Source organism: Streptomyces sp. NPDC048002 (assembly GCF_040653275.1).
Lineage (GTDB): Bacteria > Actinomycetota > Actinomycetes > Streptomycetales > Streptomycetaceae > Streptomyces.
In genome coordinates this window covers 292,609-349,036 of the sequence record NZ_JBEZNL010000001.1, presented here as the reverse complement: position 1 = coordinate 349,036, position 56,428 = coordinate 292,609, and the positions used below count along the sequence as shown (strand labels likewise).

The following is a 56,428-nucleotide window of genomic DNA, read 5'->3' as shown; positions in this document are numbered from 1 at the left end:
CCAATCGAGGGTCGTCCCCGGCCACTCCAATGCCTGAGGCAATCACCTCGCCTGGGGAGAACCGGATGACACTCGACGCACGCCAGTCCCAGCACGCGCCCGAACTCCGCGCCACCGCACGGCACTTGAACCGGCGCCGCTTCCTCACCGTCGGCGGTGCCGCGGCCGCGCTCGCCTTCGCGGTGAACCTGCCGGCCGCCGGTACGGCCGCGGCCGCCGAACTCGACCCCGCCCGGATCACCGCCGACCCCTTCACCCTCGGAGTGGCCTCCGGCGACCCGAAACCCGGCTCCGTCCTGCTCTGGACGCGCCTGGCGCCCACCCCGTACCAGGCGGACGGCGGACTGCCCGCCGAGCGGATCCCCGTCCGCTGGGAGGTGGCGCTGGACGAGCGCTTCCGCCGGGTCGTCAGACGCGGCGAGACCACCGCGCACCCCGAGTTCCACCACACCGTGCACGTCGAGGTCGACCACCTCGCCCCCGGGCACGAGTACTACTACCGCTTCCGCGCGGGCCGTTGGACCAGCCCCGCCGGCCGCACCCGCACCGCGCCCCACGAGCACGCCCGCGGCGGCGCCCTCACCTTCGCGCTCGCCTCCTGCCAGCGCTACGACCAGGGCTACTGGACCGCGTACCGGCACCTGGCCGAGGACGACGTGGACGTCGTCCTGCACCTCGGCGACTACCTCTACGAGTACGCCGTCACCTCCGTCGGCGGCGCCCGCGCCTACCCCGCCGGCACCCTCCCCGACCTCTTCAACCGCGAGACGACGACGCTGGAGGACTACCGGCTGCGGTACGCCCTCTACAAGACCGACCCCGACCTCAGGGCGGCCCACGCCGCGCACCCCTTCGTCGTCACCTGGGACGACCACGAGACCGAGAACAACTACGCGGGCGACACCCCCGAGAACACCGTCCCGCCGGAGGAGTTCCTGCTCCGCCGGGCCGCCGCCTACCGCGCCTACTGGGAGAACATGCCGCTGCGCCGCCCGCAGCTGCCCAGCGGCCCCGACCTCCAGCTCTACCGGCGCCTGCACTGGGGCCGGCTCGCCCAGTTCGACGTCCTCGACACCCGCCAGTACCGCTCCAACCAGGCGTACGGCGACGGCTGGCAGTTCTCCGGACCCGAGTCGGAGGACCCGGGCCGCACGCTCACCGGGGACGCCCAGGAGCGCTGGCTGCTCGACGGCTGGCGCCGGTCGGACGCGGTGTGGAACGTCGTGCCGCAGCAGGTCACCTTCTCCCGCCGCTACAACTCCACCACCCTGCCCTCCCGGGTCTCCATGGACTCCTGGGACGGCTACCCGGCCTCCCGCGAGCGGGTGCTGGCGGGCGCCGAGGCCGCCGGGATCCGCAACCTGATGGTGCTCACCGGCGACGTGCACGTGTCCTACGGCTTCGACATCAAGCGGGACTTCGACGACCCGGAGTCGCGGACGCTGGGGACCGAGATCGTCACGACCTCGGTCAGCAGTGGCGGCAACGGCTCCGAGAAGCCGTCGAACTGGGCCACCTACCTCGCCGCCAACCCGCACCTGAGGTTCTACAACGGGCAGCGCGGCTACGCGACGGTGGCCCTCGACCGGGAGCGGGCGCGGATCGACTACAAGACCGTGCCGTACGTGACGACGCAGGGCGCCGCCCTCACCACGTACGCGTCCTTCGTCACCGAGGTCGGCGACCAGGGGCTCAAGCCGGCGTGACGGCCTGAGCCGGCCCGGCCCCGGCGGTCCGGGCGGCTGCGGTCTCCGCCCCTGCGGTCCGGGCGGCTGCGGTCCGGGTCCCTGCCGTCTCGGTCCCTGCGGTCCGGGTCCCTGGGGTCCGGGTCCCTGCCGTTCAGGCCCCGGCGGTCTCCGCGGGGTAGCGGACGCCGACGCGGTCCCGGATCGTGTCGAGCGTCCGCATCACGGCGAGGGTGCCGTCCAGCGGGACCAGCGGGGACTCCTGCTCGCCGGCCCGCAAGGCGCGCATCACCTCCACCGCCTCGTGGCGCATGGTGTTGCGGGGGCCGTCGGCCGGGTCGGCGGTGACCGTCTCGGGGTCCCGGCCGTCCCGGTGCAGGACGAAGTGGTCGGGGAAGAAGAAGCCGAACGGGATGTCGATCCGGCCCCGCGAGCCGGTGATCGACGCCGAGTTCGCCGTACCGCCGACGATGGAGCAGTGCACCGAGGCGAGAGCACCGCTCTCCCAGGAGAGCAGCGCACCCGTCTGGAGATCGACGCCCTCGTCGGAGAGCACCGCTCTCGCGGCGATGTCCGAGGGCTCCCCGAGCACCAGGTGCGCGAACGACACCGGGTACACACCGAGGTCGAGCAGCGCGCCCCCGCCCTGCTGCGGATCGCGCAGCCGGTGCGCGGGCGGGAAGGGGCCCGCGAGACCGAAGTCCGCCTGCACCGTGCGCACCTCACCGATCGCCCCGTCGTCGACCAGGGCCTTGATCCGGCGCACCAGCGGATTGCAGTACATCCACATCGCCTCCATCAGGAAGCTCCCGCGCTTCCTGGCGAGGCCGACCAGTTCCTCCGCCTCCCGCGCGTTCAGCGTGAACGCCTTCTCGCACAGCACGTTCCGCCCGGCCTCCAGACACAGACCGGCCGCCTCCCGGTGCGCCGAGTGCGGGGTGGCGACGTAGACGACATCGATGTCCCCGTCCGCCGCGAGCGAGGCCCAGTCGCCGTACGCCCGCCCGATGCCGAAGCGTTCCGCGAACGCGTCCGCCGACGCCTGCGAACGGGAGGCCACCGCCACGACCTCGGCGTCCGGCAGATCCACCAGATCGGCCGCGAACGTCGCCGCGATCCCTCCGGTCGCCAGGATTCCCCAGCGCACCTTCTGCTCCGTCATCCCGAACCCCACCCTTGCTCTAGCGACCCTCGGCACTGTGTTCGAGCTGAGAGCATAGGGGCCCTGAAGCGAGAAGAGGGAGGGCACATGCCCGACAGCGGGGCGTCCAGGACATCCCCACCGAACGACCGGCAGACGGCCGCGGCCATCACCGAACCGGCCGCCCGCACCCTGCGGCGCACCGGTCTGCTCGTCACGCTGATCCTCGGTGGCCTGACCGCCACACCACCGCTCGCGATGGACATGTACCTGCCCGCCCTGCCGCAGGTCACCGAGTCCCTGCACGCCCCCGCGGCCACCGTCCAGCTCACCCTGACCGCCTGTCTGGTCGGAATGGCCCTGGGGCAGCTGGTGGTCGGCCCGATGAGCGACCGCTGGGGCCGCAGACGCCCGCTGCTCACAGGCCTCGTGGTCTACGTCGTGGCGACCGCCCTGTGCGCGCTCGCCCCCACCGTCGAGACCCTCGTCGCCCTCCGCCTGGCGCAGGGACTCGCGGGCGCCGCCGGCATCGTCATCGCACGGGCCGTCGTCCGCGACCTCTACGACGGCGTGGAGATGGCCCGCTTCTTCTCCACCCTCATGCTGGTCTCCGGGGTCGCGCCGATCGTCGCGCCGCTGATCGGCGGGCAGATCCTTCGCGTGACCGACTGGCGGGGCGTGTTCGTCGTGCTGACGGTCGTCGGGGCGCTGCTGACCTGGGTGGTGTGGGCACTGCTCCCCGAGACGCTGGACCCGTCCGAACGGCACGCGGGCGGCGTGCGGCAGGCGCTGCACGCGATGCGCGGGCTGCTCGCCGACCGCGCCTTCTGCGGTTACATGCTGACCGGCGGCTTCACCTTCGCCGCGCTCTTCGCCTACATCGCCGCGTCACCGTTCGTCATCCAGGAGATCTACGGCGCGTCCCCGCAGACCTTCAGTCTCCTCTTCGGCCTCAACTCCGTCGGGCTGGTGGCGGTCGGCCAGATCAACGGCAAGGTCCTGGTCGGGCGGGTCAGCCTGGAGTCGGTGCTGGGGGCCGGCCTCGCCGTGGTCACGCTCGCGGCGGTCGCGCTGCTGCTGATGTCGACGGGGGTGTTCGGCGAGGTCGGCCTGGTGCCGGTCGCGGCCGCGCTGTTCGTCCTGATGGCGGCGATGAGCCTGGTCCTGCCCAACACCCAGACGCTCGCGCTGATGCGCACCCGGCAGGCCACCGGATCCGCGTCGGCGCTGCTCGGCACCACCTCCTTCCTGGTGGGCGCGGTGGCGTCCCCGCTGGTGGGTGTCGCCGGCGAGGACACGGCCGTCCCCATGGCCGTCGTCCAACTGGTGGCCGCGGTGGTGGCGGTGACCTGCTTCGTGGCAATGTGCCGTCCCTGGAAGCGACGCGCGAGCCTGGAGGGGGCGGACAGCTGAGCGCACCGAGACTGCGCGGCGAGACACCGGAGCGCGCCGGACTGGACCCCGAGGAACTCGGGCACCTGGTCCGTGAGGTCCACGACCTCACCACGGGCGAACGCCCCTGGGCGGCCGGCACGGTGGTGATGGCCGGCCGCGGCCCCTGCGTGGCCGTGGCGGAGGCGGCGGGCTGGGCCGTCCGCTACGCCTCCCACGACCCGGAGACGGACACCGGTGTGGAGCTGCCGCGCGCCGCGCGGGTGCCGATGACCGTCGAGACGCCCTTCGACCTGGCCTCGGTCACCAAACTGTTCACGGCCGTCGCCGCGGTCCAGCAGATCGAGCGGGGCACGCTCGGCATCGACGCGGAGGTCGGGGCGTACCTGCCGGACTTCCGCGCGGCGGCACGGCACCGGGTGACGGTACGGCAGCTGCTGACCCACACCTCGGGACTGCGGCCCGACCTCCCGCTCCACGACTACGACGACGACACGCAGCGGCTCGACCGGCTGCGGGCCGAGGTCCCGGTGGGCGTGCCCGGCACGTACTGCTACTCCGACCTCAACCCGCTGCTGCTCCAGCACGTCCTGGAACGCATCACCGGCCGCGGCCTGGACGTCCTGATCCGTGACGGCATCACCCGCCCGCTGGGCATGACGGCCACCCACTTCGGCCCCTGCCCCGGCGCGGCGGCCACGGAGGACCAGCGGCGGCCCTGGGCGAAGGCGGAGCGCGGGCTGCTGCGGGGCGTGGTCCACGACGAGAACGCCTGGGCGCTGGGGGGTGTGGCGGGCCACGCCGGTCTCTTCTCCACCGCCCGCGACCTCGCCGTGTTCTGCCGTGCCCTGCTCGCCGGGGGCTCCTACGGGCCGGCGCGCATCCTCGGCCCGGACTTCGTGGAGCTGCTGCTGACCCCGCCGGGGCTCGGCTTCGCCATGGACCAGGAGTGGTTCATGGGGGAGCTGGCGGGGCGCGGGGCGGCCGGGCACACGGGGTTCACCGGGACGATGCTGGTTCTGGACCGGGCCACCGACACCTTCCTGATCCTGCTCGCCAACACGGTGCACCCGCGTCGCCGGGCCCCGGACAGTGGGCCGCGCGCGGCGGCGGCCACGCGGGTGGCGCGAGCGGTACGGGAACGGTGACGACCGTGTTCGGGTGCGGCGGGGTGGGGGTTTGTCGCGCAGTTCCCCGCGCCCCCAAGGGGGCGATCGTGGGTCGGCTGCGGGTGCGTGGGGGCTTGGCGCGCAGTTCCCCGCGCCCCTGTCCAGCCTTCGGCTGGTCGCGCAGTTCCCCGTGCCCCTGGGGTGGGGACTGGCTCGGCATGCCCTGGCGGTACCCACTCAGGGGCGCGGGGAACTGCGCGACCAGCCCCCACTCGGCCGCACCCGAATCTGAACCCCCTAGAGGCGCGGTGATGGCGCGTGCTCGGTTGCGCCTACGATTGGCGGGTGTATGACCGCGTAACCTCGGCAGAGACCCTGCGCCGCGCCCTCGACGGGCTCCTCGACGGACTTCCGCCCCGACAGGCCGCCGCCGCGGTGGACCGGCTGATCGCCAACTACCGCGGCGCCACCCCGACCGACGCACCCATCCTCCGGGACCGCGCCGACGTCGCCGCCTACGCGGCCTACCGCATGCCCGCCACCTTCGAGGCGGTCCGCTCGGCGCTGGAGGCGTTCGCTGACGCCGCCCCCGAGTGGACGCCGACGAGCCAGGTCGACGTCGGCGGCGGCACCGGCGCCGCCACCTGGGCCGTGAGCGCCACCTGGCCCGGCCCGCGTCCGGTCACCGTGCTCGACTGGGCCGAGCCCGCCCTCGCCCTCGGCCGGGAGATCGCCGCCGCCAACCCCGATCTCGGGGACGTCCGCTGGCAGCACGCCCGGATCGGAGCGGCGCTCTCCGTCGAGAGCACCGATCTCGTCACCGTCTCCTACGTCCTCAACGAGCTGGCGGAGCCGGACCGCGCGACCCTCGTCGACACCGTGGCCGCCGCAGCTCAGGCCGTCGTCCTCGTCGAACCCGGCACCCCGGACGGCTACAGCCGGGTCATCGAGGCCCGGGAGCGGCTGATCGCGGCCGGTTTCCATGTCGCCGCGCCCTGCCCGCACAGCTCCGGGTGCCCCATCGTCCCCGGCACCGACTGGTGCCACTTCTCGGCGCGGGTCAGCCGTTCCTCCCTGCACCGCCAGGTGAAGGGCGGGTCTCTCGCCTACGAGGACGAGAAGTTCGCGTACGTCGCCGCCGCCCGCTTCCCCGTCGACCCGGCGCCCGCCCGGGTCGTCCGCAGGCCCCAGATCCGCAAGGGCCAGGTCCTGCTCGACCTCTGCGAGACCGCACCCGCCCTGGCGCGGACGACGGTCACCAAGCGCCACGGCGACCTGTACAAGGCCGCCCGCGACGCGGACTGGGGCGACACCTGGCCCCCGGCGCCGGAGCAGAACCCCTAGGCCGAGGACCGGACGGTGTGCGTCAGTCCTCCGCCGTCTCCGTTTCCGTGGCCGCCTCCCCGCGCTTCTCCTGAAGCCTGCGCAGCAGGTCCCGCTTCTGGGCCGCGGGGTCCTGCGGCCCGGCCGCGCGGGCGCCGCGGCCGCCGCCGCGCAGTGCGTCCCGGCCCAGGTTCCTGCGCGTGCCGCCCACGCCGAGCATGTTTCCGGCTCCGCCTCGTGACATCACCGGCTCCTTCCATGCGCTTGGCCCGCAAGGGCCCAGTAAGCCGAGACGTATCGTCTCGCTGCGAACTCTTCCAGAGTCCGGCGAGACGCTCCGTCTTGTCAACCTGGTAAATTCGACACATGGCCAAGAACCTCGCCCCCGACTCCGCCCGCCGCAGCGAGAAGTCCCGCCGCGCCATCTACGACGCCGCCCTCGCCCTCGTCGGCGAGGTCGGCTACCCCAGGACCACCATCGAGGGGATCGCCTCCCGCGCCGGTGTCGGCAAGCAGACGATCTACCGCTGGTGGTCCTCCAAGGCCGAGGTGCTGATGGAGGCCTTCCTCGACCTGGGGGAGCAGGCGAACCGGGACGCCGGGCACGAGCCGTACGCCATCCCCGACACCGGCGACCTCGCCGCCGACCTCAAGCTCGTGCTCCGTGCCACCGTCGACGAGCTGACCGACCCGCGCTTCGAGGTGCCCTCACGCGCCCTCGCCGCCGAGGGTGTCGTCAACGAGCAGCTCGGGCGGGAGTTCGTGACCAAACTCCTCGAACCCTCGCTCCAGCTCTACGTCGCGCGGCTGCGCGCCGCCCAGGAGGCCGGGCAGGTCCGCCCGGAGATCGATCCGCGCATCGCCCTGGAGCTGTTCGTCTCCCCGCTCGCGCAGCGCTGGCTCCAGTACACCGGGCCCATCTCCCACGAGTACACCGACACCCTCGTCGACTACGCACTCCACGGGATCGCGCCCCGCTGAGCCGTCCGCGCACTTCCGGAGGCCGCCGGTCCGCTCCACGTGACCCTGGCGACACCGTAGGCTCGTAAATCATGCCAAAGCATGCAATAGCACTCGATCCCTGGCTCGTCCCACGTACCCCTGTTGTCGGCTCCGGCCCCCCGGGGCGCAGGAAGGTGGGACGATGAGGCATGCTGTTTTGCACGACAGCGAGGCGAGGGGACAGATGAGCGCGGCGTTCGGCGACCGAGGTCCACAGGGCAAAATCTCCCGCTGGCTGCGCGGCCGCCGCCCCCAGCAGACCGCCGACGACGGCGGTCGCGAGACCCTGTTGCTCGCCGCCGCCGAGGCGGGACTCCCGCTGGCCCCCGCCGCGCACCCCGCCCCCGGCTACCGCTGCTCCTGCGACCGGGTGGGCTGTCCCACCCCCGCCCAGCACCCCGTGTCCTTCGCCTGGCAGACGCAGTCCACCACCGACCGCGCCCAGATCGAGCGCTGGGCCCGCCATCAGCCGCAGGCCAACTTCATCACCGCCACCGGCATGGTCCACGACGTCCTCGACGTCCCTCTGGAGGCCGGCCGGGAAGCCCTCGAACGGCTCCTCGAAGCCGGGATCGAGGTCGGCCCGGTCGCCGAGCGCGACGACGGGCGCCTGCTCTTCTTCACCCTCACCCGCGGTACCCCCGAGGACGAGGACGAGTGGTGGCCCTGCGAGCTGGACTGCCACCCGGAGACCATGGACGAGCATCCGGGTCTGCGCTGGCACTGCCGTGGCTCGTACGTCCTCGTACCGCCCGCGCGGCTCTCCGGTGATGATCAGGGTGTGCGGTGGGTGCGCGGGCCCGAGCATCCGCTGCCGGATCCGTTGAGTCTGCTGGAGGTCCTCACGGACTCCTGTGCCCGGTATGCCGGCCAGGACGCGGATCATTCGCATGCGGCCTGGCCCCTGCGTCGCTGAGACCCGGGTTCGGTGCGGCTGGGTGGGGGCTGGTCGCGCAGTTCCCCGCGCCCCTGTCCAGCCTTCGGCTGGTTGCGCCGTTCCCCGCGCCCCTGTCCAGCCTTCGGCTGGTCGCGCCGTTCCCCGCGCCCCTGAGCAGCCTTCGGCTGGTCGGTGTTATTCGCCCTTCGCTCCCGTGAGGCCCTCGATTCGGCCCAGGATTGATACCGGGCCCGAGCCGCGGGGCGGGTTCAGTGCCACCTCGTTGGAGACGAACTCCATCGTCAGCGACTGCTTGATCTCGCCGGTCGTCAGCGCCGCCACGTTCTTGTTGGGCGTCGGGACCGAGGCACCCGGCGCTGCCGTCTGCTTCTGGAAGTGGTGCGTGGTGAAGAACACCACCGCCCCGCCGTCCGTCGTGCGCAGGGCGAGCGGCGCGTAGTCCCCCTCGGTCAGCGGCTCGTCGATGTACTGCGTCACCAGACCGGGCCGCTCCGCGCCCTTCTCCCGCTTCTCGCGCCATTCCGAGGTGTGGCTGCCGTCGGCGAAGGAAGCCCCGCCGCCCTTCAGGTAGTTGGCGTAGTCCCTGCTCAAGTTGGCCGGGCGCACGGCCAGTTCGGTGGAGTTCGCGTCCACCGCCTCGGCCCAGCCGTCCTTGTCCTTCTTGAACTCCGGCAGGTCGCCGGGGGAGACCAGCGTCAGATACGCGACCTCCCACGGCGCCTGAACGGCGTCCCGGGTGAACACCAGCAGCCAGCGTGACTCGCCGCCCCGGCTGCCCTTGGCGTCCGCCAGGAACCAGCGCGGCCAGCCCGGCTTCTTGGGGATGGTGAACTCGGCGTCGGTGAACGCCAGCGGCGTGTGGGCGGGGTTGCCGTCCGGATGGTTGGCGCGTCCCGCCTTCAGCCGCGCCTCGTCGATGTCGCCGAGGGCGCCGGTGACATGGTCGGCGTCGAGGGAACTGTCGTACGCCTCGTCCGCCGCGTTGTACGCCTCGGTGAACTCCGCCAGCGCCTCGGCGGCCTCGGCACGGGTGGCCGCGGGGATCAACTCCCGCTCCCCGTGCACCACCACGCATCCGCTCGCCGTCAACGACAAAGCGGTCACGGAGGCCGCTATCAGCACCCTCCGGTCAAGCCTGCGGAGCCTGTTCGGGCCGCGATCCGTACTCATCGGGTTCCTTCACCCTCCCCTTCCCGGAGGGGAACCCTACCGGGGCGCGGGACCGCACGAGTGCCGGGAGCGGCTACGGCGGCCACACCGTGACCTGGACCCGGCGACCGGCCCGGCACGCTGTCCGCCGCCGACACGACGGCGGTCAGTCCGCGCGCCGCGGGACGACCAGGACCGCGCCCGTGCGGGGGTGCGGGAGCACCTCCACCGGCTGGTCGTAGACCTCCGACAGGAGGTCCTCCGTGAAGATCTCCGCGGGCGGGCCGTCGGCGGCGATCCGGCCGGCCCGCAGCACCGCGACCCGGTGCGCGTAGGCGGCGGCGAGCCCGAGATCGTGGAGGACCACGACGACGGCGTCCCCGGCCTCCGCCCGCTCCCGGCACAGCAGAAGCACCAGTTCCTGGTGCTTCAGGTCGAGCGCGGCCGTCGGCTCGTCGAGCAGCAGCAGCGGGGCCCGCTGGGCGAGCACCCGGGCGAGGGCGACACGGGCGCGTTCGCCGCCGCTCAGCGCGGAGAACGGGCGGGACGCGAAACCGGCCACCTCGGTCAGCGCCATCGCCTCGGCCACCGCCGCGTCGTCGTCCTCGGTGTGCAGCCCGGCCCAGGGGGCCCGGCCCATCCGTACGACCTCCTCGACCGAGAAGGGGAAGGTCAGCGTCGCGGACTGCGGCAGGACCGCGCGCCGCAGGGCGAGTTCGGGGGCGGACCAGGCGGCGACGGAACGGTCGTGGATCCGGACGACCCCGTCCGCGGCGGGGGTGTCGGCGGCGAGCGCGCCGAGCAGGGTGGACTTTCCGGCACCGTTGGGTCCCACCAGCGCCAGCACCTCGCCCGCGCGGACGGTCACATCCACGCCGTGCAGCACATCCCGGCCCCCGAGCCGGACCGACAGTCCCTCGGCCTCGGCGACCACCTCACCGGGCACGGAGGGAATCGGAGGAACGGGCCGAGCCCGCAGAAGTCTCATGAACGGTTCCTTGAAGCCGAGAACAGAAGGACGGACAGAACGGCCAACTCCTCACGCCACCCCTACGCCCACCCCCCTTGCCGCCGCCGCGTCCTCCGCAGCAGCCAGAAGAAGAACGGGCTGCCCAGCAGGGCCGTCAGCACACCCAGCGGCAACTCCGCCGGCGCCGCCATCGTCCGCGAGGCGAGATCCGCCGCCAACAGCACCACCGCCCCCAGCAGCGCACTCGCCGGCACCAGGAACCGATGCCCCGGCCCGGCCGCCATCCGCAGCAGATGCGGCACGACCAGCCCCACGAAGCTGATGATCCCCGAGACGCTCACCGCCGCGGCGGTCAGCAGCGCGATGACGAAGACCAGCGTGATCCGGAGCCGCTCGACATCCACCCCCAGATGGCGCGCGGGCCGCTCCCCGAGCGCCAGCAGGTCCAGCCGCCGGGCGTACAGGGGCGCCACGGCCAGCCCCAGCACCGCGCACGGCAGCACCGCCAGCACCTTCGACCAGGTCGCCTGCGACAGCGAACCGAGCTGCCAGAAGGTGATCTGCTGGATCGCCGCCGCGTCAGCGAAGAACAGGAACAGCCCGATCAGCGCCCCCGCGAAGGCGTTCACCGCGATACCGGTCAGGATCAGCGTCACCACCTCCGTACGGCCTCCGGAGCGGGACATCACGTACACCAGCAGGACCGTCGCCAGACCTGACACGAACGCGGCGACGGTGACCGTCCAGTTGCCGAAGAAGGTGAGCCCGAGCGCGATGGAGGCGACCGCGCCCACCGCCGCGCCGGAGGAGATCCCGATGACCCCGGGCTCGGCGAGCGGGTTGCCGAACACGCCCTGCATCAGCGCGCCGGCGCACCCCAGCGAGGCGCCGATGAGCAGGGCGAGGGCGATGCGCGGGAACCGCACGTTCCAGAGCACCGACTCCGCCACCCGGTCCAACTCCGTACCGCCCAGGCCGATCCGGTGCTGCACCGAGGCCAGCACATCGCCGACCGGCACCGGATAGGCCCCGATGCCGGCCGCGACCGGCACCAGGACGACGAGGGCGAGCACCAGCCCCGCGGTCATCAGCCACGCGGCGGAACGGGGGGCCCGCGCGGGAGTCCCGTCGGTGCGCGGCGCCGTCTTCTGAAGGACCGTCACGCGGCACCGTCCGGGTAGAGCTGGGCGACGACGGACTTCAGCACCTGGTCGGTGCGCGGACCGTAGTTGAGGAGCACGCCGTCCTCCACGGAGACGATCCGGCGGTCCATCCCGGCCGGGGTCTGGGCGACCCCGGGGATCTTGACCAGTCCGTCGATCCCGCCGACCGAGTCGAGGCCCTTGGTCATCACGAGGATCGCGTCCGGTGCCGCCTTCACCAGCGCCTCGCTGGTGATGGCGGTGAAGTCCTTGGTCAGTCCGGACGCGGCGCCCGCGTCCACGCCGCCGGCCGCCTCGATCAGCGAGGTCGCGCCGGACCCCTTGCCGCCGATCAGATAGACGGAGGCCGAGCCGCGGAGGTAGAGGAAGGCGACCCGGGGCGGCTCGTCCGCGTCCGGAACACCCTTGCGTACGGCGGCGATCCGCTGCTCGGAGCGCTCGGTGAGCCGCTCCCCGGCCGTCGGTACGCCGAGCGCCTCGGCGACCGTCCCGATCCGGGTGCCGACGTCGTCGAGGCCCTGCGCCGGGTCGACCACGAGCACCGGGACGCCCGCGGCGCGGATCTGCTTTATCGCCTCCTGCGGGCCGCTGCTGGTCTCGGCGATCACCAGGTCCGGGCGGAGCGCGAGCACGCCCTCGGCGGAGACGTCGTGGCCGCGGGTGACCACGGGCAGCTTCTCGGCCTGCCGGAAGGTGGCGGTGATGTCGCGGGCGACGACCCGGTCGCCGAGTCCGAGCGTGAACACGATCTCGCTGAGGCTGCCGGACAGGGGGACGATCCGGTCGGCCTTCTCGACCGTCACCCGCTTGCCGTCGGCGGAGTCGACGGTGACCGGGAGTCGGGGCGTGGGCGCGGGGGAGAGGGGCTCGACCCGGTCGGCGGTAGCCGCGGAGGCCGAGGCGGCGGCGGTCCCCGGTGCGGCCGCGGTGGCGCCTCCGCAGGCCGTCGCCGTGGTGAGGGCGAGCACCGCCAGCAGCGCTCCCGCCAGTCGTGTGCGCAAGCGTCGCACGGTGGGCCCTTCCTCTCCGCGCGCGTCCGACGTGCGCTTCTTTCCTGTCAATCGGCTGTGTTCACGCCAAGACCTGTCGATCAGGGCGTGTCGTAGTTTAGGTTAGCCTTACCTCAGCTGGCCAGAAACCGTCGAGTGTCGGCCGGATCTCGCTGTCCCTGGAGGTCACCCATGTCCCCATCCCTGCCGAGACGTCTCCACGGCGCGCTCGCCGTGCTGTGTCTGGCCGTCCTCGGAGCCCTGCTCCCGACGGCCGACGCGCACGCCGCGAACCGTGCCGTGCAGGGCGGCCGGCTCGACTGGGGCATCAAGTCCTCCTTCCAGAGCTACGTCACCGGCCCCATCGCGAACGGCAGTTACTCCCTCACCGGCGGTGCCGCCACCGTCGGCAGCGGCAGCTTCCGCTTCCACTCGGCCACCGGCGGCTACGACGGCGCGACCGGCGCCTTCACCGCCTCCTTCAGCGGGGGCGTGCGCTTCATCGGTCACAGGACCGACTCCGGCTCCTACGAGCTGGACCTCACCATCAGCCGGCCCACCGTCCGCGTCTCCGGCTCCTCCGGCACCCTCTACGTGGACATCACCAGCAAGGCGAAGGGCACCGGGGCGGTCACGACGTCCCGTCAGGTGCCCTTCGCCTCACTGTCCCTGGGCGGAATCGACATGCGGGGCGGCGGCGACACCGTCGTCCTGAACAACCTCCCCGCCACCCTCACCGCGCAGGGCGCCCAGTCCTTCGCCGGGTACTACACCGCCGGGACCGCGCTGGACCCGGTGAGCCTGTCGGCGGACGTGCGGCCCGCGGCCGTCACCAAGTCGCCCACGCCGACCGCGTCCGCCGAGAAGCAGACGAAGAAGGCCGAGAAGGCGAAGAAGACCTCGGACGGCGCGATCGAGGACGGCGCCGTCGACTGGGGCGTGCGCCGCACCTTCCGGGAGTACGTCACCGGTGACATCGCCCAGGGCGAGTGGACCCTGTCCGCCGGAGCCCAGGACGGGGGCGCGCTGTTCCGCTTCCCCGAGGGTGAAGGGACCTACAGCGGGGGCGAGTTGACGGCCCGCTTCAAGGGCGCCGTCCGCTTCACCGGTGAGCACGGCCTCGACCTGAGGCTGAGCGCGGTCCGCGTCACCGTCGAGGACGGCAAGGGCACCCTCTACGCCGACGTGGCGTCCTCCGACGCCACCGGCAAGAAGGTCCCGCTGGTCACCTTCACCGCCAAGGGGCTGAAGTCCGTCGACGGCGTCGCGAAGCTCACCGAGGCCCCCGCGAAGCTCACCTCCCGCGGCGCCGAGGTCTTCGGCGGGATGTACCCGGCGGGCACCGCGATGGACCCGGTCTCCCTGGCCGTGGCCACCCGCGCGGGCGCCGACCTGCCGGCCCTGCCCGACCTGGGCAGCAGCCCCGAGGCCAGTGCCTCACCGGACCCCTCGGCCTCCGCCGATCCGTCCGCCGATCCGTCCGCCGAGCCCGTCGCGAGCGCGTCGGACGACGGCGGTGTCCCCCTCGCCCTGCCGCTCGGCATCGCGGCCGGCTGTCTGGCGCTCGCCGCCGCGGCCGTGCTGGTCGCCCGCAGGCGCCGGAACTGAACCCACCACCTCACCGAGGAGAACCCCCGATCATGCCCGTCAGATCGCACCGCCGCCCCCTCGCCCTCGCCGCCGCCGTCGCCACCGCGGCCGCCCTCGGCGCCACGGCCCTCGCCACCACCACCGCCTCCGCGGCCGAAGTGCCGCTCAGCGGCTACGAGTTGACCTGGGGCATCAAGCAGTCCTACCGGACGTACGTGACCGGTTTCGCGGCCGGCAGCTTCACCGCCACCGACGGCGCCTCGCAGGCCGCGGACAACGGCGTGTTCGCCTTCACCGACGGCACGGGCACCTACGAGTCCACCGCGCACACCGTCGACCTCGGCTTCAAGGGCAGCCTGAAGATCGAGTCCACCGCGCACCGCTTCGAACTGACCCTCTCCGACGTGCGGTTCGACAGCGCCACGGCCGAGGTCACCGCCGATGTCACCAAGAGCGGCACGACGACGCAGGACGTGCCGCTCGCCGACGTCACCGTCACCCGGTCGATGACGGACATGGCGACCACGCTGACCCAGGAGGCGGCCGACGTCTTCGGCAGCGCGAGCTACGCGGGCGCGGCCGGCGACCCGCTGACGGTGGTCCAGAAGACGCAGCCGAGCCCCACGGCCTCGGCCTCGCCGTCGACGTCCGCCTCGCCCTCGGAGAGCGCCTCCCCCTCGGCCTCCGCCTCCCCCTCGGAGAGCGCCTCGCCGTCCACGTCCGCCTCCCCGTCGGCCTCGGCCTCGGCTTCGGCCTCCGCCACCTCGCCCTCCACCAGCGCCTCCCCGTCCACCCAGGCACCCACCAAGGGCGACATCGTCGACGGCACGCTCGGCTGGGGCGTGAAGGAATCCTTCCGGACGTATGTCGTGGACGGGGTCGCGAAGGGCTCCATCACGACCTCGGGCGGGGCGAGCCAGGCCGCCGGCAACGGCGTCTTCACCTTCGTGGACGCGCAGGGCGAGTACGACACCGAGGCGGACTCCCTCAGCGCCTCCTTCGAGGGCGCGGTGAACTTCAAGGGCCACGAGGAGGACGGCGAGTACGGCCTCGACCTGACCCTGACCGGCCTTGAGGCCACCCTCGACGGCGGCTCCGGCGAGCTGACCGCCGACGTGACGAGCCTCGGCAGGACGTCCAAGGACGTCGTACTGGCCGAACTCAAGGCGGACGCCGCCGAGTTGACGGCGAAGAACGACGTGATCACGCTCGACGACGTCACCGCCACCCTCACCGACGAGGGCGCCGAGGCCTTCGGCGGCTTCTACACGGCCGGCACCGAGCTCGACCCGGTCGACCTCTCGGTGGCGCTCACCGAGGACGCCGACCTGCCCGACGGCGACGGCGGCTCCGGGACCGGCGGCTCCGGGACCGGTGGCTCGGGCGACGGCTCCGGCACGACGGGCTCCACCACCGGCGGCACCGGCTCCACGACCGGCGGGATCACCGGCGGCCTCGCCGCCACCGGCTCCGACGTGCCCGCGGCGGCCCTCGGCACCGCGGCCGCGGTGACCGTGGCGGCCGGCGCGGGTGTGGTCCTCGCGATGCGCAGGCGCCGCACCGCCGAGTGAACCCGTAGCTGAGACCGGTCCCTTGCGAACATCGGACGGGGGACCGGACAGCCGCTGCCAGGGGGCGGACCGGCACCGGCCGTGACGGGCCGGCCCGGCCCGCCCCCACGCCGTCCTGCCTCCACCCCGTGAGTGCGGTGGCCTGGGAGGGCCTTGCGGCCGGGACGATGCTTGAATGCCCCCGTGACTGATTACGACGTGCTCCGGGTCTTCTGCGGCCCGCGCGGTGGATACGGCAACGAACTGGGCGTCGTCCGCGACGGATCGGTGCTGCCGGAGCGCGAGGACCGCCAGGCGCTGGCGGCGAAGCTGGGGTTCAGCGAGACGGTGTTCGTGGACGACCCCGAGCGGGGTGTCATCGACATCTACGCGCCGAGCGTGCGGCTGCCGTTCGCCGGTCACCCCTGTGTGGGCACCGCCTGGCTGCTGGACGTCCCCGAGCTGGTGACGCCGGCCGGAGTGGTCGGGGCGCGGCAGGACGGGGAGTTCTGCTGGATCGAGGCGCGGGCCGAGTGGGCCCCGCCGCGGACCCTCAGGCAGTACGGCTCGGCGGCCGAGGTGGACGCGCTGGAGGTGCCGTCACCGGGGGAGCGAAGCGAGATGGGGGCACCCCCGGGCGAAGCCTGGGGGAGGATCTACGCCTGGGCCTGGGAGGACGAGTCCGCGGGCCGCGTCCGTGCCCGGGCCTTCCCCGGCCGCGGCGACGGCATCGACGAGGACGAGGCGACGGGCGCGGCGGCACTGCTGCTCACCGAACAGCTGGGCCGCGCCCTGAACATCACCCAGGGCGCGGGCTCGCAGATGCTGACGGCACCCCAGCCGGGCGGCTGGGTGGAACTCGGCGGCCGCGTCTACCTGGAACGCTGACCGGCCGCCGCGCGGCTCAGGCCGAGAGCGGGAACTCCTCGCCCAGGGCTCGGAAGACGGCGGTGTTCAGCGCGAACGCCTTCTTGCACTCGGCCACGATCCGCTGCTTCTCCAGGTCGTCCGCGCTCACCGCGTCCAGCAGTTCGCGGTACTCCCGCTTGAAGGCCGCCGGGTTGGTGACCTCCTCGAAGACGTAGAAGCGGACGCCGTCGCCCTTCTTCTCGAAGCCCCAGGTCTTCTCCGCCCGGTCGCGGATGATCTGGCCGCCGGAGAGGTCGCCGAGGTAGCGGGTGTAGTGGTGCGCGATGTATCCCGCGGGCCACTCCCGCGCGCACTCCCGGACCCGGTCCGCGTAGGCGCGGGCCGCCGGCAGGGCGGAGACCCCGGCCCGCCACTCGGGGCCCCGCAGATGCGCCAGGTCCCGCTCCAGCGCCCGGAGCCGGAACAGCTCGGGCTGCACGAACGGGCCGGCCACCGGGTCCGAGGCCAGCCGGCCGGCCTCGCTTTCCAGGGCCTCGTAGACGAACCACAGCTGCTCGGTGTAGCGCGCGTACGCGTCGACGCCGAGGCGGCCGCCGAGCAGGTCGCTCATGAAGGTCGAGGTCTCGGCCTCCACGTGCTGCTCGTGGGACGCGGTGCGGATGACGGTCGAGAAGGAGTCCATGCCGCACATCCTCTAAGGTAAGGCTTACCTAAGTCAATAGGTTTGCCGACGCCCTGTCGGTAAAAGCGTACAAGAAAAGACCCGCCCCCATCAGAGGGCGGGTCGAGGTCGCTCCGCGGAAGGGCGTCGCGCTACGGAAGGGTCAGGATCTCCGCGCCGGTCTCGGTCACCACCAGCGTGTGCTCGAACTGGGCCGTCCGCCTGCGGTCCTTCGTCACCACCGTCCAGCCGTCCTCCCACATGTCGTACTCGTGGGTCCCGAGCGTCAGCATCGGCTCGATCGTGAAGGTCATCCCCGGCTGCATCACGGTCGTCGCGTGCGGGCTGTCGTAGTGCGGGATGATCAGGCCCGAGTGGAAGGACGAGTTGATGCCGTGACCGGTGAAGTCACGGACCACGCCGTACCCGAAGCGCTTGGCGTACGACTCGATCACCCGGCCGATGACGTTGATCTGCCGGCCCGGCCGGACCGCCTTGATCGCGCGGTTCAGCGACTCACGGGTCCGCTCCACCAGCAGCCGGCTCTCCTCGTCGACCTCGCCGACCAGATAGGTCGCGTTGTTGTCGCCGTGGACCCCGCCGATGTACGCCGTGACGTCGAGGTTGACGATGTCGCCGTCCCGCAGCACCGTCGAGTCCGGGATGCCGTGGCAGATCACCTCGTTGAGCGAGGTGCACAGCGACTTGGGGAAGCCCCGGTAGCCGAGCGTCGACGGGTAGGCGCCGTGGTCGCACATGTAGTCGTGCGCCACCTTGTCCAGTTCGTCCGTGGTGACGCCGGGCGCGATCAGCTTCGCGGCCTCCTCCATCGCCCGCGCGGCGATACGGCCGGCGACCCGCATCGCCTCCACGGTCTCCGGGGTCTGCACCTCGGGACCCGAGTACGGCTTCGGCGCGGGCTTGCCGACGTACTCGGGCCTGCGGATGTTTCCGGGTACGGAACGGGTGGGGGACAGCTCCCCCGGTACGAGCAGCGACTGGCCAGACATGCCAGCGAGTCTAACGAGCCGCGGTGGGGGAACATGACCCTGGCGAGAGGAGCAGGTCATGGCGTTGTTCAAGAAGAGGACCGTCGGCAAGCCGGGCGAGTGGTACTACTGCCTGGAGCACCGGAAGGTCGAGGAGGGCCCGGACTGCCCGGGCAAGGACCGGTTCGGTCCGTACGCCTCCCGTACCGAGGCCGAGCAGGCGATGGAGACCGCCCGCGAGCGCAACCTCGAATGGGAGAACGACCCCAAGTGGCACGACGCCCCCCGCGGCGACGACTCCTGAACCGGCGGGCGGGACCGGTCAGGTCCCGGTCGGCGTCCGGGCCGCCGCACGCTGGGCGCGGACGCTCTTCGCGTGCTCGCTCGTGCGGGCGTCGTACGACATCAGCCTCGGCAGGCACAGCGCCAGCAGCCCCACCGCGCCGGCGCACAGCAGGCCGCCCGACCACACCGACGCCCGCACCCCCCACCACGCGGCGAACCCACCGGCCCTGACCTGTCCCAGGGTCGGTCCCACCGAGTACGACAGCAGTTCGATCCCGGCGAGCCGGCCACGCAGCTCGTCCGGGATCGTCTGGTTCCACATCACCCCGCGGAAGATCCCGCTCACCATGTCGCAGCCGCCCGCCACGGCCAGGAACAGCAGCACCAGCCACACGTTGTCCACCACCCCGGCCGCCGCGATCGCCACCCCCCACAGGGCCGCCGCCAGCACCACCATCCGCCCGTGCCGGTGGATCCGCCCGGTCCAGCCGCTGGTCACGCTCACCAGCAGCGAACCGAACGGCAGCGCCGCGTACATCAGGCCCAGCGACCACTCGGCGTCCAGCTCGTCCGCCAGGAACGGCAGCAGGGCCAGCGGCATTGCCAGGAACATCGCGGCCAGGTCGACCGCGTAGGTGCCCAGCAGCTCCTTGCGGCTCCACGCGTAGCGGGCGCCCTCGGCGATCGCCTTCAGCGACGGCTTCGCCGCCTCGTGCGCGGCGGGGGAGGCGGCCAGTGGGACGATCAGCACCACCGAGACCAGGAAGGTCAGCAGATCGGCCGCGTACGCCCAGCCCAGGCCCGCGTACGCCACCACCACGCCCGCCGCCGCCGGGCCCGCGACCCCGCCGACCGTCCAGCGCAGGGCGTTCAGGGACGCGGCGGCCGGCAGCTGGTCATGGGGCACGATCCGCGGCCACAGCGAGTCCAGCGCGGGCCGCTGCACCGACACCAGCGCCGAGGACAGCGCCGCCACCACGTACAGCGGCCACACCGCCGGCTCCGGCAGCACCGCGTTCACCAGCAGGGCCGCGCTCAGCACGCCCTGCCCCGCCTCCGTCCACAGGATCAGCCCCCGCTTGTCGACCGCGTCGGCCAGGGCCCCGCCGTACAGCCCGAAGACGATCAGCGGGATCAGCTCCACCGCGCCGATCGCCCCGACGGCCGCCGCGGAACCGGTCAGCTCCTTGATCTGCACGGGCAGCGCCACGAACGTCAGAAAGCTGCCGAAGGTGGAGATCAGTCCCGACAGCCACAGCCGCCGGAAGTCGGCGGAGCTCCGCCAGGGGGTGAGGTCGGGGAGGAAGGAAGTCACGAGAGGTCATGATCTGCACAGATGGGAGACCTGAGCAACCGAATTTCCCCGTGGCGCTCACCACCGCGCCGGCGGCGGCGCCGTCAACTGGTCCGCCAGCGCCGACAGCCGGTCCCGGAACCGCCGCCGAGCCCGGGGGGAGGGCAGCACGTTCTCCCCGGCCGCCGCGCTCACCAGGTGCTGCACCGTGTCGAGATCCAGGTCCGTGCCCTCGGGCACCGCCAGCGACTCGTGCGCCATCGCCGTCAGATCGCCCTCACCGGGACCGAGCGCCAGCACCGTCGCCCCGGCCCGCCGCGCGTCGTGCACCCGCTCCAGCAGTTCCGCACCCGGCCCCCGCTCCGCCACCACCAGCAGCGTCTCGCCCCGCCGCGCCGCCGCCAGCCGGCCCAGACCGACCGCGAGATGCGCCGGATCCGTCGGCCGCGCCGCGTGCCGCACCAGCGTCGGCGTCAGCTCGGGCGTCCCCGACCAGGCGGCCTCGTCCACCAGATGCGCCGCGAGATGCCACGGCTCGTGCTCCGCCGTCCCCACCAGCAGCAGCCCGCCCCCGTGCGAGACCACCGAGCCCCGCAGCACCCCCGCGAAACGCCGGGTGGTCCCCAACCACTCGGTCCCGGCCAGCACTTCACGCAACAGCGCGACCCGTACGGCGTCCATGGCCCGCATCCTGCCGCACCGGCCCGCCCGGGACCGGCGGTTCGGCCCGAATTCCCCCAACCCGGTCATGCGGGACGGCAGGACCGGGGCCGCCCACGCCCCACGTAGAGTCGGCCCATGACCTCTACCGACAGTGCTGCACAGAAGGCCCCCGCCAAGGACCCCTGGGACCTTCCCGATGTCTCCGGGCTCGTCGTCGGCGTGCTCGGCGGGACCGGCCCGCAGGGCAAGGGCCTCGCCCTCCGGCTCGCCAGGGCCGGCCAGAAGGTGATCATCGGCTCGCGGGCCGCGGACCGCGCCCAGGCCGCCGCCGGGGAACTCGGGTACGGCGTCGAGGGCGCCGACAACGCCGAGACCGCCCGCCGCAGCGACATCGTCATCGTCGCCGTGCCGTGGGACGGCCACGGCAAGACCCTGGAGTCACTCCGGGAGGAACTGGCCGGGAAGCTGGTCGTCGACTGCGTCAACCCGCTCGGCTTCGACAAGCAGGGCGCCTACGCGCTGAAGCCCGAGGAGGGCAGCGCCGCGCAGCAGGCGGCGGCCCTGCTCCCGGACTCCCGGGTCACCGCCGCCTTCCACCACCTGTCGGCCGTCCTGCTCCAGGACCCGGAGACCGACGAGATCGACACCGACGTGATGGTGCTCGGCGAGGCGCGCGCCGATGTGGAGATCGTGCAGGCGCTGGCCGGCCGCATCCCCGGGATGCGCGGGGTCTTCGCCGGACGGCTGCGCAACGCCCACCAGGTCGAGGCCCTCGTCGCCAACCTGATCTCGGTGAACCGCCGCTACAAGGCGCACGCGGGACTCCGCATCACGGACGTATGAGGGGATGGGGGACACTGGAGGGCGTCGTACCGCAGTGATCCCCCCTCCCGCGCCGTCCCCGACAGGAGCCCCCCGTATGCCCCGCCTCGCCCTCTACGCGCTCATCGTCTGCCTCCTCGCGGTGGCGGCGGCCGTCGTCTCCTTCGCGCAGGGCAGCTTCCTGGGCATCGTCTGGGTCCTGCTCGCGGGCCTGTCGTCCAACATGTGCTGGTACTACCTCAAGCGCGAGCGGGTCCGCCGGTCCTCCGTCACGGGCTGACCGAGCAGTACGGGTCGCTCTCGCGCCAGAACCGGAACAGGTCGTAGCCGCAGTACGTCAGGTTCTCCTCGACGCCCAGGCCGCGCAGGATCGCGTCGACCATGTCGAAGAAGACACCGTTCACCTGCGGCAGCCACAGCAGCGCGAACACGAACAGCAGCCCGAACGGGGCGAACGGCTCCACCTGCCGCCTGACCTTGTACGACAGCCACGGCTCGATCACCCCGTAGCCGTCCAGGCCCGGGACCGGCAGGAAGTTCAGGATCGCCGCCGTCACCTGGAGCAGGGCGAGGAAGGCCAGCGCGTACCGGAACCCGGCGGGCACACCGTCCAGCGCGTCCAGCCAGAACGGCGCCGTGCACACCGCGGCGAACAGCAGGTTCGTCAACGGCCCCGCCGCCGAGATCAGACTGTGCCGCCAGCGCCCCGGGATCCGCCCGCGCTCGATGAACACGGCACCACCGGGCAGACCGATCCCACCCATGATCACGAAGACCACGGGGAGCACGATGCTGAGCAGCGCGTGGGTGTACTTCAGCGGGTTCAGCGTGAGGTAGCCCTTCGCGCCGACCGTGATGTCCCCGCCGTGCAGGGCCGTACGGGCGTGGGCGTACTCGTGCAGGCACAGCGAGACGATCCAGGCCGACGTCACGAACAGGAAGACGGCGAGCCCCGGCTGCTCGGCGAAACCGGTCCAGGTCGCCCAGCCGGTCACCGCCGTCACGGCCAGGATGCCGGCGAAGACCGGGCTCACCCGGCGGTCGGAGCTGCGGGCGGTGGTGGCGGTCATGCGGCTCCCCGGACTGATCGGCACAGACTGGCACCGGCCCGTACGGTCCGGTACTGGGGCCCGACGGTACCGGGCGCAACGGGAAAACGTCTCGCGGGCGGGCCCCGGTTCCGGAGAGGGTGGGGCGGACGGGTCCCCGCCACGTGACCCGCCCCCGTCCACCCCGGCCGGGCCGCCTCCGTCCCCGCTTCCGCACCAGAGACAATGGACCCCGTGCGCTATCGCATCCTCGGCACCACCCAGGCACTCCACTCCGACGGCACGCCCGTCCCGGTCGGCGGGGCCCGGTTGCGTGCGCTGCTCTGCGTGCTCGCGCTGCGCGGCGGCCGCGCCGTGCCGGCGCGGCTGCTCGTCGAGGAGGTCTGGGGCGCCGACCCGCCCGCCGACGCCCCGGGGGCGCTCCAGGCGCTCGTCGGACGGCTGCGGCGGGGTCTGGGCGCCGGTGCCGTCGAGTCCGTGGACGGCGGCTACCGGCTGGCCGCCGCCCCCGAGGACGTCGACCTGCACCGGTTCGAGCGGCTCACCGCGGACGGCCTGCGCGCCCTCTCCGACGGCGACCCCGCCAAGGCCGCCGCGGTCCTCGACGACGCCCTCGCCCTGTGGCGCGGCCCCGCCCTCGCCGACCTCCCCGACCGCACCGCCGAGGCGGCCCGCTGGGAGACCCGGCACCTGGACGCCCTGCGCGCCCGCCACACCGCCGCGCTCGCCCTCGGCCAGGCCGGACCGTCCCTGCCCGAGCTGACCGCCCTGTGCGACAGCCACCCCCTCGACGAACGGTTGCAGGCGCTGCGGCTGCGCGCCCTGCGCGACCTGGGCCGTCCCGCCGAGGCGCTGTCCGCCTACGACGAGGTGCGCCGGCTCCTCGCCGACCGGCTCGGCTCCGACCCCGGGCCCGAACTGACCGCCCTGCACGGCGAACTGCTGGCCCCGGCGCCGGCCCCCGCGCCCCTGGGGAACCTCCGCGCGCGGCTCACCTCCTTCGTCGGCCGGGAGGCCGACATCAGGGCGATCCGCGCCGACCTCGGCGGCGCCCGCCTGGTCACCCTCCTCGGGCCCGGCGGCGCCGGGAAGACCCGGCTCTCGCAGGAGGCCGCCGAGACCCTCACCGACACCGCCCGCGACGGGGTGTGGCTCGCCGAACTCGCGCCCGTCGACGACCCGGACGCCGTACCGGAGGCCGTGCTCACCGCCCTCGGCGCCCGCGAGACCGTGATGTACGGCGCCGGCGCCGAGGAGTTCCGCCAGGCGGTCGCCGACCGCCACGACGACCCCGTCGAACGCCTGGTGGAGCACTGCGCCCGGCGCCGCATGCTGATCGTCCTCGACAACTGCGAGCACGTCGTCGGCGCCGCCGCCCGGCTCGTGGAGCACCTGCTGGCCCGCTGCCCCGGTCTCACCGTCCTCGCGACCAGCCGCGAGCCGCTGGGCGTCCCCGGGGAGGTGCTGCGCCCCGTGGAGCCCCTGCCGGAGCCGTACGCGCTGCGCCTGTTCGCCGACCGCGGCGGGGCCGCCCGCCCCGGCTTCAGCGTCGAGGACGACCCGGAGGCGTGCGGCGAGATCTGCCGCCGTCTCGACGGCCTGCCCCTCGCGATCGAACTCGCCGCCGCCCGGCTGCGCATGCTCACCCCCCGCCAGATCGCCGACCGGCTCGACGACCGGTTCCGGCTGCTCACCTCCGGCAGCCGGACCGTCCTGCCCCGCCAGCAGACGCTGCGGGCCGTCGTCGACTGGTCCTGGGAGCTGCTCGACGAGGACGAACGGGTTGTCCTCGGACGGCTGTCGGTCTTCGCGGGCGGCTGCGATCTGCCTGCCGCGGAGGCCGTGTGCGGTCCCGCCGCCCTGGACGCGCTCGGCTCCCTCGTCGACAAGTCCCTCGTGGTGGCGGCCCCTTCGGGGGACGAAGGGATGCGTTACCGGCTCCTGGAGACGGTCGCCGAGTACGCCGGCGAGCGCCTGGACGAGACGGGCGGCCGCGCGGCCGCCGAGCGCGCCCATCTGACGTACTACCGCGAATTCGCCCGCACCACCGACCCGTTGCTGCGCGGACCCGGCCAACTTCAGGCCGTGGGGCGGCTCCAGCGGGAGTACGAGAACCTGCGGACCGCGCTGCGGCACGCCGTCGCCGAACGCGACGAGCAGGAGGCGCTGGCGCTGGTCCTGTCGCTGTGCTGGTACTGGCAGATGCGCGATCTCCGGTTCGAGGCCCGCAACTGGTGCGTGGAGGTCATGGCGCTCGGCCCCGACCCGTTCGCCGAGCCGCTGCGGCCGGCCGAGCCGGTCTGGCAGCGCTGCACCGATCAGCCGCCCCCGTACACCGGGGAGGTCCTCGCCGAGGCCCGGCGCGGTGTCCATCTGGGTCATCTCGCCTGCATGGACACCGAGTTGGAGGCCTGGCAGAACCCGGCCGCCCAGCAGAAACTGCGCAACATCGTCGATGTCTACCCGCCGGGGCTGCCCCAGCTCTGCCGCAGCCCCGGCATGATCGTCGTCTTCGCGGTCATGCTCACCGGCGGCATGGACCGGCTCGCCGGCATGCTCGACGCGGCCGTGGACACCTGCCGCCGCACCCCCGGCTTCGAGTGGGAACTGGCCGCCACCCTCCAGATGCGGGCCAACCTCCTCGCCAACAGGCCCGATCGGGCCGGCCGGGCCGCCGCGGACGCCGACGAGTCGCTCACCGTCTACGGGCGCCTCGGGGACTCCTGGGGCAGAGGGGAGGCGCTGTCGGCGCGCGCCGAGGCCCGCGAGCGCAAGGGTGACTACCTGGAGGCGGCCGCCGACTTCGAGGCGGCGATCGAGGAGGCCCGGCGGCTCGGCGCGCACAGCCAGGAGGCCGTCCTCTCGGCCCGGCTGGCGAGCACGCTGCTGGAGAGCGGGCAGGGCGAGCGGGGCGAACGGCTGCTGCGGGAGGTCATCGCCAGTCTGGACGGAGGGCACAACGAGGCGATGCCGTTCAGCCGGGTCATCCTGGCCGGCTGGCTGAGCATCACCGGCCGGATCACCGAGGCCCGTGAACATCTGCGGCTGCTGCGGGAGAACTTCAGCCTCGCCCAGTTCGAGGTCTTCGACGCCTTCATCCTGAGCGGGGAGGCGTGGATGGACGCCGCCGAGGGGTTGTGCGGGGAGGCCAGGGAGAAGCTCCGGCGGGCCCTGGAGCACGCGCGGGATCCGCTCACGCAGGCCATGGCCCCGCAGTTGGGCCCGGCCTGCCTGGTCATCGCCGCCGTGGCACTGGCCGGGAGCGAGCCCCTCGACGCCGCCCGCTGTCTCGGGGCCGCCGAGGTGGCGTGGCCGATCGGGCACGTCAACTCCGCGCTGGAGCGCGAGTGCCGGGACCGGGCGGTCGCCGCGGTGCGCGCGGTCCTCGACGAGCGGGCCTACGCGGCCGGGTACGCCGAGGGCGGCGGGCTCACCGTGGAGGAGGCCGCCGCCCTGGTGTGATCCGCCGGGCGGATCAGGTCTTGGTGCGGAACTTGTGGATGGCGATCGGCGCCATGACCGCCGTGAGCAGCGCCGACCAGCCGAGCGTCAGCCACAGGTCGTGGGCGACCGGACCGCCGATCATCAGTCCGCGGGCCGCGTCCGCCAGCGCGGAGAGCGGGTTGTAGTCGGTGAATGTCTGGAGCCAGCCCGGCATCGAGTCGGTCGGCGCGAAGATCGACGAGCCGAACTGGAGCGGCATCAGCACCAGGAAGCCCATCGCCTGCACGGACTGCGCGTTCTTCATCACCACGCCGAGGGTGAGGAAGACCCACATCAGCGCCGAGCCGAAGGCCACCGACAGGGCGACGGAGGCCAGCAGACCGCCCCAGTCGGTGATGTCGAAGCCCACGAGCAGCGCCACCACCATCAGGACGGCCGTCGCGAACAGCATCCGCAGCAGCTCCACCGCGATCTTCGCGAAGAGCACCGAGCCGCGGCCGATCGGCAGGGACCGGAAGCGGTCCATGACACCGGTGTTGAAGTCCTGGTTGAAACCGGTGCCCACGCCCTGGGCCATGGTCATGCCCATCATGGCGAGCATGCCGGGGACGACGTACTGCACGTACGCCTCCTGCCCGCCGCCGAGGGACTGCCCGATGGAGCCGCCGAAGACGTACACGAACAGCAGGGTGAAGACGATCGGGAAGAGGACGGCGTCGGCCATCGACTCCGGGTCCTGGCGGATCCACAGCAGGTTGCGGCGGACCAGGGCGCCGGTGTGGCGCAGGTGCCCGCGCAGCGGGATGCGGGCGTCGGCGGTGTCGACCGCGGCGACGGCGGGGCGGGTGGCGGTGGTGGCGCTCATACGGCGACCTCCTCGCGGTGCTCGGTGGGTACGGCGTCCTGCGGGGCACTGGCGCGGTGGCCGGTGAGCGACAGGAACACCTCGTCCAGGCTGGGCAGTTCGGTGGTGACGGAGGAGAGCGTGACGCCGCGTTCGGTGACCGACCGGACGACCGCGGTGAGCTGGTCGTCGCTGAGGATCGGCACCAGCAGGGCGCCGCGCTCGGTGTCCACGGTGGTGGTGGCGAGCCCGGTGATGCCGAGGGTGTCCAGGTGCGCGGCGAGCGGCCGCAGCTGCGTGGGATCGGCCGGCCGGACGCGCAGGGTGCGGCCCCCGACCTTCGCCTTCAGCTCGTCGATGCCGCCCTTGGCGATGACCTTGCCGCGGTCGACGACCGTCAGCTCAGAGGCGAGCTGCTCGGCCTCCTCCATGTACTGGGTGGTCAGCAGCACGGTGACGCCCTCGCCGACCATGGTCTTGACCTCGTCCCAGACCTCGTTGCGGGTGCGCGGGTCGAGTCCGGTGGTGGGCTCGTCCAGGTACAGCACCTCCGGACGGCCGATCATCGACGCGGCGAGGTCGAGCCGCCGCCGCATCCCGCCCGAGTAGGTGCCGGCCGGCCGCTTGGCGGCGTCGGTCAGCGAGAAGCGCTCCAGCAGCTCGTCGGCGCGGGTCCGGGCGTCGCGCCGGGAGAGGTCCAGCAGCCGCCCGATGAGGTAGAGGTTCTCCCAGCCCGGCAGCTTCTCGTCCACCGAGGCGTACTGTCCGGTCAGCCCGATCACCCGGCGCAGCTGCCGGGGCCGGCGCACCACGTCGTAGCCGGCCACGACGGCCTCTCCGGCGTCGGGTGCGAGCAGGGTGGAGAGGATGCGGACGAGGGTGGTCTTGCCGGCCCCGTTGGGGCCGAGCACCCCCATCACGGTGCCCTCCCGTACGTCCAGATCCACACCGTCCAGCGCCTTGGTCTCGCCGTAGTGCTTGACCAGTCCCCGTACCGTGACGGCGTTCGCGGCGCCGCCGGGGTTCCTGTCGATTCGTGTCATGGGGACGACGGTGCCAGGGGCCACCGACAAACCACCGACAGCCGGCCGACGCCCGCCGACAACCCGCCGACAGAGCGCCCGGGAAGCGGTCCGGGAACGGCAGCGGCCCGCCGACGGGGGAAATCGGCGGACCGCTGTGGTGCCACTGTGGCTCTAGTGGACGGAGTGCTCCTCCAGCGGGAAGGTCCCGCCGACGACGTCCTCCGCGAACGCCTTCGCCGCGTCGCCCATGGCCTCGCGCAGGGCCGCGTACTGCTTGACGAACTTGGGGACCCGGCCGCCGGTCAGGCCCATCATGTCCGTCCAGACCAGTACCTGGGCGTCCGTCTCGGCCCCCGCGCCGATGCCCACGGTCGGGATGTGCAGGGTGCGGGTCACCTCGGCGGCCAGCTCCGCCGGGACCAGCTCCAGCACGACCGCGAAGGCGCCCGCGTCCTGGACCGCCTTGGCGTCCCGGAGCAGCTGCGCCGCCGCCTCCTCGCCGCGGCCCTGGACCCGGTAGCCCATGGCGTTGACGGACTGCGGGGTCAGGCCGATGTGGGCCATCACCGGGATGCCGGACTCGACCAGCAGCTCGATCTGGCGGTGCGAGCGCTCGCCGCCCTCCAGCTTGACCGCGCCGACGCCGGCCTCCTTCACCAGCCGGGTCGCCGAGCGCAGCGCCTGCACCGGGCCCTCCTGGTAGGAGCCGAAGGGCAGGTCGCCGACGATCAGGGCGCGCGAGGTGCCCCGTACGACGGCGGCGGAGAGCATGGTCATCTCGTCGAGGGTGACCGGCACGGTGGTCTCGTACCCGAGGTGGCAGTTGCCCGCCGAGTCCCCGACCAGCATGACCGGGATGCCGGCCTCGTCGAAGACGGACGCGGTCATCGCGTCGTAGGCGGTGAGCATGGGCCACTTCTCGCCGCGTTCCTTGGCGAGGGCGATGTCGCGGACGGTGATGCGGCGGGTGCCCTTCCCCCCGTACAGCGCATTGCTGCCGCCGGAGGGCGTGTTCCGGGCAGCCGAAAGCTGCGTCATGGCAACGGCTCCTTCTTACGTCATCTCGAGGCGCCCTGACGGCGTCCCCGGATCCCCTCCATGGTGGCACTTCGTGCGTGACGCGGCTAGGGCGTGTTGTGAAAGTCCCGTCGTCCGCCCGAAGGGCGGGCCCCGCGGCGTCTGGTGCGTGCGATCGCAAGGCGCCGGAGCGCCCTAATAGCGGAGCTATTCGGGCGTTTCGGCAACGCGGCTGGGGGTCCCCCCTCTGGGGGAGTGCGTGCCAGGCGTCGCGGGGCAGGCGGGACTTTCACAACACGCCCTTGGGGGGCCTCGGTCACCCTCGACCGGGGCCGGAGCGGGTGCGGGAACCGGCAGGTGCGGGAGCCGGCGGGTGTAAGAACCGAGTAAGAGAATTACGATACGACACGGTCCCGTATCGTAAATAACCTAGGGTTGGCGCATGACTACCTCCGCTCCTGCCGTACCCCGGATACCGGAAGCGGTGCACCGCCGCCGCTGGGCCATCCTCGGCGTGCTCATGCTGAGTCTGCTGATCGTGGTGCTGGACAACTCCATCCTCAACGTCGCGATCAAGACGATCTCCACGCCCGCCCCGACCGGCCTCGGCGCCACCCAGAGCGAGCTGGAGTGGGCGATCAACGCCTACACCCTCGTCTTCGCCGGCCTGCTGTTCAGCGCCGGTCTGCTCGGTGACCGGCTCGGCCGCAAGAAGGTCCTGCTCGGCGGTCTCTTCGTGTTCGGCGCCGGCTCCGCCCTCGCCGCCTTCGCCGGTTCGCCCGCCGAGCTGATCGGCTTCCGCGCGCTCATGGGCCTCGGCGCCGCCTTCGTGATGCCCGCCACGCTCGCCGTCCTGATGAACGTCTTCGAGCGCGACGAACAGCCCAAGGCCATCGGCATCTGGGCCGGCGGCGTCGGTCTCGCCATCGCCATCGGCCCCATCACCGGCGGCGTCCTGCTCGACCACTTCTGGTGGGGCTCGGTCTTCCTGGTCAACGTGCCGATCGTGCTGCTCGCGATCGTCCTGATGATCTGGCTGGTTCCCGACTCCCGCGACCCCGCCCCCGGCCGCATCGACCCCGTCGGCGTCACCCTGTCCGTCGTCGGCCTGGTCCTCCTCGTCTACGGCATCATCCGCGGCGGCGAGCTGGCCGACTTCGGGGACCCGACCGTGCTGGCCACCATGGGCGCCGGGCTCGCCGTCCTCGTCGCCTTCGTGCTGTTCGAGAAGCGCAGCGACCACCCGTCCATCGACGTCGGCCTCTTCAAGGACAAGGTCTTCTCCGCCGCCATCGCCGCCATCGCGCTGGTCTTCTTCGCGCTGATGGGCGTCACCTTCTTCTCCGTCTTCTACACCCAGAGCGTGCGCGGCTACTCCCCGCTGGAGACCGGCCTGCTCCTGCTGCCGCTGGCCGCCGCGCAGCTGATCTTCGCGCCCCGCGCCCGGCTGCTCGTCGACCGCTTCGGCAACCGCGTCACCACCACCGCCGGCATGGCGCTCATCGCCGCGATGCTCGCCGCGTTCGCCACCCTGGACGCGGACACCCCGATCTGGCTCCTGGAAGTGATCTTCTTCCTCATGGGCACCGGCATGGCGCACATCATGACCCCGGTCAGCGTCGTCATCATGCAGTCCCTGCCCCGCGAGAAGGCCGGCTCCGCCTCCGCCCTCAGCAACACCTTCCGCCAGCTCGGCGGCGCCCTCGGCATCGCCGTCCTGGGCTCGGTGCTCTCCACCTCCTACCGCTCGGCCGTCGAGGGCGACCTCGGCGCGGTGCCCCCGCAACTGCGCCACACCGCGGGGGAGTCCATCGAGTCCACGCTCGCCGTGGCGGCCCGGCTCGGCGAACCGGGCCGGCCGCTGGTGGACCACGCCAACGACGCCTTCCTGCACGCCATGCACGTCACGGCCATCGGCGGAGCCGCGGTGGCGCTGCTCGGCACCCTGGTGGTGGCCCTGTTCCTGCCGGGCCGGACACCCGAGGACGCGCCCGGACGGCCGTAGGGGAGAATCCCGGTACACCGAAGGGACGGGCGCGTGAACCTCGCCGACAACCACAGCAGGGCCGAGGCCCCCACCCGGGGCCGCCCCCGCAGTGAGGCCGTGGAGCGGGCCATCATCGAGGGCGTGATGGAGCTGCTGGAGGAAGGGGTTCCGCTCGCCGAGCTGTCCATCGAGCGGATCGCCCGCACCGCCGGCGTCGGCAAGGCCGCCATCTACCGCCGGTGGAGCGGCAAGGAGGAGCTCTTCGTCGACGTCGTACGGGCCGCCGAACCGCCCGACGCGGAACTGCCCGGCACCTCGCTCCGCGACGACCTGGTCGCCCTGCTGGAGACGCTGCGCCGGCGCGGCCTGGTCAGCCGTTCCTCGGCGATCCTGCACAACGTGCACGTCCAGATGAAGAGCAGCCCGAAGATCTGGGCGGCCTACGACAACCTCGTCGTCGCCCCCCGGCGCCGGATCGGTCTCGAACTGCTGCGCCGCGCGCAGCGGGACGGCGAACTGCGCGCGGACGTCGACGTGGAACTGCTGAACGACCTGTTCGTCGGCCCGATGCTGCTGCGCACCGTCATGCGCCCGGACGCCGGGCTCCCCGACGGGCTGTCCGAGCAGATCGTCGACACCCTGCTGGAAGGGCTACGGCCCGTCAGTTCACCGCCCGTCAGTTCGCCGCCCGCGCGGTGACCCTGTGCGCGTTGCGTCACAGAGCGCGCTTTCCGCGTCGGGGGCCGGAACTCCGGAAGGCGAGTTGTGCGTCCTCGTGCCCGTACGGCCGTCACGGGACGGCAGGAACGGAACCGATCATCCCCTAGGGTCGTAACAGCGGGGGACGATGGTGTGCACGGCAGGCAGTGAGGCGACGGTATGGCGCAGCAGGCGTACATGACGGAGACGGACAACGGCGGCTCGGGACCCGAGCACCGGGGAGCCCGCTTCCGGCGTCTGCTGGACAGACTCGTCACCGGCTGGCGCGGCGACCCGCGGATCTGGCGCCGGGGCATCGTCACCGCCGCCGTCGCGGTCGTCCTCGCCCTGGTCATGCTGGTCCACTCGCGCATCCCCAACCGCATCGGCAACCTCGGCAGTCTCACCGAGACCTTCCTGCCCTGGATCGGCCTGTTCGTCCCGCTGCTGCTGCTCGTCGCCCTGCTGCGCCGGTCCGCCACCGCGCTGATCGCGGTGGTGCTGCCCGCGGTGGTCTGGCTGAACCTCTTCGGCGGCCTGCTGGGCGACAAGACCGAGGGGGGCGGCGACCTCACCGTCGCCACGCACAACGTGAACGCCGACAACCCCGACCCCACCGGCACGGCCCGCGACGTGGCCGCCTCCGGCGCGGACGTGCTGGCCCTGGAGGAGCTGACCGCGGCGGCGGTCCCGGTCTACGAGAAGGCGCTCGCCGCCACGTACAAGTACCACTCGGTGCAGGGCACGGTCGGGCTGTGGAGCAAGTACCCGCTGACCGGGGTGAAGGCCGTCGACATCAAGCTGGGCTGGACCCGGGCCATGCGCGCCGCCGTCGCCACGCCCTCCGGCGAGGTCGCGGTGTACGTCGCCCACCTGCCCTCGGTACGGGTCAAGATGGAGGCCGGGTTCACCGCCCGGCAGCGCGACAAGAGCGCCGACGCCCTCGGCGAGGCCATCGCCGACGAGAAGCTGCCGCGCAGCGTGCTGCTCGGCGATCTGAACGGCACCATGAACGACCGCGCGCTGAACGCCGTCACCTCCCAGATGCGCTCCACGCAGGGCGCCGCGGGCAGCGGCTTCGGGTTCAGCTGGCCCGCCTCGTTCCCGATGGCGCGGATCGACCAGATCCTGGTCAAGGGGGTCGAACCGGTCACCTCCTGGACGCTGCCGGAGACCGGGAGCGACCATCTGCCGGTCGCCGCGCGTGTGAAGGTCGACACAACGGCCTCGTAAAAGCCCACGGCAACCTGGGGTTAACCCCCAGGAATACCGGGGGTGGGAGAGTTTGTTCCGCACATGAACATAAGATGTGCGGAACTCCTCTTCGAAAGGCTCAGGCCCGTCATGCCCCTCGCCCTGCTCGCGCTCGCCGTCGGCGCGTTCGGCATCGGCACCACCGAGTTCGTGATGATGGGCCTGCTGCCCGACGTCGCGGACGACCTCGGCATCTCGATCCCGTCCGCCGGGCACCTCGTCTCGGCGTACGCCCTCGGCGTCGTCGTCGGCGCCCCGCTCCTCGCCGCCGTCACCGCCCGGATGTCCCGCCGCACGGTCCTGATCGGCCTGATGGTGCTCTTCGTGGCCGGCAACGCCCTCTCGGCGTTCGCCCCCGGCAACGGCTCCCTGCTCGCCGCACGCTTCCTCAGCGGCCTGCCGCACGGCGCCTTCTTCGGTGTCGGCGCCGTCGTCGCCACCGGCCTGGTGGCGCCCGAGCGCAAGGCCCGTTCGGTCTCCCTGATGTTCCTCGGCCTGACCGTCGCGAACGTCGTCGGCGTCCCCGCCGCCACGCTCATGGGCCAGCACCTGGGCTGGCGGGCCACCTTCCTCGCGGTGAGCGCGATCGGCCTGGCCGCCATCCTCGCGCTGGCCCTGCTGATCCCGCACGACCACGACCGGGCCCCCGCCCAGGGCCTGCGCGGCGAACTCGCCGCGCTGCGCTCCCTGCCCGTCTGGCTGGCCCTCGGCACGACGGTCGCCGGCTTCGGCGCGCTCTTCGCGGCCTACAGCTACATCGCGCCGATGCTGACGGACGGCGCCGGCTACGCCGACACCAGCGTGACGGCGCTGCTCGCGCTGTTCGGCGTGGGCGCGACGATCGGGAACCTGCTGGGCGGACGCCTGGCCGACCACGCGATGCGCGCCACCCTGTTCGGCGGCCTGGCCTCGCTGGCCCTGGTCCTCGCCCTGTTCCCGCTGCTGATGTCCACGCCGTGGTCCGCGGCCCTGGCGGTGCTGCTGCTCGGCACGGCGGCCTTCGTCACCGGCTCGCCGCTCCAGCTGATCGTGATGGAGAAGGCGTCGGCGGCCCCCTCGCTGGCCTCCTCGGCGAACCAGGCCGCCTTCAACCTGGCCAACGCCGGCGGCGCCTGGATCGGCGGCCTCGCCCTGGCGGCCGGCTTCGGCGCGACGTCCCCCGCGCTCGCGGGTGCGGCCCTGGCCGTGCTGGGCCTGGGCGTGGCCGGGGTGGCCCTCGCCGTGGACCGGCGCGCGACGCCTCGGGGCACCGGGCGCGAACGGCTCGTCGCGGGGCACCTGCCGCGGGAGGTGGAGGCGGTCCGTTCCTGACGTGGGTCGAGGCGGGGATGGTTCGCTTGGCGTTGGTCGGCGCGGAGGTGGTCCGTTCCTGACGTCGGTTGGCGTGGAGGTGGTCCGTTCCTGACGTGGGTCGACGCGGGGGCGGTCTGTTCCTGAGGTCGGTCGACGCGGGGGCGGTCGGCCGACGTCCGTCGACACGGAGGCGGTCCGCTCCTGACATCCGTCGAACACGGAGGAGGGCCGGACGGGCAGCGCCCGTCCGGCCCTCCTCCTCCGCTCGCGCTACTCCCGCCAGCCGTTGGTGATCGGCAGGCGGCGGTCCTTGCCGAAGCCCTTCGCGGAGATCTTCGTGCCCGGCGGGTACTGGCGGCGCTTGTACTCGGCCGTGTCCACCATCCGTAGCGTCTTGGAGACCAGGGCCGGGTCGAAGCCCGCCGCGGTGATCACGTCGGCGCCCTCGTCGCGGTCCACGTACCGCTCCAGGATCGCGTCCAGCACCGGGTAGTCGGGCAGCGAGTCCGTGTCCACCTGGTCCGGGCGCAGCTCCGCGCTGGGCGGCTTGGTGATCGAGTTCTCCGGGATCGGCGGGGTCTGCCCGCGCTCGGCCGCCGCCCGGTTGCGCCACTCGGCGAGCCGGAAGACCGAGGTCTTGTAGACGTCCTTGATCGGCCCGTACGCGCCCACCGAGTCGCCGTACAGGGTCGAATACCCCACCGCCAGCTCCGACTTGTTGCCCGGCGCCAGGACGATATGGCCCTCCTGGTTGGAGATCGCCATCAGCATCGTGCCGCGCAGCCGGGACTGGAGGTTCTCCTCCGCCAGGCCCGTCAGCCCCAGGGACGACATATAGGCGTCGAACATCGGCTCGATCGGCACCGTACGGAAGTTGAGGCCGGTACGGCGCGCCAGCTCCGCCGCGTCACCCTTGGAGTGCTCGGAGGAGTACTTGGAGGGCATCGAGACGCCGTACACGTTCCGCGCGCCCACCGCGTCGCAGGCGATGGCCGCGACGAGCGCCGAGTCGATGCCGCCGGACAGGCCGATCAGGACCGACTCGAAGCCGTTCTTCGTGACGTACGCCCGCAGGCCCACGACCAGCGCCGAGTAGACCTCCTCGTCGTCGTCGAGACGGTCGGCGTACCCGCCGGTCAGCTCCGGCTCGTACGCGGGCAGCGGCTCCTCGGAGAGGATCACGCGGTCGATGCGCAGCCCGTCGTCCACCACGCCCGTCGGCGCGTCCCGCTCCGCCGCCGGCAGGTCGAGGTCCAGGACCACGCAGCCCTCGGAGAACTGAGGCGCCCGCGCGAGCACCTCGCCGGCCGCGTCGACGACGATCGAGTCGCCGTCGAAGACCAGCTCGTCCTGGCCGCCCATCATCGCCAGGTAGGCGAGGGTGCAGCCGGCCTCCTGGGCACGCTTGCGGACCAGCTCCAGCCGGGTGTCGTCCTTGTCGCGCTCGTACGGTGAGGCGTTGACGGAGAGCAGCAGCCCCGCGCCGGCCGAGCGGGCGGCGGGCACCCGGCCGCCGTCCTGCCAGAGGTCCTCGCAGATGGCCAGGGCCACGTCCACGCCGTGCACCCGCACCACGGGCATGGTGTCGCCGGGCACGAAGTAGCGGAACTCGTCGAAGACGCCGTAGTTGGGGAGGTGGTGCTTGGCGAAGGTCAGGACGACCTCGCCGCGGTGCAGCACCGCCGCCGCGTTGCGCGGGGCGCCGGCCGGCTGGCCGTACTTCGGCTGGGCCGTCTCGGAGCGGTCGAGGTAGCCGACCACCACCGGCAGCTCCCCGAAGCCCTCCTCGGCGAGCCGGGCGGCCAGCGTGCGCAGGGCTGTGCGGGACGCCTCCACGAAGGAGGACCTCAGGGCCAGGTCCTCGACGGGGTACCCGGTCAGCACCATCTCCGGGAACGCCACCAGGTGGGCTCCCTGCTCGGCGGAGTGCCGGGTCCAGCGGAGGATCGACTCCGTGTTCCGGCCGAGGTCACCGACGCGCGCGTCGATCTGATTCAGGGCGAGGCGAAGTTGAGGCACGCGGCCAGTGTAATCGTCAGAGCGACGCGATGGGGGGTCGGGGGAGTGTGGGCCGGGCCACGCGGAGCCGCGCGAGGCGCTATCGCCGGGCCTCGGCGCCCCGCGCCCTGAGCATGTCCGCCATCAACAGGATCTCCGACTCCTGGCCGTTGACCATGGTCTGCGAGAGCCGCTTCTCGACCTTCACCTCGCACCGCTTCACACACGCCTCGGCCATGTGGATGCCGCCCTTGTGGTGGTCGGTCATCAGCTGGAGGAAGAACACCTCGGCCTGCTTGCCGCTGAGCGTGCCCAGCTTCTTCATCTCGGTGTTCGTCGCCATGCCCGGCATCAGCGCGCCGTCCTCCCCGGAGGCCATGGAACCCATGTCCATCCAGGTCATCGGCGCGTCCGAGGACACCTTCGGCAGCTCCCACAGATCGAGCCAGCCGATCAGCATCCCGCGCTGGTTCGCCTGCGTCTGCGCGATGTCGTACGCCAGCCGCCGCACCTCGACGTCGTCGGTGCGGTCCCGCACGATGTACGACATCTCGACTGCCTGCTGGTGGTGCACCGCCATGTCCCGGGCGAACCCGGCGTCCGCGGAGTCCGCGGCGGGGGCCGCGTCGGACCCCCCGTCCCCGGCGACGGCGTAGGTGACCGCGCCCGCGGCGACGAGCACGGCCGCCGCGGTGCCCGCGATCCACCCGACGTGCTGCCTCACTACGCCTTACCGCCCGTGCACGCGGCGCCCGGCTCGGGCGTCTGCTCGCCCTGGACGTACTTCTCGAAGAACTTGTCGAGGTTCGGGTCGGTCGCGCTCGTCACCGTGCGCTGCGCGCCCCAGGCCGACAGCATGATCGGCGCCTTCTGGTCCTCGTACGGGCTCATCAGCGTGTACGGGGTCTTCTTGACCTTCTCCGTCAGCGCCTTGACGTCGGCCTCGGACGCCTTGCTGCTGTACGTCACCCAGACCGCGCCGTGCTCCAGGGAGTGCACCGCGTTCTCGTTGGCCACGGCCTCGGTGTAGACGTCGCCGTTGCAGTTCTGCCAGACCGGGTTGTGGTCACCGCCGACCGGGGGCTCGACCGGGTAGTCGACCTTCTTGCTGACGTGGGTCTGGGACAGCTTGCCGCCCTTCCACGTGCTGATCCCGTCCGCCCCGGCCACCAGGGAGCCGGTCGTCTTGGCGTCGACCGCGTCGCTGTCGTCGGACTGCGACTGCACCAGGATCACACCGCCGACCACCAGGGCGGCGACCACGGTCACGCTCGCGCCGATGGTGAGGATCCGGTTGCGGCGCTCGCGGGCCTGCTCGGCGCGCCGCATCTCGGCTATGCGGGCCTGGCGTGCCGCGTTGGTGCTCTTCTTGGCGGATCCCATGGCGGAAGTCCTTCTGCGGAAAGGGACGGTCGGGTCCGCTGATCGTAATGGTGAGGGAGTGACCTCTCGTAGGGAGGCCACAGGAAAGGGCCGGATCGCTACGGAACCGACAGGTCCCGGAGATTAATTTGAGCCCCAGATGCACATTATCTACCCTTCCCTCATGCGGCTGCTGCGCTCCACCGACCTCGCCCTGCGCGTCCTGATGCGACTCGCGGTCGTCGACGGCACGACCCCGACGACCCGTGAGGTCGCCGCGGACATGGACGTGCCGTACACCCACGCGGCGAAGGTCGTCGCCGAGCTCCAGCACCAGGGTCTGGTCGACGCGCGCCGCGGCCGGGGCGGTGGTCTCTCGCTCACCGAGAAGGGGCGGACGGCGTCCGTGGGCGCGGTGGTGCGGTCCTTCGAGGGCGACGGCGACGTCGTCGACTGCGAGGGCGGTACCACGCCGTGCCCCCTCCACACCGCCTGCCGCCTGCGCGGCGCCCTCCGCAGGGCCCAGGAGTCCTTCTTCGCCACCCTGGACCCCCTGACCGTCGCCGACATGATCACCCCACCCACAGGCCCCCTCCTCCTCCAGATCACCAGCCCCCCAACCCCCTGACACCGCTGGCAGGGCGACGCCCAGGGTCACGATGCAACTAGGGCCGCCGCCATCTCCCTCAGGGGCGCGGGGAACTGCGCGATCGGCCCCCACGGCGCCGCACCCGAACCACGCCAGCGCGGCCCCGGCCCACGATGCAATCCGGGGCCGCCACCGTCTCCCTCAGGGGCGCGGGGAACTGCGCGATCGGCCCCCACTGCGCCGCACCCGAACCACGCCAGCGCGGCCCCGGCCCACGATGCAATCCGGGGCCGCCACCGTCTCCCTCGGGGGCGCGGGGAACTGCGCGATCGGCCCCCACGGCGCCGCACCCGAACTACGCCAGCGCGGCCCCGGCCCACGATGCAACCCGGGGCCGCCACCATCTCCCTCAGGGGCGCGGGGAACTGCGCGACCAGCCCCCACGGCGCCGCACCCCGACGAACTACCCCTCCTGGCCGAGCCACAGGTCGGGCCCGAACACCTCGTAGTGGATGTCGGAGGCGGCCACCCCCGCCTCCAGCAACCGCCCCCGAACCCCCCGCATGAACCCCAGCGGCCCACACAGATACGCCCGCGTCCCCGGCGCCACCACAACCCCCGCAAGATCGACCCGCCCCACCCCGTGCTCCCCGTGCTCCCCGTCCGCCGCCCCCTCCTCGTACCAGAACCGCACCACCGAGTCCGCCAGCTTCCCCGCGTACATCTCCTGCTCCGCCCGCAGCGCGTGCGTCGCCGGCGACCGGTCGCCATGCACCACGGTGACCGACCCTCCGTGTCCGTCCGCCGCGAGCTGCGCCAGCATCGCGACCATCGGCGTCACCCCGATCCCGGCGGAGGCGAGCAGCAGCGGCCGGTCCGCGACCTCACCCAGCACCAGGTCGCCGTAAGGCGCGGACAGCTCCAGCACGTCCCCCTCACGCACGCGCGCGTGCAACGCGGCGGAGACCTCCCCGTCAGGAGAGGCGCCGTCGCCCGCGACCCGCTTCACACTGATCTGCCGCAGCGCGGACCCCGGCGCCCCCGACAGGCTGTACTGCCGTATCTGCCGCGCCCCGTCCGGGAGCTGAACCCGGACCGACACGTACTGCCCCGCCCGCGCGTCCGCCACGGGCCCTCCGTCGCAGGGGCGCAGCCGGAGCGTGACGACCTCGCGCGTCTCCGGAACCCGCTCCACGACCTCCCACCGCCGCCAGCCCGGCTCCCGCGACTCCTCGTACAGCCGCTTCTCCAGAGCGACGAGCGCGTTCGCCATCAGCCAGTAGACCTCGTCCCACGCGGCGGCGACCTCCGGCGTGACGGCCTCGCCGAGCACGTCGGCGATGGCCGCGAACAGGTGCTCGTGGACGAGCGCGTACTGCTCCGGGGCCACCCCGAGCGAGGCGTGCTTGTGGGCGATGCGGGCGAGCATCGCGTCGGGCCGACGGTCCGGATGCTCCAGCAGGTACGTGGCGAAGGCGGCGACGGAACCGGCCAACGCCCGCCGCTGGGTGCCGGCCGCCTGGTTGCCGCGGTTGAACAGGTCACGGAGCAGATCGGGGCGGGCGGCGAACAGCCCGGCGTAGAAGCGCTCGGTGATCTCGTTCAGGTGGGCGCCCACGGCGGGGAGGGTGGCGCGGACGGTGGCGGCGGACTGTTCGGACAGCATCGGGGCTCCTCGGGCTCTCGGCCGATCTGATCGGCCCTGATCGGCGCTGACCGGCACGCTATTAAAACTTGCATCTGAGATGCAAATTAAACGAAGGTGCTTCCGACCGCAGCCGACACCGGCCGGGCATTACGGATGACGGCGCGAGCAGGCAAGATGGGCGGCAGAGCCGTACACCCGCGGCGCGCCGTGCGTTCAGGCCGGGGTCGTCCCGCCGATCAAGGTCGGCAACGCGCGCGAAACGGTGTTGTGGTGTGATGCTCAGGTGCCCGACCGGCTTCCCGTGACAACCGGGACAGACGGCCTGACCAGCAAGGATGGGGAAGCGGAAGATGGACAAGCAGCAGGAGTTCGTGCTCCGTACGTTGGAGGAGCGCGACATCCGGTTCGTACGCCTGTGGTTCACGGACGTGCTGGGCTTCCTGAAGTCCGTCGCCGTGGCCCCGGCCGAGCTGGAGCAGGCCTTCGACGAGGGCATCGGCTTCGACGGCTCGGCGATCGAGGGCTTCGCCCGTGTATACGAGTCCGACATGATCGCCAAGCCGGACCCGTCCACGTTCCAGGTGCTGCCCTGGCGCGCGGAGACCCCCGGCACGGCCCGGATGTTCTGCGACATCCTGATGCCGGACGGCTCCCCGTCCTTCGCGGACCCGCGCTACGTCCTGAAGCGGGCCCTGGCCCGCACCTCGGACCTGGGCTTCACCTTCTACACCCACCCCGAGATCGAGTTCTTCCTGCTGAAGGACCGCCCCCTCGACGGCTCCCGCCCCACCCCGGCCGACAACTCCGGCTACTTCGACCACACCCCGACCAACGTCGGCATGGACTTCCGCCGCCAGGCGATCACCATGCTGGAGTCGATGGGCATCTCGGTGGAGTTCTCCCACCACGAGGGCGCCCCGGGCCAGCAGGAGATCGACCTCCGCTACGCCGACGCGCTGTCCACCGCGGACAACATCATGACCTTCCGCCTGGTCATGAAGCAGGTGGCGCTGGAGCAGGGCGTGCAGGCCACGTTCATGCCGAAGCCGTTCTCGGAGCACCCGGGCAGCGGCATGCACACCCACCTCTCCCTCTTCGAGGGCGACCGCAACGCGTTCTACGAGTCGGGCTCGGAGTACCAGCTCTCCAAGGTCGGCCGCTCCTTCATCGCGGGCCTGCTGCGGCACGCCGCGGAGATCTCCGCGGTCACCAACCAGTGGGTCAACTCCTACAAGCGCATCTGGGGCGGCACCGAGCGCACGGCCGGCGCGGGCGGCGAGGCGCCGTCGTACATCTGCTGGGGCCACAACAACCGCTCGGCCCTGGTCCGCGTCCCGATGTACAAGCCCGGCAAGACCGGCTCGGCCCGCGTCGAGGTCCGCTCCCTGGACTCCGGCGCCAACCCCTACCTGGCCTACGCCCTCCTGCTCGCCGCGGGCCTGAAGGGCATCGAGGAGGGCTACGAGCTGCCCCCGGGCGCCGAGGACGACGTCTGGGCCCTCTCCGACGCCGAGCGCCGCGCCCTGGGCATCGAGCCCCTCCCGCAGAACCTCGGCGAGGCCCTCACCCTCATGGAACGCAGCGACCTGGTCGCCGAGACCCTCGGCGAGCACGTCTTCGACTTCTTCCTGCGCAACAAGCGCTCGGAATGGGAGGAGTACCGCTCCGAGGTCACCGCCTTCGAGCTCCGCAAGAACCTGCCGGTGCTGTAGGCGGCGGCGTACAGCGGTGTGGCCCCGCCTCCCCGGTGTGGGGGAGCGGGGCCACAGCCATGAGGTCGGGGTCAGCCCGCCTGGTCCGTCAGGAACTTGTGCAGGGGCTCCTCGGCCCGGCGCCGGTACTCCTGGATCGACCAGCCGTTGCCGTCGGGGTCCTTGAAGTACATGAACGTCGCGCCGTCGTCCGGCGTGTACTGCACCGGATCCGACACGTCGAGACCCCGCCCCACCAGCTCCGCGTGCGCGGCCTTGATGTCGGCCACGCACAGCTGGAGGCCCTGGTAGGAGCCGGGCTCAGGGGTGGTCTCGCCCTTGGTGAGGTCCCAGATGCTATTGCCGAGGGCGATCGAGCAGCCCGAGCCGGGAGGCGTCAGCTGGACGATCCGCATGCCCGGCATGACCTCCTGGTCGATGTCGACATGGAAGCCCACCTTGTCCCGGTAGAAGTCCCTGGCTCGGTCGATGTCGCTCACGGGCAGCGGGATCACTTCAAGGGTGAAGTCCATCGCTAGTCCTCCCTGGAGAATCGCCAACGGGTCTGGCTGAACGGCTCCCCCTTACCGAAGCCGAAAACCGTGCGCGGCGCCACCGAGAACACGAAGGCGTGCCCCGCGCCGTGGTGGAAGCAGCCGTCACGGACCTCGAAGTGCCAGAAACTGCCGTACTTCGCCTCCCAGGCCGCCGCCAGCCCGGCCAGCCGCTCCTCGTCCGTCACCCGCACCGCGGTGCCCTCCACCACGAGGTCGTAGCCGCGGGCCCAGGTGTTCGTGCCCGTGGTCAGCACGACCTCGGGGTTGGCCGCCAGGTTGCGGGCCTTGCGTTCCTCGGGGCCGGTGCAGAAGTGCAGGGCGCCCGCCGACCAGACCGCCGGCAGCGGGGTCACGTGCGGCCGCCCGTCCGGCCGTACCGTCGAGATCCAGAACAGTTCCGCCGCGGCCAGCAGTTCCCGCGCCTTCGGCCAGGGGCGCGCCGAGGCGCTGTCGTCGCTGTAGCGGGCGTCCAACAAGGTCTGCGGTGAGTTGTCGGTCATACAGGGCAGACCCGTCGGCGGCCCGGAACTCATCGGGGCTTCCCACCGGCTGTGCGGTTACGCTCGATCCGGTACGACCTTGATCGGACAGGAGGCCGGGATGACGGCGCCGGGGCGCAGGAGCAGTACCTTCACACGGCTGCTGCGGCACGGTTTCACCGACCCGAGCGCCGCCGAGCGGCTCCTGGAGGCCCCGGAACTGGCCCCCGTACGCCAGGACCCCGTGCTGCTGGAGGCGCTCGGCGCCACCGCCGACCCCGATCTCGCGCTGCACGGTCTGGTCCGGCTGCTGGAGGCGCAGCCCGGCCCCACCGACCACCGTGAGCTGCTGGACACGGTGATAGCCGCCAAGCCCCTGCGGGACCGGCTCCTCGGCGTGCTCGGCGCCTCCGCCGCCCTCGCCGAGCACCTCGCCCGGCACTCCGGGGACTGGCGTGCCCTGGTCACCTACGAACCCCGGGACCTGCACCCCGGCGTCGCCGAGTTCGAGCGGGGCCTCGCGGAGGCCACCGACCCCGTCTCGCTGCGCGTCGCCTACCGGCGCTGCCTGCTCTCCATCGCCGCCCGCGACGTGTGCGGCACCACCGACCTCGCCGAGTCCGCCGCCGAGCTGGCTGACCTCGCCACCGCGACCCTGCGCGCCGCCCTCGCCCTGGCTAAGGCCGCCGCCCCCGAGGACGCCGCCGTCTGCCGGCTCGCGGTGATCGCCATGGGCAAGTGCGGCGGCCACGAACTCAACTACGTCTCGGACGTCGACGTCATCTTCGTCGGTGAGGCGACGGAGGGCGCCGACGAGACCAAGGCCGTCAGGGCGGCCACCCGGCTCGCCTCGCACATGATGCGGATCTGCTCGGAGACGACCGTCGAGGGCTCCATCTGGCCCGTGGACGCCAATCTGCGCCCCGAGGGCCGCAACGGCCCGCTGGTGCGCACCCTCAGCAGCCACCTCGCCTACTACCAGCGCTGGGCGAAGACCTGGGAGTTCCAGGCGCTGCTCAAGGCCCGCCCGGTGGCCGGCGACCTCGACCTCGGCGAGGAGTACGTCGCCGCGCTCCAGCCCCTGGTCTGGAAGGCCGCCGAGCGGGAGAACTTCGTCACCGACGTGCAGAAGATGCGGCGCCGGGTGGTGGAGAACATCCCCGTCGCCGAGCTGGACCGCCAGCTCAAGCTCGGCCCCGGCGGCCTCAGGGACGTCGAGTTCGCCGTGCAGCTGCTGCAACTGGTGCACGGGCGCGCGGACGCCTCGCTGCGCAGCGGCACCACCCTGGACGCCCTCAAGGCCCTCGCCGCCGGCGGCTACGTGGCCCGCGCCGACTTCGCCCAGCTCGACGCCGCCTACCGCTTCCTGCGCTCCATGGAGCACCGCATCCAGCTCTACCGGCTGCGCCGCACCCACCTCGTCCCCGAGGACGACGCCGACCTGCGCCGCATCGGCCGCTCGCTGGGCCTGCGCAGCGACCCGGTGGCCGACCTGAACCGTGAGTGGCGGCGGCACGCCACCGTCGTACGGAGGCTGCACGAGAAGCTGTTCTACCGGCCGCTGCTCGACGCCGTCGCCCAGCTCGCCCCCGGCGAGGCGCGGCTGAGCAGCGAGGCGGCCCGGGAGCGGCTGATCGCGCTCGGCTACGCCGACCCGGCCGCCGCCCTGCGCCACCTGGAGGCGCTGGCCTCCGGCGTCACCCGCAAGGCCGCCATCCAGCGCACCCTGCTGCCCGTGCTGCTCGGCTGGTTCGCCGACTCCGCCGACCCGGACGCCGGTCTGCTGAACTTCCGCAAGGTCTCCGACGCCCTCGGCAAGACCCCCTGGTACCTGCGGCTGCTGCGCGACGAGGGCGCGGCGGCGGAGAACCTGGCGCGGGTGCTGTCCGCCGGGCGCCTCGCCCCCGACCTGCTGATGCGCGCTCCCGAGGCGGTGGCGCTGCTCGGCGACGGCGACGGCGGGGGTCTGGAACCGCGCCCGCACGCGCACCTGGAGCAGGAGATCCTCGCCGCGGTCGGCCGCGCCGACAACGGCGCCCAGGCGGTCACCGCGGCCCGCGGGGTGCGCCGCCGCGAGCTGTTCCGCACGGCCGCCGCCGACATCGTCGGCTCCTACGGCACCGAGGCCCAGCCCGCCGCCGCCGATCAGGGCGCGCTGGTGGACCTGGTCGGCGGGGCCGTCTCGGACCTGACCGCGGCGACCCTGGCGGGCACCCTGCGCGCGGTGGTCCGCGAGGGCTGGGGCGACACCCTGCCCACCCGGTTCACCATCATCGGCATGGGCCGCTTCGGCGGGCACGAGCTGGGCTACGGCTCCGACGCGGACGTCCTCTTCGTCCACGAACCCCGTGAGGGCGTCGACGAGCAGGAGGCGTCCCGCGCCGCGGGCCGCGTCGTCTCCGAGATGCGCCGGCTGCTCCAGATCCCCAGCGCCGACCCACCCCTGCTGATCGACGCCGACCTGCGCCCGGAGGGCAAGACGGGCCCGCTGGTGCGCACCCTGAAGTCGTACGAGGCGTACTACCGGCGCTGGTCGTTGGTGTGGGAGTCGCAGGCGCTGCTGCGGGCCGAACCGGTCGCCGGGGACGAGGACCTCGGCCGCCGCTTCGTCGAGCTGATCGACCCCCTGCGCTATCCGGCCGACGGGCTCACCGACGAGGCGGCGCGGGAGATCCGCCGGCTGAAGGCCCGGATGGAGACCGAACGGCTGCCGCGGGGCGCCGATCCCAAGCTGCACACCAAGCTCGGCCCCGGCGGCCTGTCCGACGTCGAGTGGACGGTGCAGCTGCTTCAGCTGCGGCACGGCGCGGACCTGCCCGGTCTGCGCACCACGCGCACCCGGGCGGCGCTGGCCGCGGCGGCGGAGGCGGGGCTGATCCCGGCGGAGGAGGCGGCCACGCTGGACGAGGCGTGGGTGCTGGCCACCCGCGTCCGCAACGCCGTGATGCTGGTCCGGGGCCGGGCCGGGGACACCTTCCCCTCGGACCCCCGCGAGCTGGCAGCCGTGGGCCGCTACCTCGGGTACGGGCCGGGCCGCGTCGGCGACATGCTCGACGACTACCGCCGCACCGGCCGCCGGGCCCGCAGCGTGGTGGACGAGCTGTTCTACGGGAGCTAGCGCTTCACCCTGTGCGAGCTACCGCTTCGCCGGGCGGCGGAGGAGGCGGGGGCGGGCGCGTGGGGACTCCGCCGCCGGGACCGTCCGCGGCAGGCGGTGGGGGAGCGCGCCGTACCAGAGCCGGGCCACTGTGTAGCCGAAGGCGAGGCAGAGCATGCCGCCGACCGCGTCGAGCCAGAAGTGGTTGGCGGTGGCGACGATGACCACCAGCGTGGCCACCGGGTAGAGCAGGCCCAGGACGCGCACCCACGGCAGCGAGGCCAGCGCGAAGATCGTCAGGCCGCACCACAGGGACCAGCCGATGTGCATCGACGGCATGGCGGCGTACTGGTTCGACATGTTCTTCAGGTCGCCCGAGGCCATCGAACCCCAGGTCTGGTGGACCAGGACCGTGTCGATGAAGGAGCCGCCGGTCATCAGCCGGGGCGGGGCGAGCGGATACAGGTAGTAACCGAGCAGGGCCACACCGGTGGTGGCGAAGAGGACCGTGCGGGTCGCCGCGTAGCGGCCGGGATGGCTGCGGTAGAGCCAGACCAGTACCCCGAGGGTCACCACGAAGTGCAGCGTGGCGTAGTAGTAGTTCATCCCGACGATGAGCCAAGTCACCGAGTTCACGGCCCGGTTGAAGGACTCCTCGACGGCGAGCCCGACGGCGTGCTCGGCGTTCCAGATCCAGTCCGCGTTGCGCAGCGCCTCGGCCTTCTGCTCCGGGACGGCGTTGCGGATCAGTGAGTACGTCCAGTAACTCACCGCGATCAACAGGATCTCGAACCAGAGGCGGGGCCGGCGCGGAACCCGCAGCCGACGCAGCGGACCCGGCCGTTCGGAGGCCGTGACGGCATACGGAGCGGCCGCCTGATCGCGGTCTTCCAGCTCGGTCACGGTCGTGTCACCCATAGGCACAGATCCTGCCAGACTCGCCTTCCCCCACCGATCATCCCCTGGTCGGGTTCCGGCCGCACGTCCTACGACGGGCGGATGCCCGTCGTCTCCTACGGGCGCACGGTACCGGGCCGGACTCGATCGGCCCTAGGGACGGTTTCGGTCCCCGGGCGCAGAAGCGGTCGAACCGCGTACCACCAGTTCCGGCATGAACACGAACTCGCTGTGCGGCGCGGGGGTCCCGCCGATCTCCTCCAGCAACGTGCGCACCGCGGCCTGGCCCATCGCCGGGACCGGCTTGCGGACCGTCGTCAGGGGCGGGTCGGTGAACGCGATCAGCGGGGAGTCGTCGAAGCCCACCACCGAGATGTCGGTGGGAACCTCCAGGCCCCGCTGCCGGGCGGCCCGTATGGCGCCCAGGGCCATCATGTCGCTGGCGCAGACCACCGCGGTGCAGTCGCGGTCGATCAGCGCGGTGGCGGCCGCCTGGCCGCCCTCCAGGGTGTACAGCGAGTGCTGGACCAGCTCGGTCTCTATGACCTCGGCGGGCAGGCCCAGCTGGTCCTGCATGGTACGGACGAAACCGTCGATCTTCCGCTGGACCGGGACGAACCGTTTCGGTCCGAGCGCCAGGCCGATCCGGGTGTGGCCGAGCGAGACCAGGTGCGTCACGGCCAGGGTCATCGCCGCCCGGTCGTCGGGGGAGATGAACGGGGCCTGCACCTTGGGGGAGAAGCCGTCGACGAGGACGAAGGGAACGCCCTGGGCCCGCAGTCGCTCGTAGCGCTGCATGTCGGCGGTGGTGTCCGCGTGCAGTCCGGAGACGTAGATGATGCCCGCGACCCCGCGGTCGACGAGCATCTCGGTCAGCTCGTCCTCGGTGGAGCCGCCCGGTGTCTGGGTGGCCAGCACCGGTGTGTAGCCCTGCCTGGTCAGCGCCTGCCCGATGACCTGGGCGAGGGCGGGGAATATCGGGTTCTCCAGTTCGGGGGTGATCAGCCCCACGAGGCCCTCGCTGCGCTGCCGCAGACGGACCGGGCGTTCGTAGCCCAGGACGTCGAGGGCAGCCAGCACGGACTGGCGGGTGGTGGCGGCGACGCCCGGCTTCCCGTTGAGGACGCGGCTGACGGTCGCTTCGCTCACCCCCGCCTGCGCAGCGATATCGGCAAGCCGTGTGGTCACGGCACTGGACTGTACCGGTCGTATCTCGCCTTGCACACCAATCGGGCGTCGGGTGCGGACGGTTGACCGGCGCGACGCGCCTTGCTGTGACATGGCGTCCCCTCGTGAAACTGACGGCAAGAGCTTGCAGAGTCTTGCACAACACCCCCCGCCCCCGCTCGACCCCGGAGAACAACGGTCTCACCGCAGTCGCCGGGAGGTCACGCGCGGGTAACTTCGGTGATGCCTTGCACTTTTTTGCTGCAAGGTCTTTCGCGCCGCTTACATCGCTGTTACGTTCACGTCGCCCGGCGGCCGCAACGGCGCAGTCGGCAAGACGGCAGGGCAGGCAGACGGGGCCTTCCCTGTTCCACACGGGCTTTTCACCCTCAAGGAGAACTCATGCGGCGTGGCATAGCGGCCACCGCGCTGGTGGCGTCCATCGCCCTCGCGGCGACGGCCTGCGGCGGGGACAGCGACAGCGGCGACAAGGCCGACGGTCCGGTCACCATCACCTGGTGGGACACCTCCAACGCCACCAATGAGGCGCCGACGTACCAGGCCTTGGTCAAGGAGTTCGAGGCCGCCAACAAGAACATCAAGGTCAAGTACGTCAACGTCCCCTTCGACCAGGCGCAGAACAAGTTCGACACCGCCGCCGGTTCCAAGGGCGCCCCGGACATCCTGCGTTCCGAGGTCGGCTGGACCCCCGCCTTCGCCAAGAAGGGCTTCTTCCTGCCGCTGGACGGCACCGAGGCCCTCGCGGACGAGGCCAAGTTCCAGTCCTCGCTGATCGAGCAGGCCAAGTACGAGGGCAAGACCTACGGCGTTCCGTTCACCACGGACACCCTCGCCTTCGTCTACAACAAGGAACTGTTCGAGAAGGCCGGCGTCGAGGCGCCCGAGACCTGGGACGACCTGAAGAAGGCCGCCGCCACGATCAAGAGCAAGACCGGGGTCGACGGCTACTGGGGCTCCACCCAGGCCTACTACGCCCAGTCCTTCCTCTACGGCGAGGGTACCGACACCGTCGACGCCGACGGCAAGAAGATCACCGTGAACTCCGCCGAGGCCAAGAAGGCGTACGGCACCTGGCTCGACCTGTTCGACGGCAAGGGCCTGCACAAGGCCGACACCACCGCCGACGCCTACGCCCACATCCAGGAGGCGTTCGTCAACGGCAAGGTCGCCTCGATCATCCAGGGCCCGTGGGAGATCACGAACTTCTACAAGGGTTCGGCCTTCGCGGACAAGGCGAACCTCGGCATCGCCAAGGTCCCGGCCGGCTCCGCCGGTCAGGGCGCCCCGACCGGTGGCCACAACCTCTCGGTCTACGCCGGCTCCGACGCCGCCCACCAGGAGGCCTCGCTGAAGTTCGTGAACTTCATGACCTCCGCCAAGGCCCAGGAGACCATCGCGCTGAAGAACTCCACGCTGCCCACGCGTGAGGACGCCTACAGCGTCAAGGTCGTCGCCGACCCCGGCATCGCCGGCTACCAGGAGGTCCTGGCCGTCGCCCAGCCGCGCCCGGCGCTGCCCGAGTACAGCTCCCTGTGGGGCCCGGTCGACACCGAGCTGCTCGCCGTCGCCGGTGGCAAGAAGGACCTGGACGAGGGTCTGAGCAGCGCTGAGACCGCCATCGCCAAGCTGGTGCCGGACTTCAGCAAGTGATGCCCGTGGCCGCCGGGTCCCGCCTGTAGGGGGGAGGGACCCGGCGGCCGCCGGCCTGTGCCCGGGCCCAACCCGCCGATCTTCCAGAAGGTGTCGAGAACCATGACAGTCGCCATCGACCGCGCCACCGGCAAGCGCCACGGTGACCGCGCTCCGCGGCCCGGGCTGGGCCAGCGCCTGAAGCACGCCTACCAGAAGCACTGGTACGCCTACGCGATGATCACGCCGGTGATCGTCGTCCTCGGCGTCCTCGTGCTCTACCCCCTGGCCTACGGCTTCTACCTGACGCTCACGGACGCCAACAGCCTCAACACGGGCCGCACCATCGGCGTCAACGAGATCGAGGCCACCTACAAGTTCATCGGCCTCGACAACTACGCCGACATCCTGTGGGGCGAGACCTCCTACGACCGGTTCTGGTCCCACTTCATCTGGACGATCGTGTGGACGGCGGCCTGTGTCGCCCTGCACTACACCCTCGGTCTCGGCCTCGCGCTGCTGCTCAACCAGAAGCTGCGCGGCCGCACCCTGTACCGGCTCATCCTGATCCTGCCCTGGGCCGTGCCGACCTTCGTGACCGTCTTCGGCTGGCGCTTCATGCTCGCCGACGGCGGCATCATCAACTCCGGCCTGGAGTTCCTGCACCTGCCGACCCCGCTGTGGCTGGAGGACACCTTCTGGCAGCGGTTCGCGGCGATCATGGTGAACACCTGGTGCGGTGTGCCGTTCATGATGCTGTCCCTGCTCGGCGGACTCCAGTCCATCGACAGCACACTGTACGAGGCCTCCGAGATGGACGGCGCGAGCAAGTGGCAGCAGTTCCGCTACGTCACCCTGCCCGGCCTGCGCTCGGTCAGCTCCACCGTGATCCTGCTCGGCATCATCTGGACCTTCAACCAGTTCGCCATCATCTTCCTGCTGTTCGGCGACACCGCCCCCGACGCGCAGATCCTCGTCACCTGGGCCTACTACCTCGGCTTCGGTCAGCAGCCGCGCGACTTCGCGCAGTCCGCCGCCTACGGCATGCTGCTGCTCGCCATCCTGATCGTCTTCACCTCCTTCTACCGCCGTTGGCTGAACCGCAATGACGAGCAGCTCGCGATCTGAGGCAGGAGTTCCCATGAGCACCACGACCGTTGAGACCTCCGCCGAGGACCGGAAGGAGACCCCCGTGGCCCCCGCCACCACCCCGGGCAAGGCGCGCCGCCGCGGAGAGAAGAGCCTCGCCGGCTCGCTGCTCTCCCACGGCATCCTGACCGTGGCGAGCCTCGCCGCCCTCTTCCCCATCGCCTGGCTGGTGTTCCTGTCCCTCGGCCCGGACAAGGACGACTACCTGCACCCCGGCGGCATCTGGGGGAAGATGACGCTCGACAACTACTCGTACGTCCTGACGGAGACCAAGTTCTTCGACTGGCTGACGAGCACGATGATCGTCTCGCTCGGCACCACGATCATCGGCGTGATGATCGCCGCGACCACGGGCTACGCCGTCTCGCGGATGCGCTTCCCCGGCTACAAGAAGTTCATGTGGGTCCTTCTGGTCACCCAGATGTTCCCGATCGCCGTGCTGATCGTGCCGATGTACCAGATCCTCTCCGACCTCCAGCTGGTCGACAGCTTCCTCGGCCTGATCCTGGTCTACTGCTCGACCGCCGTGCCCTACTGCGCCTGGCTGCTCAAGGGCTACTTCGACACCATCCCCTTCGAGATCGACGAGGCCGGACGCGTCGACGGACTGAGCCCCTTCGGCACCTTCGTCCGGCTGATCCTGCCGCTCGCCAAGCCCGGTCTCGCGGTCGCCGGCTTCTACAGCTTCATCACCGCGTTCGGTGAGGTCGCCTTCGCCTCGACGTTCATGCTCTCCGACACGAAGTACACCTTCGCCGTCGCCCTGCAGACCTTCGTCAGCGAGCACGACGCCCAGCGCCAGCTGATGGCCGCCACCGCGGTACTCATCGCGATACCGGTCTCCGCCTTCTTCTACCTGGTCCAGAAGAACCTGGTGACCGGCCTCACGGCCGGCGGCACGAAGGGCTGACGCCCGAAGACCCGAGGCGGCCGCGGTCGTCCATCCGACCCCGCTGACACCGCGGCCGCCTCGCCGAACGCCGTACCGACGAGTCCATGACCTCGACTCCCTTACGCAGCAAGGACACCATGAGCCAGCACTCCGCCGACCCGGCAACGAACTCCGCCGTAGCCACCGTCGCCCACCGCCGCGACTGGTGGCGGGACGCGGTGATCTACCAGGTCTACCCGCGCAGCTTCGCCGACAGCAACGGCGACGGCATGGGCGACCTGGAAGGCGTACGCTCCCGACTTCCCTACCTGCGCGACCTCGGCGTGGACGCCGTGTGGCTGAGCCCCTTCTACGCCTCCCCGCAGGCGGACGCGGGCTACGACGTCGCCGACTACCGTGCCGTCGACCCGATGTTCGGCAACCTCCTCGACGCCGACGCGCTCATCCGCGACGCCCGTGAGCTGAGCCTCAGGATCATCGTCGACCTGGTCCCCAACCACTCCTCCGACCAGCACGAGTGGTTCAAGCGCGCGCTGCGCGAGGGCCCCGGCTCCCCGCTGCGCGACCGCTACCACTTCCGCCCCGGCAAGGGCGAGAACGGCGAACTCCCGCCCAACGACTGGGAGTCCATCTTCGGCGGCCCGGCGTGGACCCGCGTCGAGGACGGCGAGTGGTACCTGCACCTCTTCGCGCCCGAGCAGCCCGACTTCAACTGGGACCACCCGGCGGTCGGCGACGAGTTCCGCTCGATCCTGCGCTTCTGGCTGGACATGGGTGTCGACGGCTTCCGTATCGACGTCGCCCACGGCCTGGTCAAGGCCGACGGACTGCCCGACCTCGGCGACCACGATCAGCTCAAGCTGCTGGGCAACGATGTCATGCCGTTCTTCGACCAGGACGGGGTGCACGCGATCTACCGCCAGTGGCGGACGATCCTCGACGAGTACGCAGGCGAGCGCATCTTCGTGGCCGAGGCGTGGACGCCGACGGTCGAGCGCACCGCGAACTACGTCCGCCCCGACGAGCTGCACCAGGCGTTCAACTTCCAGTACCTGGGCACCGCCTGGGACGCCGAGGAGCTGCGCACCGTCATCGACCGCACGCTGGAGGCGATGCGCCCGGTGGGCGCCCCCGCGACCTGGGTGCTGTCGAACCACGACGTGACCCGGCACGCCACCCGCTTCGCCAACCCGCCCGGCCTCGGCACCCAGATCCGCACCGCGGGCGACCGCGAGCTGGGTCTGCGCCGGGCGCGCGCCGCCACCCTGCTGATGCTGGCCCTGCCCGGCTCGGCCTACGTCTACCAGGGCGAGGAGCTGGGCCTGCCGGACGTCGTCGACCTGACCGACGACGTCCGGCAGGACCCGGCGTTCTTCCGCGGCGCCGGCCAGGACGGCTTCCGTGACGGCTGCCGGGTGCCGATCCCGTGGACCCGCGAGGGCTCCTCCTACGGCTTCGGCAGCGGCGGCAGCTGGCTGCCCCAGCCGGCCGAGTGGGCCGAGCTGAGCGTCGAGGCGCAGACGGGCGTGGCCGGTTCCACGCTGGAGCTGTACCGCGCCGCGCTCGCCGCCCGCCGCTCCGAGCCCGACCTCGGCGCCGGTGACGCGGTCGAGTGGCTGAAGGCCCCCGAGGGCGTCCTGGCCTTCCGCCGCGGCGAGTTCGTGTGCGTGGCGAACACCACGGGCGAGTCGGTCACCGTTCCCGCGCACGGCCGGCTGCTCCTCGCCAGCGGCGAGGTGGCCGAGACGGACGGCGAGGCGAAGCTGCCCGCCGACACGACCGCCTGGTGGACCACCGCCTGACGACGCCACGACGGAGCGCCGCCACCCCGTTCCGGGGTGGCGGCGCTCCGCCTCTACCGCACTACTTCCAGGTGTCGCTCGCGGTGTACCCCGCCGAACTCCCGGTGCTGTAGGACCGGTTGGTGCCCGATTCCCAGGTCACGTTCCCGGAGCCGTCCTTCTTGATGTACTTGTACTCGAAGGCCGTGCTCTTCGGCACGATCACCAGCTTGCTCCAGGTCGGGTACGAGGCCGAGGAGAGCGGGATCGCGTCGGCCGGGTTCCAGGAGCCGAGGGAGGCGACGGAGCCGACCACGTAGACGTTGGTGCCGAGCGTCGTCGTGGCGTTGACGTTGAAGGTGACGTCGGTGGCGTTCGCGCTCGCCACGTTCCAGGAGTTGTTCAGGGTCAGCGCCGAAGTCGTCGCCGAGGCGGACCGGTTGGCGTTGGACTCCCAGGTGACGTTCCCGGAGGCGTCCTTCTTGATGTACTTGAACTCGAAGGCCGTGTTGACCGGCACGCTCGCCGCGCCCGACCAGACGGGGTATCCGGCCGAGGAGAGCTTGACCGCGTTCGCGGTGTTCCAGCCGCCGAGGGCCGCGATGGAGCCCACGACGTACACGTCCTGGCCGGAGGTGGTGGGCGCGTACTCGTTGAAGGTGGCCGTCACGGTGGTGCCGCCGTCGTCCGGCTCCTCGCAGGCCGTGTCGCACGGGGTGAACTCGCCGTCGTAGAAGGCGATCGCGCCCTTCGCCGGCACGGTGAGCGTCGCACTGCCGCCCGAGACCGTCACCGTCGTGGCGCCGTTGTCGACGACGTTGGCGTAGGTGCCGTCGGCCATGCCCGTGGCGAAGGTGTACGTCGCCGCGGAGGAGCCGTTGTTCAGGGCGACGTAGCCGGCCGTGCCCCGGCCGAAGCCGATCACGTTCGACGACTTGCTCGACCAGTTCGTCACCGACTCCGAGCCCACCGCGTTGTGCCACTTCACCATGCCGGTGATCGCGGTGTCCCGCTGGAGGCAGTACCAGCCGCCCGAGCAGTCGGTGTCCGTGACGAAGCCGCCCGAGTTCGGCGGGGCCTGGTCGGAGGAGGAGAACTCGAAGCCCGAGTAGACGGTCGGCGTCGACCACTTGTAGGCCAGCTGGAAGATGTTGGCCAGCCGGTAGGTGTCGCCGTCCTTGTAGCTCAGGTGCAGGCCGTTGCGCTCGGTGTCGTGGTTGGTCACGAAGGAGACCGAGTTGGCGGGGGTCAGCGCGCCGGAGGAGGGCAGCGACTCCAGGTCGCTGATGTTGCCCTGGAACGAGGACTTGACCTTGCTCGCGTAGGAGAAGTCCAGGACGTCGCCGGTGGAGTAGTAGTCGGAGGCGGCCGGGGTGGAGCCCGGGTAGACCTCCTGGAAGATGTACGGCTCGGCGCCCGCCGTCGTGTTGTCCAGCTTGGCCCAGATGGCGTTGAGGTCGGCCACCGGCATGTGCTTGGCCGCGTCGATCCGGAAGCCGTCCACGCCGAGCGTGAGCTGCTCGTTGAGGTAGGCGGCGATGCCGGAGCGGACGTCGTCGTCCTCGGTCTCCAGGTCCGGCAGGCCGAGCAGTTCGCAGTTCTGGATCTCGGTGAGGTTGGACCAGTCGTCGATGATCAGGTCGGAGTCGTTGCACTCCGCCGAGGTGTGGAAGTCGTCCGGGTCCCAGTCGGGGGTGTCGTACTTGTTGCTGATCGTGGTGCCGTTGTAGCCGGTGCCGGTCTGGGCGGCGGTGTGGTTGATCACCGCGTCCGTGTAGACCTTCACGCCCGCGTCGTGGCAGGCGTCCACCATCGAGGCGAACTCGGCGGCCGTCCCGAAACGGCCGCTCAGCTCGTAGGAGTAGGGCTGGTAGACGTCCCACCAGTAGTAGTTGGTCTGCTTGAGCGACTCGGAGGGCGGGGCCACCCACACCGCGCCGTAGCCGTTCGGACCGAGGACGTCCTGGCACTCGGAGGCGACGGAGTCCCAGTTGTAGGACCACAGGTTGGCGATGACGTCGCCGGAGGCGGTGGCGTCGGCGTGGGCGGGGGAGGCGGGCAGCGCGACGGCGCCGGCCAGCGCGAGGGCACCCGCGGCGACCAGGCTCGCGGCACGCCGGCGGAGCGGATCCGGGGGTCGGTTGTGCGTCATGTGCGGCTCCGGATGGGGGAGTTGGATTCAATGCCTTTCAACCAGTGGTGAGAGTGAGGGAGTTGAGAAGGGCACGTCAAGAGCTTGCTTGAAAACTCTTGCTATGAGTTTCAAAGACCTTGCTGTAACGGTTTCGTTAGCGGTACGTTCCGCGGACGCCGGGCAACGGAGCCCGGCCTCCCCCACGAGGAGTCATCCGTGATATCGAGATGGTCCGTCGCCGCGACCGCGCTCGCCGCGACCGCGGCCGGCGTCCTGGTCCCCGGAACCGCCCACGCCGCCCCGCCCGGCACCAAGGACGTCACCGCCGTGATGTTCGAGTGGAACTTCGCCTCGGTCGCCAAGGAATGCACCAACACGCTCGGCCCGGCCGGCTACGGCTACGTCCAGGTCTCGCCGCCCGCCGAGCACATCCAGGGCGCGCAGTGGTGGACGTCGTACCAGCCGGTGAGCTACAAGATCGCCGGCCGGCTCGGCGACCGCACGGCCTTCCAGAACATGGTCACCACCTGCCACGCGGCCGGGGTGAAGGTCGTCGTCGACACCGTCATCAACCACATGTCCGCGGGCAGCGGCACCGGCACCGGCGGCTCGTCGTACTCCAAGTACGCCTATCCGGGCCTGTACTCCTCCTACGACTTCGACGACTGCACCAGCCAGATCAGCAACTACCAGGACCGCTGGAACGTCCAGCACTGCGAACTGGTCGGCCTCGCCGACCTGGACACGGGCGAGAGCTACGTCCGCTCGGCCATCGCCGGGTACATGAACGACCTGCTCTCCCTCGGCGTCGACGGCTTCCGGATCGACGCCGCGAAGCACATGGACACGGCCGACCTCGCCAACATCAAGTCCCGGCTGAGCAACCCGTCCGCGTACTGGAAGCAGGAGGTCATCTTCGGCAGCGGCGAGGCCGTCCAGCCCACCGAGTACACCGGCAACGGCGACGTCCAGGAGTTCCGCTACGCCTACGACCTCAAGCGCGTCTTCAACAACGAGAACCTCGCCTACCTGAAGAACTACGGCGAGGGCTGGGGCTACATGAGCAGCGGTGTCTCCGGTGTCTTCGTCGACAACCACGACACCGAGCGCAACGGCTCCACGCTCAGCTACAAGGACGGCGCCAACTACACCCTGGCCAACGTCTTCATGCTGGCCTGGC

48 protein-coding genes (1 of these 48 cut by a window edge) are annotated in these 56,428 nt (G+C 71.8%); 25 read left to right on the top strand and 23 right to left on the bottom strand.

What is annotated here, in order from left to right:
- Positions 1-65: 65 nt before the first annotated feature.
- Positions 66-1,706 carry an alkaline phosphatase D family protein gene (locus AB0E07_RS01550; protein ID WP_362245186.1) on the top strand — a complete coding sequence of 547 codons (1,641 nt, stop codon included), beginning with the start codon at positions 66-68 and terminating at the stop codon, positions 1,704-1,706.
- A 133-nt stretch (positions 1,707-1,839) separates the two neighbouring features.
- Here AB0E07_RS01550 and AB0E07_RS01545 read toward each other — a convergent pair whose 3' ends face one another.
- Complete coding sequence (locus AB0E07_RS01545; protein WP_362245184.1) at positions 1,840-2,847, bottom strand: Gfo/Idh/MocA family oxidoreductase; 1,008 nt, start codon at positions 2,845-2,847, stop codon at positions 1,840-1,842.
- 87 nt (positions 2,848-2,934) lie between these two features.
- Here AB0E07_RS01545 and AB0E07_RS01540 point away from each other — a divergent pair, with 87 nt between their 5' ends.
- The 3 genes from AB0E07_RS01540 to AB0E07_RS01530 all read left to right on the top strand — a co-directional run bounded on the left by AB0E07_RS01540 (position 2,935) and on the right by AB0E07_RS01530 (position 6,671).
- Positions 2,935-4,239: a multidrug effflux MFS transporter gene (locus AB0E07_RS01540; protein ID WP_362245182.1), complete on the top strand. Its 1,305-nt coding sequence runs from the start codon at positions 2,935-2,937 to the stop codon at positions 4,237-4,239.
- The gene (locus AB0E07_RS01535) at positions 4,191-5,366 is read left to right on the top strand and encodes a serine hydrolase domain-containing protein (RefSeq protein ID WP_362245180.1); all 1,176 of its coding nucleotides are present in this window, start codon (positions 4,191-4,193) and stop codon (positions 5,364-5,366) included. The genes AB0E07_RS01540 and AB0E07_RS01535 overlap by 49 nt, the downstream gene beginning before the upstream one ends.
- A gap of 306 nt (positions 5,367-5,672) precedes the next feature.
- A complete protein-coding gene (locus tag AB0E07_RS01530) occupies positions 5,673-6,671 on the top strand; it encodes a small ribosomal subunit Rsm22 family protein (RefSeq protein WP_362245178.1) in 999 nt (332 codons plus the stop codon).
- A 22-nt stretch (positions 6,672-6,693) separates the two neighbouring features.
- Here AB0E07_RS01530 and AB0E07_RS01525 read toward each other — a convergent pair whose 3' ends face one another.
- A complete protein-coding gene (locus tag AB0E07_RS01525) occupies positions 6,694-6,894 on the bottom strand; it encodes a DUF6243 family protein (RefSeq protein ID WP_362245176.1) in 201 nt (66 codons plus the stop codon).
- Between the two features lie 122 nt (positions 6,895-7,016).
- On the opposite strand from AB0E07_RS01525, the gene AB0E07_RS01520 reads away from it, so the two are divergent.
- On the top strand, positions 7,017-7,631 hold the full coding sequence (locus AB0E07_RS01520) for a TetR/AcrR family transcriptional regulator (protein WP_362245174.1): 615 nt from the start codon (positions 7,017-7,019) through the stop codon (positions 7,629-7,631).
- A gap of 205 nt (positions 7,632-7,836) precedes the next feature.
- A complete protein-coding gene (locus AB0E07_RS01515) occupies positions 7,837-8,568 on the top strand; it encodes a bifunctional DNA primase/polymerase (RefSeq protein WP_362245741.1) in 732 nt (243 codons plus the stop codon).
- A gap of 156 nt (positions 8,569-8,724) precedes the next feature.
- Here AB0E07_RS01515 and AB0E07_RS01510 read toward each other — a convergent pair whose 3' ends face one another.
- The 4 genes from AB0E07_RS01510 to AB0E07_RS01495 all read right to left on the bottom strand — a co-directional run bounded on the left by AB0E07_RS01510 (position 8,725) and on the right by AB0E07_RS01495 (position 12,833).
- On the bottom strand, positions 8,725-9,720 hold the full coding sequence (locus AB0E07_RS01510) for a hypothetical protein (RefSeq protein ID WP_362245172.1): 996 nt from the start codon (positions 9,718-9,720) through the stop codon (positions 8,725-8,727).
- A 145-nt stretch (positions 9,721-9,865) separates the two neighbouring features.
- Positions 9,866-10,687, bottom strand: coding sequence for a heme ABC transporter ATP-binding protein (locus tag AB0E07_RS01505; protein ID WP_362245170.1), 822 nt, complete (start codon positions 10,685-10,687; stop codon positions 9,866-9,868).
- A 62-nt stretch (positions 10,688-10,749) separates the two neighbouring features.
- Entirely contained in the window at positions 10,750-11,757 is a 1,008-nt protein-coding gene (locus tag AB0E07_RS01500) for an iron ABC transporter permease (RefSeq protein WP_362245739.1), read from the bottom strand.
- Positions 11,758-11,828: 71 nt separating this feature from the next.
- Positions 11,829-12,833 (bottom strand): ABC transporter substrate-binding protein, encoded by a 1,005-nt coding sequence (locus tag AB0E07_RS01495; protein WP_362245168.1) that lies wholly within the window; start codon positions 12,831-12,833, stop codon positions 11,829-11,831.
- A 180-nt stretch (positions 12,834-13,013) separates the two neighbouring features.
- Between AB0E07_RS01495 and AB0E07_RS01490 the strand changes: the two genes are divergently transcribed.
- The 3 genes from AB0E07_RS01490 (at position 13,014) to AB0E07_RS01480 (ending at position 16,849) form a co-directional block, all read left to right on the top strand.
- On the top strand, positions 13,014-14,429 hold the full coding sequence (locus tag AB0E07_RS01490; protein WP_362245166.1) for an HtaA domain-containing protein: 1,416 nt from the start codon (positions 13,014-13,016) through the stop codon (positions 14,427-14,429).
- 32 nt (positions 14,430-14,461) lie between these two features.
- Positions 14,462-15,982 carry an HtaA domain-containing protein gene (locus tag AB0E07_RS01485; protein ID WP_362245164.1) on the top strand — a complete coding sequence of 507 codons (1,521 nt, stop codon included), beginning with the start codon at positions 14,462-14,464 and terminating at the stop codon, positions 15,980-15,982.
- A gap of 183 nt (positions 15,983-16,165) precedes the next feature.
- Positions 16,166-16,849 (top strand): PhzF family phenazine biosynthesis protein, encoded by a 684-nt coding sequence (locus AB0E07_RS01480; protein ID WP_362245162.1) that lies wholly within the window; start codon positions 16,166-16,168, stop codon positions 16,847-16,849.
- 16 nt (positions 16,850-16,865) lie between these two features.
- Here the strand turns inward: AB0E07_RS01480 and AB0E07_RS01475 are convergent, their stop codons facing one another.
- Positions 16,866-17,513: a biliverdin-producing heme oxygenase gene (locus AB0E07_RS01475; RefSeq protein WP_362245160.1), complete on the bottom strand. Its 648-nt coding sequence runs from the start codon at positions 17,511-17,513 to the stop codon at positions 16,866-16,868.
- Between the two features lie 131 nt (positions 17,514-17,644).
- Positions 17,645-18,502 (bottom strand): type I methionyl aminopeptidase, encoded by an 858-nt coding sequence (map, locus tag AB0E07_RS01470; RefSeq protein ID WP_362245158.1) that lies wholly within the window; start codon positions 18,500-18,502, stop codon positions 17,645-17,647.
- Positions 18,503-18,560: 58 nt separating this feature from the next.
- Between map and AB0E07_RS01465 the strand changes: the two genes are divergently transcribed.
- Positions 18,561-18,785: a hypothetical protein gene (locus AB0E07_RS01465; RefSeq protein ID WP_362245156.1), complete on the top strand. Its 225-nt coding sequence runs from the start codon at positions 18,561-18,563 to the stop codon at positions 18,783-18,785.
- A gap of 18 nt (positions 18,786-18,803) precedes the next feature.
- On the opposite strand, the gene AB0E07_RS01460 is transcribed toward AB0E07_RS01465, so the two are convergent.
- Together AB0E07_RS01460 and AB0E07_RS01455 are read right to left on the bottom strand one after the other, a co-directional pair.
- Positions 18,804-20,081: an MFS transporter gene (locus AB0E07_RS01460; protein WP_362245154.1), complete on the bottom strand. Its 1,278-nt coding sequence runs from the start codon at positions 20,079-20,081 to the stop codon at positions 18,804-18,806.
- A gap of 57 nt (positions 20,082-20,138) precedes the next feature.
- Entirely contained in the window at positions 20,139-20,741 is a 603-nt protein-coding gene (locus AB0E07_RS01455; protein WP_362245152.1) for a hypothetical protein, read from the bottom strand.
- 117 nt (positions 20,742-20,858) lie between these two features.
- On the opposite strand from AB0E07_RS01455, the gene npdG reads away from it, so the two are divergent.
- The gene (npdG, locus tag AB0E07_RS01450) at positions 20,859-21,566 is read left to right on the top strand and encodes an NADPH-dependent F420 reductase (RefSeq protein ID WP_362245150.1); all 708 of its coding nucleotides are present in this window, start codon (positions 20,859-20,861) and stop codon (positions 21,564-21,566) included.
- A 4-nt stretch (positions 21,567-21,570) separates the two neighbouring features.
- Positions 21,571-21,825 carry a hypothetical protein gene (locus AB0E07_RS01445; protein ID WP_362245148.1) on the top strand — a complete coding sequence of 85 codons (255 nt, stop codon included), beginning with the start codon at positions 21,571-21,573 and terminating at the stop codon, positions 21,823-21,825.
- On the opposite strand, the gene AB0E07_RS01440 is transcribed toward AB0E07_RS01445, so the two are convergent.
- Positions 21,815-22,615, bottom strand: coding sequence for a site-2 protease family protein (locus AB0E07_RS01440; protein WP_362245146.1), 801 nt, complete (start codon positions 22,613-22,615; stop codon positions 21,815-21,817). The genes AB0E07_RS01445 and AB0E07_RS01440 overlap by 11 nt on opposite strands.
- Before the next feature lie 204 nt (positions 22,616-22,819).
- Here AB0E07_RS01440 and AB0E07_RS01435 point away from each other — a divergent pair, with 204 nt between their 5' ends.
- Entirely contained in the window at positions 22,820-26,056 is a 3,237-nt protein-coding gene (locus tag AB0E07_RS01435) for a BTAD domain-containing putative transcriptional regulator (RefSeq protein WP_362245144.1), read from the top strand.
- Positions 26,057-26,069: 13 nt separating this feature from the next.
- Here the strand turns inward: AB0E07_RS01435 and AB0E07_RS01430 are convergent, their stop codons facing one another.
- The 3 genes from AB0E07_RS01430 to panB all read right to left on the bottom strand — a co-directional run bounded on the left by AB0E07_RS01430 (position 26,070) and on the right by panB (position 28,945).
- A complete protein-coding gene (locus AB0E07_RS01430; RefSeq protein ID WP_362245142.1) occupies positions 26,070-26,903 on the bottom strand; it encodes an ABC transporter permease in 834 nt (277 codons plus the stop codon).
- The gene (locus AB0E07_RS01425) at positions 26,900-27,925 is read right to left on the bottom strand and encodes an ATP-binding cassette domain-containing protein (RefSeq protein ID WP_362245141.1); all 1,026 of its coding nucleotides are present in this window, start codon (positions 27,923-27,925) and stop codon (positions 26,900-26,902) included. Before AB0E07_RS01425 ends, AB0E07_RS01430 begins: the two co-directional genes overlap by 4 nt.
- Before the next feature lie 153 nt (positions 27,926-28,078).
- Positions 28,079-28,945 carry a 3-methyl-2-oxobutanoate hydroxymethyltransferase gene (panB, locus tag AB0E07_RS01420; protein WP_362245139.1) on the bottom strand — a complete coding sequence of 289 codons (867 nt, stop codon included), beginning with the start codon at positions 28,943-28,945 and terminating at the stop codon, positions 28,079-28,081.
- Positions 28,946-29,366: 421 nt separating this feature from the next.
- Between panB and AB0E07_RS01415 the strand changes: the two genes are divergently transcribed.
- The 4 genes from AB0E07_RS01415 to AB0E07_RS01400 all read left to right on the top strand — a co-directional run bounded on the left by AB0E07_RS01415 (position 29,367) and on the right by AB0E07_RS01400 (position 34,175).
- Complete coding sequence (locus AB0E07_RS01415) at positions 29,367-30,929, top strand: MFS transporter (RefSeq protein ID WP_362245137.1); 1,563 nt, start codon at positions 29,367-29,369, stop codon at positions 30,927-30,929.
- 33 nt (positions 30,930-30,962) lie between these two features.
- Complete coding sequence (locus AB0E07_RS01410; RefSeq protein WP_362245135.1) at positions 30,963-31,610, top strand: TetR/AcrR family transcriptional regulator; 648 nt, start codon at positions 30,963-30,965, stop codon at positions 31,608-31,610.
- A 180-nt stretch (positions 31,611-31,790) separates the two neighbouring features.
- Positions 31,791-32,843 (top strand): endonuclease/exonuclease/phosphatase family protein, encoded by a 1,053-nt coding sequence (locus AB0E07_RS01405; RefSeq protein ID WP_362245133.1) that lies wholly within the window; start codon positions 31,791-31,793, stop codon positions 32,841-32,843.
- A gap of 111 nt (positions 32,844-32,954) precedes the next feature.
- Positions 32,955-34,175: an MFS transporter gene (locus tag AB0E07_RS01400; protein ID WP_362245737.1), complete on the top strand. Its 1,221-nt coding sequence runs from the start codon at positions 32,955-32,957 to the stop codon at positions 34,173-34,175.
- 252 nt (positions 34,176-34,427) lie between these two features.
- Here the strand turns inward: AB0E07_RS01400 and AB0E07_RS01395 are convergent, their stop codons facing one another.
- The 3 genes from AB0E07_RS01395 to AB0E07_RS01385 all read right to left on the bottom strand — a co-directional run bounded on the left by AB0E07_RS01395 (position 34,428) and on the right by AB0E07_RS01385 (position 37,538).
- Entirely contained in the window at positions 34,428-36,176 is a 1,749-nt protein-coding gene (locus AB0E07_RS01395) for an NAD+ synthase (protein WP_362245131.1), read from the bottom strand.
- 79 nt (positions 36,177-36,255) lie between these two features.
- Positions 36,256-36,879 (bottom strand): DUF305 domain-containing protein, encoded by a 624-nt coding sequence (locus AB0E07_RS01390; RefSeq protein WP_362245129.1) that lies wholly within the window; start codon positions 36,877-36,879, stop codon positions 36,256-36,258.
- Positions 36,879-37,538: a DUF3105 domain-containing protein gene (locus AB0E07_RS01385; RefSeq protein ID WP_362245127.1), complete on the bottom strand. Its 660-nt coding sequence runs from the start codon at positions 37,536-37,538 to the stop codon at positions 36,879-36,881. The genes AB0E07_RS01390 and AB0E07_RS01385 overlap by 1 nt, the downstream gene beginning before the upstream one ends.
- A 163-nt stretch (positions 37,539-37,701) precedes the next feature.
- Between AB0E07_RS01385 and AB0E07_RS01380 the strand changes: the two genes are divergently transcribed.
- Positions 37,702-38,145: an Rrf2 family transcriptional regulator gene (locus AB0E07_RS01380; protein ID WP_362245125.1), complete on the top strand. Its 444-nt coding sequence runs from the start codon at positions 37,702-37,704 to the stop codon at positions 38,143-38,145.
- Between the two features lie 424 nt (positions 38,146-38,569).
- On the opposite strand, the gene AB0E07_RS01375 is transcribed toward AB0E07_RS01380, so the two are convergent.
- Positions 38,570-39,772, bottom strand: coding sequence for a globin domain-containing protein (locus AB0E07_RS01375; RefSeq protein WP_362245123.1), 1,203 nt, complete (start codon positions 39,770-39,772; stop codon positions 38,570-38,572).
- A 332-nt stretch (positions 39,773-40,104) separates the two neighbouring features.
- On the opposite strand from AB0E07_RS01375, the gene glnA reads away from it, so the two are divergent.
- On the top strand, positions 40,105-41,466 hold the full coding sequence (gene glnA, locus AB0E07_RS01370; RefSeq protein ID WP_362245121.1) for a type I glutamate--ammonia ligase: 1,362 nt from the start codon (positions 40,105-40,107) through the stop codon (positions 41,464-41,466).
- 71 nt (positions 41,467-41,537) lie between these two features.
- Here glnA and AB0E07_RS01365 read toward each other — a convergent pair whose 3' ends face one another.
- Both AB0E07_RS01365 and AB0E07_RS01360 read right to left on the bottom strand, forming a co-directional pair.
- The gene (locus AB0E07_RS01365; protein ID WP_362245119.1) at positions 41,538-41,978 is read right to left on the bottom strand and encodes a VOC family protein; all 441 of its coding nucleotides are present in this window, start codon (positions 41,976-41,978) and stop codon (positions 41,538-41,540) included.
- Positions 41,979-41,980: 2 nt separating this feature from the next.
- Positions 41,981-42,502, bottom strand: coding sequence for a pyridoxamine 5'-phosphate oxidase family protein (locus AB0E07_RS01360; protein WP_362245117.1), 522 nt, complete (start codon positions 42,500-42,502; stop codon positions 41,981-41,983).
- Between the two features lie 100 nt (positions 42,503-42,602).
- On the opposite strand from AB0E07_RS01360, the gene AB0E07_RS01355 reads away from it, so the two are divergent.
- Positions 42,603-45,599 (top strand): bifunctional [glutamine synthetase] adenylyltransferase/[glutamine synthetase]-adenylyl-L-tyrosine phosphorylase, encoded by a 2,997-nt coding sequence (locus AB0E07_RS01355; RefSeq protein WP_362245115.1) that lies wholly within the window; start codon positions 42,603-42,605, stop codon positions 45,597-45,599.
- 18 nt (positions 45,600-45,617) lie between these two features.
- On the opposite strand, the gene AB0E07_RS01350 is transcribed toward AB0E07_RS01355, so the two are convergent.
- Positions 45,618-46,496: a phosphatase PAP2 family protein gene (locus tag AB0E07_RS01350; RefSeq protein WP_362245113.1), complete on the bottom strand. Its 879-nt coding sequence runs from the start codon at positions 46,494-46,496 to the stop codon at positions 45,618-45,620.
- A gap of 132 nt (positions 46,497-46,628) precedes the next feature.
- A complete protein-coding gene (locus AB0E07_RS01345; RefSeq protein WP_362245111.1) occupies positions 46,629-47,663 on the bottom strand; it encodes a LacI family DNA-binding transcriptional regulator in 1,035 nt (344 codons plus the stop codon).
- Positions 47,664-48,044: 381 nt separating this feature from the next.
- Between AB0E07_RS01345 and AB0E07_RS01340 the strand changes: the two genes are divergently transcribed.
- From AB0E07_RS01340 to AB0E07_RS01325, 4 genes are all read left to right on the top strand, one after another.
- Complete coding sequence (locus tag AB0E07_RS01340; protein WP_362245109.1) at positions 48,045-49,313, top strand: extracellular solute-binding protein; 1,269 nt, start codon at positions 48,045-48,047, stop codon at positions 49,311-49,313.
- 102 nt (positions 49,314-49,415) lie between these two features.
- Positions 49,416-50,420 carry a sugar ABC transporter permease gene (locus tag AB0E07_RS01335; protein ID WP_362245107.1) on the top strand — a complete coding sequence of 335 codons (1,005 nt, stop codon included), beginning with the start codon at positions 49,416-49,418 and terminating at the stop codon, positions 50,418-50,420.
- Between the two features lie 13 nt (positions 50,421-50,433).
- Complete coding sequence (locus AB0E07_RS01330; protein ID WP_362245105.1) at positions 50,434-51,351, top strand: ABC transporter permease subunit; 918 nt, start codon at positions 50,434-50,436, stop codon at positions 51,349-51,351.
- Positions 51,352-51,437: 86 nt separating this feature from the next.
- A complete protein-coding gene (locus AB0E07_RS01325) occupies positions 51,438-53,135 on the top strand; it encodes a glycoside hydrolase family 13 protein (RefSeq protein ID WP_362245103.1) in 1,698 nt (565 codons plus the stop codon).
- Between the two features lie 61 nt (positions 53,136-53,196).
- Here AB0E07_RS01325 and AB0E07_RS01320 read toward each other — a convergent pair whose 3' ends face one another.
- Positions 53,197-55,266, bottom strand: a complete 2,070-nt coding sequence (locus tag AB0E07_RS01320) for a carbohydrate-binding module family 20 domain-containing protein (protein ID WP_362245101.1) — start codon at positions 55,264-55,266, stop codon at positions 53,197-53,199.
- Positions 55,267-55,464: 198 nt separating this feature from the next.
- Here AB0E07_RS01320 and AB0E07_RS01315 point away from each other — a divergent pair, with 198 nt between their 5' ends.
- Positions 55,465-56,428: the 5' portion of an alpha-amylase family protein gene (locus AB0E07_RS01315; RefSeq protein ID WP_362245099.1), read on the top strand. Its footprint extends 413 nt past the window's final position; only the first 964 of its 1,377 coding nucleotides appear in the window; the start codon lies at positions 55,465-55,467; the stop codon falls past the right edge of the window.

Excerpts from the sequence above, each read along its gene's own strand:
- AB0E07_RS01485 (WP_362245164.1), top strand. The coding sequence starts at position 14,462 with ATGCCCGTCAGATCGCACCGCCGCCCCCTCGCCCTCGCCGCCGCCGTC.
- AB0E07_RS01455 (WP_362245152.1), bottom strand. The coding sequence starts at position 20,741 with ATGGACGCCGTACGGGTCGCGCTGTTGCGTGAAGTGCTGGCCGGGACC.
- AB0E07_RS01335 (WP_362245107.1), top strand. The coding sequence starts at position 49,416 with ATGACAGTCGCCATCGACCGCGCCACCGGCAAGCGCCACGGTGACCGC.
- AB0E07_RS01440 (WP_362245146.1), bottom strand. The coding sequence starts at position 22,615 with ATGACCGCCACCACCGCCCGCAGCTCCGACCGCCGGGTGAGCCCGGTC.
- panB (WP_362245139.1), bottom strand. The coding sequence starts at position 28,945 with ATGACGCAGCTTTCGGCTGCCCGGAACACGCCCTCCGGCGGCAGCAAT.
- AB0E07_RS01475 (WP_362245160.1), bottom strand. The coding sequence starts at position 17,513 with ATGGACTCCTTCTCGACCGTCATCCGCACCGCGTCCCACGAGCAGCAC.
- map (WP_362245158.1), bottom strand. The coding sequence starts at position 18,502 with ATGTCTGGCCAGTCGCTGCTCGTACCGGGGGAGCTGTCCCCCACCCGT.
- AB0E07_RS01435 (WP_362245144.1), top strand. The coding sequence starts at position 22,820 with ATGGACCCCGTGCGCTATCGCATCCTCGGCACCACCCAGGCACTCCAC.
- AB0E07_RS01340 (WP_362245109.1), top strand. The coding sequence starts at position 48,045 with ATGCGGCGTGGCATAGCGGCCACCGCGCTGGTGGCGTCCATCGCCCTC.
- AB0E07_RS01360 (WP_362245117.1), bottom strand. The coding sequence starts at position 42,502 with ATGACCGACAACTCACCGCAGACCTTGTTGGACGCCCGCTACAGCGAC.
- npdG (WP_362245150.1), top strand. The coding sequence starts at position 20,859 with ATGACCTCTACCGACAGTGCTGCACAGAAGGCCCCCGCCAAGGACCCC.
- AB0E07_RS01540 (WP_362245182.1), top strand. The coding sequence starts at position 2,935 with ATGCCCGACAGCGGGGCGTCCAGGACATCCCCACCGAACGACCGGCAG.
- AB0E07_RS01505 (WP_362245170.1), bottom strand. The coding sequence starts at position 10,687 with ATGAGACTTCTGCGGGCTCGGCCCGTTCCTCCGATTCCCTCCGTGCCC.
- AB0E07_RS01405 (WP_362245133.1), top strand. The coding sequence starts at position 31,791 with ATGGCGCAGCAGGCGTACATGACGGAGACGGACAACGGCGGCTCGGGA.
- AB0E07_RS01350 (WP_362245113.1), bottom strand. The coding sequence starts at position 46,496 with ATGGGTGACACGACCGTGACCGAGCTGGAAGACCGCGATCAGGCGGCC.
- AB0E07_RS01330 (WP_362245105.1), top strand. The coding sequence starts at position 50,434 with ATGAGCACCACGACCGTTGAGACCTCCGCCGAGGACCGGAAGGAGACC.
- AB0E07_RS01415 (WP_362245137.1), top strand. The coding sequence starts at position 29,367 with ATGACTACCTCCGCTCCTGCCGTACCCCGGATACCGGAAGCGGTGCAC.
- AB0E07_RS01520 (WP_362245174.1), top strand. The coding sequence starts at position 7,017 with ATGGCCAAGAACCTCGCCCCCGACTCCGCCCGCCGCAGCGAGAAGTCC.
- AB0E07_RS01355 (WP_362245115.1), top strand. The coding sequence starts at position 42,603 with ATGACGGCGCCGGGGCGCAGGAGCAGTACCTTCACACGGCTGCTGCGG.
- AB0E07_RS01365 (WP_362245119.1), bottom strand. The coding sequence starts at position 41,978 with ATGGACTTCACCCTTGAAGTGATCCCGCTGCCCGTGAGCGACATCGAC.
- AB0E07_RS01500 (WP_362245739.1), bottom strand. The coding sequence starts at position 11,757 with ATGACCGCGGGGCTGGTGCTCGCCCTCGTCGTCCTGGTGCCGGTCGCG.
- AB0E07_RS01425 (WP_362245141.1), bottom strand. The coding sequence starts at position 27,925 with ATGACACGAATCGACAGGAACCCCGGCGGCGCCGCGAACGCCGTCACG.
- AB0E07_RS01320 (WP_362245101.1), bottom strand. The coding sequence starts at position 55,266 with ATGACGCACAACCGACCCCCGGATCCGCTCCGCCGGCGTGCCGCGAGC.
- AB0E07_RS01430 (WP_362245142.1), bottom strand. The coding sequence starts at position 26,903 with ATGAGCGCCACCACCGCCACCCGCCCCGCCGTCGCCGCGGTCGACACC.
- AB0E07_RS01525 (WP_362245176.1), bottom strand. The coding sequence starts at position 6,894 with ATGTCACGAGGCGGAGCCGGAAACATGCTCGGCGTGGGCGGCACGCGC.
- AB0E07_RS01325 (WP_362245103.1), top strand. The coding sequence starts at position 51,438 with ATGACCTCGACTCCCTTACGCAGCAAGGACACCATGAGCCAGCACTCC.
- AB0E07_RS01515 (WP_362245741.1), top strand. The coding sequence starts at position 7,837 with ATGAGCGCGGCGTTCGGCGACCGAGGTCCACAGGGCAAAATCTCCCGC.
- AB0E07_RS01385 (WP_362245127.1), bottom strand. The coding sequence starts at position 37,538 with ATGGGATCCGCCAAGAAGAGCACCAACGCGGCACGCCAGGCCCGCATA.
- AB0E07_RS01380 (WP_362245125.1), top strand. The coding sequence starts at position 37,702 with ATGCGGCTGCTGCGCTCCACCGACCTCGCCCTGCGCGTCCTGATGCGA.
- AB0E07_RS01465 (WP_362245156.1), top strand. The coding sequence starts at position 18,561 with ATGGCGTTGTTCAAGAAGAGGACCGTCGGCAAGCCGGGCGAGTGGTAC.
- AB0E07_RS01445 (WP_362245148.1), top strand. The coding sequence starts at position 21,571 with ATGGGGGACACTGGAGGGCGTCGTACCGCAGTGATCCCCCCTCCCGCG.
- AB0E07_RS01400 (WP_362245737.1), top strand. The coding sequence starts at position 32,955 with ATGCCCCTCGCCCTGCTCGCGCTCGCCGTCGGCGCGTTCGGCATCGGC.
- AB0E07_RS01550 (WP_362245186.1), top strand. The coding sequence starts at position 66 with ATGACACTCGACGCACGCCAGTCCCAGCACGCGCCCGAACTCCGCGCC.
- AB0E07_RS01545 (WP_362245184.1), bottom strand. The coding sequence starts at position 2,847 with ATGACGGAGCAGAAGGTGCGCTGGGGAATCCTGGCGACCGGAGGGATC.
- AB0E07_RS01375 (WP_362245123.1), bottom strand. The coding sequence starts at position 39,772 with ATGCTGTCCGAACAGTCCGCCGCCACCGTCCGCGCCACCCTCCCCGCC.
- AB0E07_RS01510 (WP_362245172.1), bottom strand. The coding sequence starts at position 9,720 with ATGAGTACGGATCGCGGCCCGAACAGGCTCCGCAGGCTTGACCGGAGG.
- AB0E07_RS01490 (WP_362245166.1), top strand. The coding sequence starts at position 13,014 with ATGTCCCCATCCCTGCCGAGACGTCTCCACGGCGCGCTCGCCGTGCTG.
- glnA (WP_362245121.1), top strand. The coding sequence starts at position 40,105 with ATGGACAAGCAGCAGGAGTTCGTGCTCCGTACGTTGGAGGAGCGCGAC.